The organism is Streptomyces sp. NBC_01446 (assembly GCF_026340095.1).
In the GTDB taxonomy this organism is placed as follows: Bacteria; Actinomycetota; Actinomycetes; order Streptomycetales; family Streptomycetaceae; genus Streptomyces; species Streptomyces aureus.
In genome coordinates this window covers 1,190,376-1,246,147 of record NZ_JAPEPO010000002.1, presented here as the reverse complement: position 1 = coordinate 1,246,147, position 55,772 = coordinate 1,190,376, and the positions used below count along the sequence as shown (strand labels likewise).

At 71.1% G+C, this 55,772-nt stretch carries 56 protein-coding genes (2 of these 56 cut by a window edge); 25 read left to right on the top strand and 31 right to left on the bottom strand.

Features of this window, described 5'->3' with window-relative positions; all coding sequences use genetic code 11:
* From OG456_RS43440 to OG456_RS43415, 6 genes are all read left to right on the top strand, one after another.
* Positions 1-250, top strand: the end of a protein-coding gene (locus OG456_RS43440; protein ID WP_266570606.1) for a hypothetical protein. Its footprint begins 338 nt before the window's first position; the window shows 250 of its 588 coding nt (coding positions 339-588); its start codon lies off the left edge, out of view; its stop codon occupies positions 248-250.
* 2 nt (positions 251-252) lie between these two features.
* Positions 253-624, top strand: a complete 372-nt coding sequence (locus OG456_RS43435) for a peptidase inhibitor family I36 protein (protein WP_266570792.1) — start codon at positions 253-255, stop codon at positions 622-624.
* 143 nt (positions 625-767) lie between these two features.
* Positions 768-1,214, top strand: coding sequence for an ATP-binding protein (locus OG456_RS43430; RefSeq protein WP_266570605.1), 447 nt, complete (start codon positions 768-770; stop codon positions 1,212-1,214).
* A gap of 112 nt (positions 1,215-1,326) precedes the next feature.
* The gene (locus OG456_RS43425; protein WP_266570603.1) at positions 1,327-2,667 is read left to right on the top strand and encodes an FAD-binding oxidoreductase; all 1,341 of its coding nucleotides are present in this window, start codon (positions 1,327-1,329) and stop codon (positions 2,665-2,667) included.
* Between the two features lie 174 nt (positions 2,668-2,841).
* Positions 2,842-4,125: a hypothetical protein gene (locus OG456_RS43420; protein ID WP_266570602.1), complete on the top strand. Its 1,284-nt coding sequence runs from the start codon at positions 2,842-2,844 to the stop codon at positions 4,123-4,125.
* Between the two features lie 73 nt (positions 4,126-4,198).
* On the top strand, positions 4,199-5,071 hold the full coding sequence (locus OG456_RS43415) for a universal stress protein (RefSeq protein ID WP_266570601.1): 873 nt from the start codon (positions 4,199-4,201) through the stop codon (positions 5,069-5,071).
* A gap of 10 nt (positions 5,072-5,081) precedes the next feature.
* Here the strand turns inward: OG456_RS43415 and OG456_RS43410 are convergent, their stop codons facing one another.
* Together OG456_RS43410 and OG456_RS43405 are read right to left on the bottom strand one after the other, a co-directional pair.
* Positions 5,082-5,276, bottom strand: a complete 195-nt coding sequence (locus OG456_RS43410; protein WP_266570791.1) for a ferredoxin — start codon at positions 5,274-5,276, stop codon at positions 5,082-5,084.
* A gap of 110 nt (positions 5,277-5,386) precedes the next feature.
* Complete coding sequence (locus OG456_RS43405) at positions 5,387-6,592, bottom strand: cytochrome P450 (RefSeq protein ID WP_266570790.1); 1,206 nt, start codon at positions 6,590-6,592, stop codon at positions 5,387-5,389.
* A 329-nt stretch (positions 6,593-6,921) separates the two neighbouring features.
* On the opposite strand from OG456_RS43405, the gene OG456_RS43400 reads away from it, so the two are divergent.
* Complete coding sequence (locus OG456_RS43400) at positions 6,922-7,428, top strand: FBP domain-containing protein (RefSeq protein WP_227299195.1); 507 nt, start codon at positions 6,922-6,924, stop codon at positions 7,426-7,428.
* A 144-nt stretch (positions 7,429-7,572) separates the two neighbouring features.
* Here OG456_RS43400 and OG456_RS43395 read toward each other — a convergent pair whose 3' ends face one another.
* The 4 genes from OG456_RS43395 to OG456_RS43380 form a co-directional block, all read right to left on the bottom strand.
* Entirely contained in the window at positions 7,573-8,418 is an 846-nt protein-coding gene (locus OG456_RS43395) for a nitroreductase/quinone reductase family protein (RefSeq protein WP_266570599.1), read from the bottom strand.
* A gap of 516 nt (positions 8,419-8,934) precedes the next feature.
* Positions 8,935-9,945 carry a hypothetical protein gene (locus tag OG456_RS43390; protein ID WP_266570789.1) on the bottom strand — a complete coding sequence of 337 codons (1,011 nt, stop codon included), beginning with the start codon at positions 9,943-9,945 and terminating at the stop codon, positions 8,935-8,937.
* A gap of 243 nt (positions 9,946-10,188) precedes the next feature.
* Positions 10,189-11,841 carry an amidohydrolase gene (locus tag OG456_RS43385; RefSeq protein WP_266570598.1) on the bottom strand — a complete coding sequence of 551 codons (1,653 nt, stop codon included), beginning with the start codon at positions 11,839-11,841 and terminating at the stop codon, positions 10,189-10,191.
* Between the two features lie 43 nt (positions 11,842-11,884).
* Positions 11,885-13,306, bottom strand: a complete 1,422-nt coding sequence (locus OG456_RS43380) for a cytosine permease (RefSeq protein WP_266570597.1) — start codon at positions 13,304-13,306, stop codon at positions 11,885-11,887.
* 137 nt (positions 13,307-13,443) lie between these two features.
* Here OG456_RS43380 and OG456_RS43375 point away from each other — a divergent pair, with 137 nt between their 5' ends.
* The 3 genes from OG456_RS43375 (at position 13,444) to OG456_RS43365 (ending at position 15,682) form a co-directional block, all read left to right on the top strand.
* Positions 13,444-14,046 carry a TetR/AcrR family transcriptional regulator gene (locus OG456_RS43375; protein WP_266570596.1) on the top strand — a complete coding sequence of 201 codons (603 nt, stop codon included), beginning with the start codon at positions 13,444-13,446 and terminating at the stop codon, positions 14,044-14,046.
* Between the two features lie 79 nt (positions 14,047-14,125).
* Positions 14,126-14,830: a ribonuclease H gene (locus tag OG456_RS43370; RefSeq protein ID WP_266570595.1), complete on the top strand. Its 705-nt coding sequence runs from the start codon at positions 14,126-14,128 to the stop codon at positions 14,828-14,830.
* 51 nt (positions 14,831-14,881) lie between these two features.
* Positions 14,882-15,682, top strand: a complete 801-nt coding sequence (locus tag OG456_RS43365; RefSeq protein WP_266570594.1) for a 4'-phosphopantetheinyl transferase superfamily protein — start codon at positions 14,882-14,884, stop codon at positions 15,680-15,682.
* On the opposite strand, the gene OG456_RS43360 is transcribed toward OG456_RS43365, so the two are convergent.
* A complete protein-coding gene (locus OG456_RS43360) occupies positions 15,661-16,482 on the bottom strand; it encodes an endo alpha-1,4 polygalactosaminidase (RefSeq protein WP_266570593.1) in 822 nt (273 codons plus the stop codon). The genes OG456_RS43365 and OG456_RS43360 overlap by 22 nt on opposite strands.
* Positions 16,483-16,625: 143 nt before the next feature.
* On the opposite strand from OG456_RS43360, the gene OG456_RS43355 reads away from it, so the two are divergent.
* A complete protein-coding gene (locus OG456_RS43355; protein WP_266570788.1) occupies positions 16,626-17,537 on the top strand; it encodes a D-2-hydroxyacid dehydrogenase family protein in 912 nt (303 codons plus the stop codon).
* 101 nt (positions 17,538-17,638) lie between these two features.
* Positions 17,639-17,854 (top strand): hypothetical protein, encoded by a 216-nt coding sequence (locus OG456_RS43350; protein ID WP_266570592.1) that lies wholly within the window; start codon positions 17,639-17,641, stop codon positions 17,852-17,854.
* A 52-nt stretch (positions 17,855-17,906) separates the two neighbouring features.
* On the opposite strand, the gene OG456_RS43345 is transcribed toward OG456_RS43350, so the two are convergent.
* Positions 17,907-18,770 (bottom strand): carbon-nitrogen hydrolase family protein, encoded by an 864-nt coding sequence (locus OG456_RS43345; RefSeq protein ID WP_266570591.1) that lies wholly within the window; start codon positions 18,768-18,770, stop codon positions 17,907-17,909.
* Between the two features lie 3 nt (positions 18,771-18,773).
* Entirely contained in the window at positions 18,774-20,276 is a 1,503-nt protein-coding gene (locus OG456_RS43340) for an APC family permease (RefSeq protein ID WP_266570590.1), read from the bottom strand.
* A gap of 138 nt (positions 20,277-20,414) precedes the next feature.
* Here OG456_RS43340 and OG456_RS43335 point away from each other — a divergent pair, with 138 nt between their 5' ends.
* Positions 20,415-21,014, top strand: a complete 600-nt coding sequence (locus OG456_RS43335) for a TetR/AcrR family transcriptional regulator (protein ID WP_266570589.1) — start codon at positions 20,415-20,417, stop codon at positions 21,012-21,014.
* A gap of 96 nt (positions 21,015-21,110) precedes the next feature.
* Here the strand turns inward: OG456_RS43335 and OG456_RS43330 are convergent, their stop codons facing one another.
* The gene (locus tag OG456_RS43330; protein ID WP_266570588.1) at positions 21,111-21,752 is read right to left on the bottom strand and encodes a MerR family transcriptional regulator; all 642 of its coding nucleotides are present in this window, start codon (positions 21,750-21,752) and stop codon (positions 21,111-21,113) included.
* A gap of 98 nt (positions 21,753-21,850) precedes the next feature.
* Between OG456_RS43330 and OG456_RS43325 the strand changes: the two genes are divergently transcribed.
* From OG456_RS43325 to OG456_RS43305, 5 genes are all read left to right on the top strand, one after another.
* On the top strand, positions 21,851-22,330 hold the full coding sequence (locus OG456_RS43325) for a DUF4188 domain-containing protein (protein ID WP_266570587.1): 480 nt from the start codon (positions 21,851-21,853) through the stop codon (positions 22,328-22,330).
* A 71-nt stretch (positions 22,331-22,401) separates the two neighbouring features.
* A complete protein-coding gene (gene ligA / locus OG456_RS43320; protein WP_266570586.1) occupies positions 22,402-24,489 on the top strand; it encodes an NAD-dependent DNA ligase LigA in 2,088 nt (695 codons plus the stop codon).
* A gap of 274 nt (positions 24,490-24,763) precedes the next feature.
* Entirely contained in the window at positions 24,764-25,435 is a 672-nt protein-coding gene (locus OG456_RS43315) for a hypothetical protein (RefSeq protein ID WP_266570585.1), read from the top strand.
* 42 nt (positions 25,436-25,477) lie between these two features.
* Positions 25,478-25,654, top strand: a complete 177-nt coding sequence (locus OG456_RS43310; RefSeq protein ID WP_266570584.1) for a hypothetical protein — start codon at positions 25,478-25,480, stop codon at positions 25,652-25,654.
* A 303-nt stretch (positions 25,655-25,957) separates the two neighbouring features.
* Positions 25,958-26,344, top strand: a complete 387-nt coding sequence (locus OG456_RS43305) for a PPOX class F420-dependent oxidoreductase (RefSeq protein ID WP_266570583.1) — start codon at positions 25,958-25,960, stop codon at positions 26,342-26,344.
* A gap of 9 nt (positions 26,345-26,353) precedes the next feature.
* Here OG456_RS43305 and OG456_RS43300 read toward each other — a convergent pair whose 3' ends face one another.
* Positions 26,354-27,400 carry a tetratricopeptide repeat protein gene (locus OG456_RS43300; RefSeq protein WP_266570582.1) on the bottom strand — a complete coding sequence of 349 codons (1,047 nt, stop codon included), beginning with the start codon at positions 27,398-27,400 and terminating at the stop codon, positions 26,354-26,356.
* A gap of 242 nt (positions 27,401-27,642) precedes the next feature.
* Positions 27,643-29,121 carry an FG-GAP-like repeat-containing protein gene (locus tag OG456_RS43295; RefSeq protein WP_266570580.1) on the bottom strand — a complete coding sequence of 493 codons (1,479 nt, stop codon included), beginning with the start codon at positions 29,119-29,121 and terminating at the stop codon, positions 27,643-27,645.
* 318 nt (positions 29,122-29,439) lie between these two features.
* Between OG456_RS43295 and OG456_RS43290 the strand changes: the two genes are divergently transcribed.
* On the top strand, positions 29,440-31,674 hold the full coding sequence (locus OG456_RS43290; RefSeq protein WP_266570579.1) for an NEW3 domain-containing protein: 2,235 nt from the start codon (positions 29,440-29,442) through the stop codon (positions 31,672-31,674).
* An 80-nt stretch (positions 31,675-31,754) separates the two neighbouring features.
* Positions 31,755-32,282, top strand: a complete 528-nt coding sequence (locus OG456_RS43285) for a GNAT family N-acetyltransferase (RefSeq protein ID WP_266570578.1) — start codon at positions 31,755-31,757, stop codon at positions 32,280-32,282.
* Positions 32,283-32,366: 84 nt separating this feature from the next.
* Here OG456_RS43285 and OG456_RS43280 read toward each other — a convergent pair whose 3' ends face one another.
* From OG456_RS43280 to OG456_RS43265, 4 genes are all read right to left on the bottom strand, one after another.
* Positions 32,367-33,044 carry an AIM24 family protein gene (locus OG456_RS43280; protein WP_266570576.1) on the bottom strand — a complete coding sequence of 226 codons (678 nt, stop codon included), beginning with the start codon at positions 33,042-33,044 and terminating at the stop codon, positions 32,367-32,369.
* A 99-nt stretch (positions 33,045-33,143) separates the two neighbouring features.
* Complete coding sequence (locus OG456_RS43275; RefSeq protein WP_266570575.1) at positions 33,144-33,728, bottom strand: hydrolase; 585 nt, start codon at positions 33,726-33,728, stop codon at positions 33,144-33,146.
* A 74-nt stretch (positions 33,729-33,802) separates the two neighbouring features.
* Complete coding sequence (locus OG456_RS43270; protein WP_266570574.1) at positions 33,803-34,267, bottom strand: MarR family winged helix-turn-helix transcriptional regulator; 465 nt, start codon at positions 34,265-34,267, stop codon at positions 33,803-33,805.
* A 116-nt stretch (positions 34,268-34,383) separates the two neighbouring features.
* Positions 34,384-35,802 carry a S1 family peptidase gene (locus OG456_RS43265; RefSeq protein WP_266570573.1) on the bottom strand — a complete coding sequence of 473 codons (1,419 nt, stop codon included), beginning with the start codon at positions 35,800-35,802 and terminating at the stop codon, positions 34,384-34,386.
* Between the two features lie 259 nt (positions 35,803-36,061).
* On the opposite strand from OG456_RS43265, the gene OG456_RS43260 reads away from it, so the two are divergent.
* Positions 36,062-36,559, top strand: a complete 498-nt coding sequence (locus OG456_RS43260; RefSeq protein ID WP_116505392.1) for a peptidylprolyl isomerase — start codon at positions 36,062-36,064, stop codon at positions 36,557-36,559.
* A gap of 165 nt (positions 36,560-36,724) precedes the next feature.
* Here the strand turns inward: OG456_RS43260 and OG456_RS43255 are convergent, their stop codons facing one another.
* From OG456_RS43255 to OG456_RS43225, 7 genes are all read right to left on the bottom strand, one after another.
* Positions 36,725-38,899 carry an FUSC family protein gene (locus OG456_RS43255; protein ID WP_266570787.1) on the bottom strand — a complete coding sequence of 725 codons (2,175 nt, stop codon included), beginning with the start codon at positions 38,897-38,899 and terminating at the stop codon, positions 36,725-36,727.
* Positions 38,900-39,155: 256 nt separating this feature from the next.
* Complete coding sequence (locus OG456_RS43250) at positions 39,156-39,284, bottom strand: hypothetical protein (RefSeq protein WP_266570572.1); 129 nt, start codon at positions 39,282-39,284, stop codon at positions 39,156-39,158.
* Between the two features lie 86 nt (positions 39,285-39,370).
* Entirely contained in the window at positions 39,371-39,793 is a 423-nt protein-coding gene (locus OG456_RS43245; protein WP_266570570.1) for a hypothetical protein, read from the bottom strand.
* 41 nt (positions 39,794-39,834) lie between these two features.
* Positions 39,835-40,398, bottom strand: a complete 564-nt coding sequence (locus OG456_RS43240; protein ID WP_266570568.1) for a hypothetical protein — start codon at positions 40,396-40,398, stop codon at positions 39,835-39,837.
* Between the two features lie 156 nt (positions 40,399-40,554).
* Positions 40,555-41,694, bottom strand: a complete 1,140-nt coding sequence (pstS, locus tag OG456_RS43235; RefSeq protein ID WP_266570566.1) for a phosphate ABC transporter substrate-binding protein PstS — start codon at positions 41,692-41,694, stop codon at positions 40,555-40,557.
* Positions 41,695-41,872: 178 nt separating this feature from the next.
* Positions 41,873-42,661, bottom strand: a complete 789-nt coding sequence (locus OG456_RS43230) for a class II aldolase/adducin family protein (protein WP_266570565.1) — start codon at positions 42,659-42,661, stop codon at positions 41,873-41,875.
* Entirely contained in the window at positions 42,658-43,638 is a 981-nt protein-coding gene (locus OG456_RS43225) for a C-terminal binding protein (protein WP_266570564.1), read from the bottom strand. Before OG456_RS43225 ends, OG456_RS43230 begins: the two co-directional genes overlap by 4 nt.
* A 225-nt stretch (positions 43,639-43,863) precedes the next feature.
* Between OG456_RS43225 and OG456_RS43220 the strand changes: the two genes are divergently transcribed.
* The 3 genes from OG456_RS43220 (at position 43,864) to OG456_RS43210 (ending at position 48,007) form a co-directional block, all read left to right on the top strand.
* On the top strand, positions 43,864-44,760 hold the full coding sequence (locus tag OG456_RS43220) for an Lrp/AsnC family transcriptional regulator (protein WP_266570563.1): 897 nt from the start codon (positions 43,864-43,866) through the stop codon (positions 44,758-44,760).
* Between the two features lie 179 nt (positions 44,761-44,939).
* Entirely contained in the window at positions 44,940-46,595 is a 1,656-nt protein-coding gene (locus tag OG456_RS43215) for an amidohydrolase (protein ID WP_266570561.1), read from the top strand.
* Positions 46,596-46,666: 71 nt separating this feature from the next.
* Entirely contained in the window at positions 46,667-48,007 is a 1,341-nt protein-coding gene (locus OG456_RS43210) for an MFS transporter (RefSeq protein WP_266570559.1), read from the top strand.
* Between the two features lie 106 nt (positions 48,008-48,113).
* Here the strand turns inward: OG456_RS43210 and OG456_RS43205 are convergent, their stop codons facing one another.
* The 3 genes from OG456_RS43205 to OG456_RS43195 all read right to left on the bottom strand — a co-directional run bounded on the left by OG456_RS43205 (position 48,114) and on the right by OG456_RS43195 (position 51,366).
* Positions 48,114-48,728, bottom strand: coding sequence for an MFS transporter (locus OG456_RS43205; protein WP_266570557.1), 615 nt, complete (start codon positions 48,726-48,728; stop codon positions 48,114-48,116).
* Positions 48,698-49,465, bottom strand: a complete 768-nt coding sequence (locus tag OG456_RS43200) for an MFS transporter (protein ID WP_266570555.1) — start codon at positions 49,463-49,465, stop codon at positions 48,698-48,700. The genes OG456_RS43205 and OG456_RS43200 overlap by 31 nt, the downstream gene beginning before the upstream one ends.
* Positions 49,466-49,608: 143 nt before the next feature.
* Positions 49,609-51,366: a sulfatase gene (locus OG456_RS43195; RefSeq protein ID WP_266570554.1), complete on the bottom strand. Its 1,758-nt coding sequence runs from the start codon at positions 51,364-51,366 to the stop codon at positions 49,609-49,611.
* A gap of 152 nt (positions 51,367-51,518) precedes the next feature.
* Here OG456_RS43195 and OG456_RS43190 point away from each other — a divergent pair, with 152 nt between their 5' ends.
* Positions 51,519-52,712, top strand: a complete 1,194-nt coding sequence (locus OG456_RS43190) for an RNA-guided endonuclease TnpB family protein (RefSeq protein WP_266570553.1) — start codon at positions 51,519-51,521, stop codon at positions 52,710-52,712.
* Between the two features lie 28 nt (positions 52,713-52,740).
* Here OG456_RS43190 and OG456_RS43185 read toward each other — a convergent pair whose 3' ends face one another.
* The 5 genes from OG456_RS43185 to OG456_RS43165 all read right to left on the bottom strand — a co-directional run.
* Positions 52,741-53,352, bottom strand: a complete 612-nt coding sequence (locus tag OG456_RS43185; protein WP_266570552.1) for a PadR family transcriptional regulator — start codon at positions 53,350-53,352, stop codon at positions 52,741-52,743.
* 136 nt (positions 53,353-53,488) lie between these two features.
* A complete protein-coding gene (locus tag OG456_RS43180; RefSeq protein WP_266570551.1) occupies positions 53,489-53,944 on the bottom strand; it encodes a Crp/Fnr family transcriptional regulator in 456 nt (151 codons plus the stop codon).
* A gap of 90 nt (positions 53,945-54,034) precedes the next feature.
* Positions 54,035-54,778, bottom strand: coding sequence for an ankyrin repeat domain-containing protein (locus OG456_RS43175; protein WP_266570550.1), 744 nt, complete (start codon positions 54,776-54,778; stop codon positions 54,035-54,037).
* 116 nt (positions 54,779-54,894) lie between these two features.
* On the bottom strand, positions 54,895-55,599 hold the full coding sequence (locus OG456_RS43170) for a DUF305 domain-containing protein (protein WP_266570549.1): 705 nt from the start codon (positions 55,597-55,599) through the stop codon (positions 54,895-54,897).
* Positions 55,599-55,772 carry the final stretch of a DUF3105 domain-containing protein gene (locus OG456_RS43165; protein ID WP_266570548.1) on the bottom strand. The gene runs 483 nt beyond the window's last position, so 174 of the gene's 657 nt are visible here — the last part of the coding sequence; its start codon lies off the right edge, out of view; it ends in the stop codon at positions 55,599-55,601. The genes OG456_RS43170 and OG456_RS43165 overlap by 1 nt, the downstream gene beginning before the upstream one ends.

Genomic DNA, 55,772 nt, shown 5'->3' with positions numbered 1-55,772 from the left:
GGCACAGCGCGCCCTCTACGGCGACCAGCGCCGCTGGTTCCAGGTCTCGACCGTCGTCAACAACCTCAAGCCCGAAGCGGCCTACCGCAAGACCAGCCTCGCCTCGGTACGGGCCGGACACCGCACCGAAGTCGCGGACTGGGAGCGCCTTCGGGAGCACGCCCTGAACCGCGCGAGGAGCCTCCTCGCCCACCAGAAGCAGCAGAAGCAGCAACAGCCGATTCAGCAGCAAGAGAAAGAGACGCAGTGATCATCAAGAACTCCGCCGCGCTCCTCGCGGCCGTCGCCCTCGCCTTCGGCGGCGCCGTCGCCACCTCGTCCTCCGCCTTCGGCGCCTCGTGCCCCAGCGGCCAGTTCTGTGCCTGGACGGACGCGAACTTCGGCGGTCAGCGCACCAACTGGTCGGGCGACGACCACGACTGGGAGGACCCCATCCAGGACCAGGACTCCTCCTGGGCGAACCATGGCATTTCGGGCCCCGGCATCAAGGATCACGTGCAGGTCTACGAGAACCCGGGCCTCGTCGGTCTCGGCACTGTCTGCCTCGCCCCGGGCCAGGAGATCGCCTCCGACAGCTGGGGCAACGACAGCGGCGACTCCCATACGTGGAAAATGAGCTGCTGACCTCGCGCACCGCGTGACCGGACCGGAACGGGCGGCATGCCCTGCCGCCCGTTCCGGCCGGTTATGACTGCCGCGCGCGCCACTGGGTATCAGGAGGTCTGCAGGGGAGTTACTGTGCCGATCGATTCCATTGAGAGAACCGCATGACCGAGTACCTGGACGGAGCCTTGATGCCGACCGGTGCTGCCGCCGAGCCACTGCGCCGGGCGACGCAGTACACCGGAGAGCCGGGCTGCATCGCAGACGCGCGCGCCTTCGCCGAGGTGTTCCTCGAACAGCTGCGGTCCGAGTGGTGCGCCCTGATCGACGCCAGGTCCCGCGGTGATCTGCTGCTCCTGGTCAGCGAGCTCGTCACCAACGCGGACCGTCACAGCCACGGTCCGTACGTCCTCGATCTCGAGGGATCGAAGGACGAAGTGGCCGTCACCGTCTACGACAGCAGCGCCGCCGTGCCCCGCCTCTTCGTCAAGGACCCGGCGCGCATCGGCGGGCACGGTCTCGAGATAGTCCACGCCCTCGCCACCGAGGTCATCGTGGAGCGGGTGCCGGTCGGGAAGTGGATCAAGGCCGTCTTTAGACTGCGACCGTAATCGAACGGTTCTCGCGCGAGGAGACGACGACATCGACACGGCACCCGACCGCGAGCTCCTGAACGACCTGGCCAAGGCGCTGCCGGGCCTCACGCTGATCGAGGACGGCGACGTGCTGTCCGGGCTCAGCCACGACGACGCGGAATGGGCGCCGGTGGGCCGGGCGCTCGCGGCGGTCCGGGTGACGGACGCCGGCGAAGTGCAGCAGGTGGTGCGCGCCTGTGCCGCGCTGTCCGTACCCGTCGTGACCCGCGGTGCCGGAACCGGGCTCTCGGGCGGCGCGAACGCCACCGACGGCTGCCTGGTCCTCGACCTGTCGAGGATGAACCGCATCCTGGAGATCGACACCGAGAACCTGCTCGCCGTCGTACAGCCCGGCGTCGTCAACAACGACCTGAAGGCGGCCGTCGCCGAGCACGGCCTCTGGTACCCGCCGGACCCGGCCAGCGCCCCCTGGTCGACCATCGGCGGCAACGTGTCGACGAACGCCGGCGGCCTGTGCTGCCTCAAGTACGGCGTTACCCGCGACTACGTGATCGGCCTCGAAGCCGTGATGGGCGGGCCCGCGGGCGAGTACGGCAGCCGCGTCCGGTTCGGCCGGCGCACCACGAAGGGTGTCAGCGGCTACGACCTGACCGGCCTGTTCGTCGGCTCGGAAGGCACCTTCGGAGTGATCACCGAGATCACGCTACGGCTTCGTCCCGCGCCCGCCGCCGAACCCCGCACCGTCGTCGGCGCCTTCGACGGCCTCGTCGCGGCGGGCGCCGCCGTCGCGCTGTGCACCCGGCGCGGCCTCCAGCCCGCCGCCCTGGAACTCCTCGACCGGCATTGCATGCAGGCCGTCGAGGACTGGAAGCACCTCGGGATCGAACCCGGCGCCGCCGCGCTGCTCCTGGCACGGATCGACGCGCCGGGTGACGCGGGCGCGGCGGAGGCGGCCGCGGTCGCCGAGGCGTTCACGGACGCGGGAGCGCTCTGGGCCGAACAGTCCACCGACGCCGTCGAGGCCGAGGCCCTGTTCGACGTCCGCAGGCTCGCCTACCCGGCCCTCGAACGTCTGGGCCCCGTGCTGACCGAGGACATCTGCGTACCCCGCTCGGCCGTGCCCGCCATGCTTGCCACCGTCGAGGAGATCGGGCAGCGGCACGGGGTGCGGATCGCGACCATCGCGCACGCGGGGGACGGCAACCTCCACCCGCTCCTGATCACCCCGCCCGGCGACGCCGAGGCGCGCCGTGCGGCGCAGGCCGCGTTCGAGGAGCTGCTCGGCGCGGCGATCGCCGCGGGCGGCACGGTCACCGGGGAACACGGCGTCGGCCTGCTCAAGCGGGGCGGCATGCGGCAGGAACTCGGCCCCGAGGTCTGCGCGGTGCAGCGCGCGGTGAAGAACACCCTTGACCCGCTGGACCTGTTCAACCCGGGGAAGGTCGTCGGCGACCCCGACGCGAGCTGACCCGACATCGGACCCCCTCCCGGCCTGCGGGCTCCGGCCCGGCCGGCGCTTTAGGCGGCGCTTTGCCCGCCGCGCCGACCTAAATGGACTATTTGTCGGTTTAGCCGATTTATGGTGCGTGTGTTGTCAGGGGGCTGCGCAACGCGTCCCTCGCGGACGCGGGTTGGGATGCCGATGAGTGAGATCACCCGCAGGGGAGCCGTGGGTCTGGGACTCGGGATCGGCCTGGGCGCCGCTGCCGCGGGTCTCGCCGGATGCGGAACGGGCAAGGACGCGGACCGACCGCCCGCGGGCCCCGGCCGCCAGCCAGACCGGGGCGCCCACCCGGGCAGGAAGGCCGCGCCCCAGCTGATCGGTGACGGTTCGACGGCGTACACCGGCAAGCAGCCGAGGCAGCCCGAGGCGCCCGTCCCCCTCGAACCCGGCCAGACGCCGCCGCAGTTCGTGATCTTCTCCTGGGACGGTGCGGGCGAGGTCGGCAACGGTCTCTTCCCGCGCTTCCTCGAACTGGCCGAGAACCACGGCGCCCACATGACGTTCTTCCTGTCGGGCGTGTACCTCCTGCCCGAGTCGAAGAAGCGCCTCTACGACCCGCCCAACAACCCCGTAGGCGCCTCCGACATCGGATACCTCACCGACGCGCACCTCAAGGAGACGCTGAAGTACACCCGGCAGGCCTGGCTGGACGGCCACGAGATCGGCACCCATTTCAACGGCCACTTCTGCGCCGGCTCCGGGTCCGTCGCCAACTGGACGCCCGCGCAGTGGCGCAGCGAGATCGAGCAGGCGAACTCGTTCGTCAAGACCTGGCGTACGAACACGGGTTGGCACGACGACGACCCCCTGCCGTTCGACTACGACAAGGAGCTCATCGGCGGCCGCACACCCTGTCTGCTCGGCCAGGACAACCTGCTGCCCACCGCCCGCGAGCTGGGCTGGCGCTACGACGCCTCGTCGCCCGGCGGTGTCCAGCGCTGGCCCGGGAAGCGGCAGGGACTGTGGGACCTGCCGCTCCAGGGCATCCCGTTCCCCGGCCACACCTTCGAGGTCCTCTCGATGGACTACAACATCCTGGCCAACCAGTCGAAGAACTCCACGCGAGGGCCGTCCTACAACTACGCGGCCTGGCGCCAGCAGGCCACCGAGTCGTACCTCGCAGGCTTCAAGAGGGCGTACGAGACGAATCGGGCGCCGTTCTTCGTCGGCAACCACTTCGAGGACTGGAACGGCGGCATCTACATGGACGCCGTCGAGGCCGCGTTCAAGGAGATCGCCGGCAAGAAGGACGTACGTCTCGTCTCCTTCCGGCAGTTCGTCGACTGGCTGGACGTCCAGGATCCGAACGTGCTCGACCGGCTCCGCTCGCTGGAGGTCGGAGAGGCACCCAAGGGTGGCTGGTCGCAGTTCCTCGGCGACGTGGTCGCGGCACCCACCGGCGCCGCAGGCAGCCGCGCCTAGGGCGTTCTGGCGTGTTGTCCGCCTCGCTGACGCACACTGGTCGGGACCTGATCAGTGACGGAGAGGCAGGCGCATGGACCGCTGGATCACCGCGGGAGTGGACGGATCGCCGGAGAGTTCGGCCGCCGCGGCGTGGGCGGCGCGGGAAGCGGTCCGCCGTGGGTACGGGCTGCGCCTCCTGCACGCCTGGTCCCCGCTGCCGGATGTGGCGGCGTCCGCGCCCGATGCCGCGGCGCAGGCCGATTGGGCCAGAAGTGTGGCCGACGAGGCCGGGCGCGCCGTGGCGAGCGGTCACCCCCGGCTGCCGGTGTCCGTCGAGTCCCCGTCCGACGCAGCCGTTCCCGCGCTCCTCGGAGCCGCCGCGGACGCGGAGTTCCTCGTCCTCGGCTCGCGGGGACACGGCGCGCTCGTCGGCTTCCTCGTCGGGTCGGTCGGGCAGCAGGTCATCGCCGAGTCGGCGCGGCCCGTCGTCCTGGTCAGGGCCGACGACCGCGCCGAACCGGAGGCGGCGGGCCGCGAGATCGTCGTCGGCCAGGAGGGCGTGCCCGAGGACAGCCGCGCGGTCCTCGAGTTCGCCTTCGCCGCCGCGTCCGCACGCGGCGCGACCCTCAAGGTCGTCCGCGCGTGGACCCTGCCGGCCCTGTACGCGTACAGCCCCGCCTCACTGAAGCTGCTCGACGAGGCCGGCGGCATGGAGCCGTACGAGAGGAAGGCGCTCGGCGAGGCGCTCGAACCGCTGCGCGCGCGGTATCCCGACGTGCCGGTGGTGGAGCACGTCGAGATCGGCAGCGCCGGCCAGGTCCTTCTCGCGTCGGGTGCGGGGGCCCAGCTGGTGGTCGTGGGCCGCCGCGCCCGTCGCTCGGCCGTCGGGTCCCGCATCGGGTCCGTCGCGCACGCCGTGATGCACCACGCGCCCTGCCCGGTGGCCGTCGTACCGCCCGCCTGAGCAGGGGACCTCAGTCGTCGGCGACGGTGATGGCCCGCACCGGACAGGCGCGGGCCGCCTCCCGCGCCAGCGGGTCGCCGGCCCCGTCGTCGCGGCCCTCCAGCACCTCGCTGAAGCCGTCGTCGTCCTGCGTGAACACGTTCGGCGCCGTCAGTGCGCACATGCCCGCACCCACACAGCTGTCCTTGTCGATCCGGATCCGCACGGTCTGCGCCTCTCTCACGGCTTGAGTTCGGTTGTCAGGGTTCGGTTGTCAGGCGTGAGTCCCTGGGGGTTGGTGTCACCGCCCGGGTTCGGATCTGGCGGCTCGGGCGGTCACCAGGTGACTGGGAGTTCGAGCATGCCCTGGATCGTGTCGCCCGGCTTGAACGGGATCTCCTCGGCGGGCGCCGCGAGGCGCAGCCCCGGCAGCCGCGCGAACAGCGACCGCAGCGCGATCTCCATCTCGGCCCGTGCCAGGTTCTGCCCCAGACACTGGTGGACTCCGTAGCCGAACGCGAGGTGGTGACGCGTGGGACGGTGCCAGTCGAGGGAGTCGGGGGCCGTGAAGCTGTCGTCGTCGCGGTTGATGAGCGAGGTGGAAAAGACGACCCCGTCGTCCGCCCGGATGGTCTCGCCCGCGACCTCGATGTCCTCAGTGGCGACTCGCAGGATGCCGTCCGCGATGGACAGGAAGCGCAGCAGTTCCTCGACCGCGGCGGGCAGCAGTGAGTCTGCGGAGCGCAGCTCCTCCAGCCGGTCCGGATGGCGGAGCAGGGTGAACGTGCCGAGCGAGATCATGTTCGCCGTGGTCTCGTGCCCCGCGATCAGCAGGATCGTGGCGAGGCTGATCAGTTCCTCTCGGTCGATCTCCTTCTCGTCCGGCCCGCGGTGGATGAGGTCGTCGAGCAGTCCGTCGCCCGGCTCACGCCGCTTGCGGTCGATCAACGAGCCCAGGTACGCGTCGAGCTGCTCGCGCGCGGCCTCCGTGTCCGTCACGTCTGGCCCGCGCAGCAGCCGCCGTGACTGCTCCTCGAAGAAGTCGTGATCGGCGTAGGGCACCCCGAGCAGTGAGCAGATCACCATCGACGGCACGGGCAGCGCGAACGCGCTCACCAGGTCGGCCGGCGGACCCTGCTCGACCATCGCGTCGAGGAGCCGGTCGACGGTCTCCTGGATGCGGGGCCGCAGTGCCGTGATCCGCTTGAGGGTGAAGCTCGGGATCAGCATGCGGCGCTGGGCGTTGTGCTCGGGGTCGTCGACTCCGAGGAGGGCGACGCGCCGTTTGCGGGAGAGGGCGAAGCGCTCCGTGGGCATCGGGAAGGCGCGGTTCGCCCGGTCGGTGGACAAGCGCGGGTCGATGAGCAGGTCGCGCGCGACCGACTGGCCGGTGACCACCCACACGGTCCGCCCGTCGTAGAGCGAGACACGGGAGAGTGGCCGCGCCGAGCGCAGCGGATCGTAGGAGGCCGGCGGGTGGTAGGGACACGTGCGGTCCTGGGGGAAGGCGACGGTGTCCGGCTTGGGGGGTGTCACGGTCATGGTGACCTCGCAGGCGGTGAGTCTTCCTTGGTGATCTTCATTAGATGCCTCGGGCATCCAGTCGTCCACGCGAAGATCGGCCAGTCCGCCCATCAGGGGCATCTGGCCGAACCCTGTTGTTCCGGTCCGGTCAAGGGTGTGTTCTGTCTGGTCGGGGCGTGTGGTCGGACCGGCGAGGCGGACGGGACATGTGCCATACGGCCGGAGCCGATGGGGTGTCCTCGGGCGTGGCGCGGCTTGTTCGCGCCCCGTGGACCGCACGGGTGGCGTCTGCGTCCACCGGGGAATGCGGATGCTTGTGCGAGCGGTGGTGGGTATCGTCGCCGCACGTGGAACCACTGAACGAAAAACAGATCCGGGCGTCCTTCGTGAACTGCACGAAGGGTGAGGCCGCCCGGATGAAGCTCCCCCTCGACTTCGCCGAGCTCCCCTGGGAGGACCTGGACTTCCTCGGCTGGATCGACCCGGGAGCGCCCCTGCGAGCCCACCTCGTGCGTCCCGGCCCCGACGGGCCCCTCGGCATCACCCTACGGGTCCCCTCGGTGGGCCGGACCAGCGCCGTGAAGTCCAGTATCTGCCAGGTGTGCCTGACCGGGCACGCCTCCTCCGGTGTCGCCCTCCTCGCGGCGCCCCTGGCCGGAGCGCGCGGGCGGGAGGGCAACACCGTCGGCATCTACCTCTGCGCCGACCTCGCCTGCTCGCTCTATCTGCGCGGCAAGCGGCAGCCCAAACTGAGGGCGGGCCGTTACGAGGAGTCACTCTCGCTCGACGAGCGGATCGCCCGCGCCATGAGCAACCTGGACGCCTTCACGGCGAGGGTCACCGAGGTCGCCTGACCGGTCTTCGGGCAGGGGCCTTGTCTTGTCGTGACCCGGTTTGCGACGGGAGGCGTTGCCGTCACCGGGTTGCGGCAGGATGCCCTGTCGTGATCGGGCTCCCGGCAGGGGGACTTGACGTGACGGGACTTGGGGCAGGACGCCCTACATCGCTGCCGCGTCCAGGAGCGGGATGAGCTGCTCCTCCTCGTGGAGCAGGTGCCTCTCCAGTTCGTCCGTGAGCCGCTCCACCTCGGGGAGCACCAGGCCGGGGTCAGCGCCGTCGGCGGAGACCGTCCCCTGCAGTCGTGCGAGGAGTGCGGCGATCCGCTCGTGCTCCTCGCGCATCAGCTCCAGGACCGCGCCGAGCTCGGGGTGGCGCGAACCGATGAACGGGAACAGGGCGGCGTCCTCTCCGGCGTGATGGTTGTGCAGTCCCTTGCAGAGCGTGAGGCAGTTGATGCGGAGCTGCGCACCGAGGCCGGGGCCCGACTCCGCGATCTCCTTGCGGATCAGGCCCAGTTCACGACGGATCCCGTCGTGGACGGCCTTGAGGCCGTCGCCCCAGGACGTCGCGCCTGTCACGTTCGGCGGGCCGCTCTCGATCGCACGCAGGGCGACCACGGGGATGACGCGGGACGTCTTCGCCTGGTACTCGGCCCAGCCCGGATCGCGCTCTACGGCCCGGGCGAACGCGGCGTCGCGCTCCGCGCCCGCCAGGATCTCGGCCTCCGCCGCGTAGGTGAAGACGCCGTCCTCGACGGTGACGCGGGGGATGGCCACGAGATTGTGGAACCAGTCCGGGTTGCTGGGTGCTCCGCCGGCCGAGGCGATCACCAGGACGCGCTCGCCGCCGTCGGGGAGGAAACCGACGGGTGTGGTGTGTGCGGCGCCCGAGCGGGCTCCCGTGGTGGTGAGGAGGAGGATCCGGCCACCTTCGAAGGGGCCTGAGAGCCGGCCACGATGGGCTCGGAACTCGTCGATGACGTGCTGATTGAAATCGTTGGGCATTCTCTTCTTTCGTCTCCGGGACATACGGGAAATCTGGATCGCGGAAGCAAAAGAAGATCGGCGGGCCTCGCGCCCGCCCCGGCCTCACTCGGAGGCCGGGTGCCCTACTCGTTGATGGCCCATGGCCGACCCGGCAGTCACGGGGCGTGACCCTAGTTCATGCGGGCGGGGGGCGGCAATGCGTTTTCCGGTGCGGGCCCGGGGTGGTGGTTCTGCGATGTGCGTTCTCAGGTGCCGGCTCGGGGGCGCTGCTCAAGTTTGACTTTGGGTGCGGGGACGCGCGGGCATGTACGTGCTCGCTGTTCGACGGGTGCACGTCGGCTAGCCAATTGCCTGTACGTGGTGCTGGTGGCTGCGCGCACACGCCCCCACGTCCCCTTCCGATTCGTACGCGGCTGTCCGCTCGGTGGGGCTCCCCGTCTTCGGTCCACGTCCCGCACGCGGCTGATCGTCTGTGGGGGATCGCGTTCGCCGTTCCGGGGCGCCTCGGTGGGCGCCCCGCGGCATGCCTACGTACTACTGGACCTTTGCCTGGATCGCCGAGATGCAGGAGGCGATGGCCTGCTGGAGGTCTTCGAGGCGCTTGAGCATGTCGTCCTCGTAGACGTCGTCCTCGGCGTCGTCGAGGGTGAGCTCCTCGAAGACCTTCGTCGCCTTCTGCAGGCTGTTGTAGAACTTCGCCCTGCGCTCCTTCACCCGGAGGTCGGGGTCGCTCTCGACGGTCTTGGTGACGAGTTCGCGGACGCTGTCGTACGCCTCACGCGCCCACTCGCCGGCCTCCTCGCCGTCGTCCAGCTCGTCGATCAGGGAGAGATGGCGCTCGGCCTCCTCGCGCAGTTCGCGCGGCGCTTCGATCTTCTGGCCGGCCGGTGTCTTGATCTGGCCGTTCTCCGCGATCTGACGTACGTACTCGACCCGGTCGCCGGTCTTCGCCTCGGCGGCGACGGCCTTCTTCAGGTCGTCCGCCCGGACGATGTCCCTGACCAGCTCGGTGCGCAGGGCGGGGTCCTCCTCCAGGCGGTCCATCAGGGCCTTCCTGGCCGCCTCGGCGGTGCCGGGGTCGGCGAGGATCGCGGCGCGCAGCGCGGTCGGGTTCTCGGCGACCTCCAGGGCCTTGGTCGGGCGGATGCCCTCGGCCTCGGCGGCCGCCGAGATCGCGTGGCCGCGCGGTGACACGGCGATGGAGCGCGACGCGTAGTACGACAACCAGACGTCGGAGTCCGGGAGTTCGACGTCCTGGCCCGGGGTGAGCGCCTCGAAGTGCGGCACGAGTCCGTCGTCGGCGGCCTTGTCCCAGGCCTTGTAGTAGCGCATGACGCGCTCGGCCGAGCAGCCCGCCAGCTCGCTGAACCGGCGAGCCGAGATCTTGGGCGTCTCACCCACGGGCTGCCCGCCGGGACGGACACTGCGCGCCACCATGAGGGCGAACGCCCAGCCGCCGGTCCGGGCGTAGACGCCGAAGGCGCGCGCGTCCTCGGCGATCGGCTCGGAGACCTCCGACGTGTCCTGCGACGTCTCGTCCGTCATCTCCTCCGGGGTGTCGTCCGGGGTCCCGCCCGGCACCCAGATGTTCGCCTCGGCCTCGGCGGGCCCGGCCTGCGCCGGGACGGCCTCTTCGGAGGTGACGTCCGTTGCGGATTCGGTCGCTTCGGTCGGGGCGATCGCTGAGGTCACGTAGGTTCTCCTGAGGCGCGTCGGGCGGACGAAGGTTGACGCGCTACTTTATCCCTCCTAATCGACCCTTTTGTGTGCGGGTTCGTGTGTGGGTTCTCAGGCGCGGTGCTCGATCTTGCCGGCCACGACGACGGTTTCGGCCACGGTGCCCGGTATGTCCTCGGGTGCGGCGCTCAGGATGTCGCGGGACAGGACCACGAAGTCCGCGGCCTTGCCCACGCTCAGTGAACCCCGCTCGTGCTCAAGGAAGTTGGCGTACGCGGAGCCCATGGTGTAGCCGTACACCGCGGTCTCCACGTCCACGGTCTCGCCAGGCATCCAGGGCTCGCCGCCGGCCAGCGGGCGGCGCGTGACAGCCGTGTAGATGCCGACCATGGGGTCCATCTCGGCCACGTTCCAGTCGCTGGAGAAGGCGAGGACCGCACCCGACTCGTGGAGGCTGCGCATGGGCCAGGCCTTGTGCCAGCGGTCGGTGCCGACGTTCTCGGCCCAGTCCTTGCCGGGGCCGGCGACCTCGGGGGCGCAGTGCCTCGGCTGCATGCAGGCGACCACGCCGAGCGCGGCGAAGCGCGCGGTGTCGGCCGGGTCGAGGCATTCGACGTGGACGACCTGGTGGCGGGCGTCCCGCTCACCGTTGACCGTACGGGCGTGCTCGACGGCGTCGAGCACCGTGCGGATGCCGCGGTCGCCGGTCGCGTGGACGAAGCACTGGAAGCCGCGCGCGTCGAGCTTGGCGAGGAGGTCCGCGAACTCCTCCGGCGGATAGAACGTCTCGCCGCGGTGGTGGCCGCACCCCGTGTACGGCTCCAGGAGTGCGGCGGTGCGGGGCTCGACGACGTCGTCGATGTAGAGCTTCAGCGATCCGACGCGCAGCCGGTCGTCGGCGTGGCGGTCCGCGGCGGCGGCGAAGTCGTCGAGGTCGGCGTCGGTGGTGCCGCGCGGATGGAAGAGCGCGGCGACGATCCGCGAGCGGAGCCGGCCCTCGGCGCGGGCGCGCTCGAACAGGGCGAGGTCGTCGATGGAGTTCTGCGGTTCGACGACGGTCGTGATGCCGAAGCGGATCGCGTCGTCGAGCGACTTGGCGAGGCGCCCGTACTGACGGTCGGCCGAGGCCCACGGCACGCCGAGCTGCTGGAGCGAGCGGTGCCCGTCGCGTGACAGGCCCTTGACGGCGAAGTCCTTGATGAATCCGGTGGGTTCACCGGTCTCGGGGTCGGTCGCGGCCTCGCCGAACGGCAGGCTCGTACGGTCCTTGCCGATGCCGAGGCGGCGCAGCGCGGCCGTGTTGAGCCACGCGGTGTGCACGTCGTAGCTGAGGACGAAGGCGGGGGTGTCGCCGGTCACCGGGTCGAGGTCGGCGGCGGTGGGCATCCGGCCGCCGGGGATCGCCGAGTAGTCGAACGCCTCCGCCTCGATCCAGGCGGCCCCGGGGTGCGCCGCCCGCCACGCGCGGATCCGGTCGTGGATCTCGTCGAGCGTGTCCGCGCCGGACAGCTGGACGCAGGCGTCGTCGGACCCGAGCCGTACGTGGTTGTGCGCGTCGATGAATCCGGGCAGGACCAGCCTTCCGCCGGCGTCGACGACCTCGGTGCCGGGCCCCGTCCAGGCCTCGGCGTCCGCGTCGGCCCCGAGCCAGACGATCTTGCCGTCGCGCACGGCGAGCGCCTGGGCCTCGGGCAGCGCCGGGTCGACGGTGTGGACGCGCGCGCCGCGCAGGACGAGGTCGGCGGGGGCGGGGGAGTGGGACATGAGGGGTAGCTCCTCTGGTGATACGGGTGGTTCGGGCGAAGGTCTACGCGGCGGGGGCGACGGTCCGCCGGGCGAGCGCCCCGTACACGAGGGCGGAGACGACCGAGCCGAGCAGGGTCAGGTCGGCGCCGCCGAGCGGGGCGACCAGCGGGCCGGTCCAGAGCTCCGAGTCGCAGGTCAGCGAGGCGAAGACGATGCCGGAGAGCAGGGCGACGACACCGGCCGGGTGGTAGCCGCCCCGGTACCAGTACGCGCCGTCGCGGCCGGTGTGCAGGGAGGGAGCGTCGTACCGGCAGCGGCGCATCACCATGTCGGCGAGGAAGACGCCGCCCCACGGCGCGAACACGATGATCAGCAGGGACAGGAACGACAGCAGCGAGTCGGTGAAGTCCGTCAGGAACAGCGCGTAGAGCGAGCCGGCCACGGTGACGCCCGCGCTGATGAGGATCGCCTTGGAGCGGCTCCACGGGATGCCGAGGACCTGGAGGTTCAGGCTCGACGAGTACAGCGTGATGATCGAGTTCGTGACCGAGCCGCCGAGCACCAGGGCCAGGAAGAGTGGCTGGAACCAGCCCGGCAGCAGTCCCTCGGTACCGGCCACCGCGTCCGACATGTCGGCCTGAGTGGCGGCGGCGACACCGGCGACACCGAGCGCGACCGAGGAGACGAGCCCGCCGAGGGCTCCGCTCCAGGTGATCGAGCGCAGCGAGGTGGTGCGTGGCAGGTAGCGGGTGTAGTCGGCGGGCATCGGGACGTACGAGAACGGGCCCGCCAGCATCACGACGAACGCGAGGCTCCAGCCCGAGGCGCCGGGGACGCCGCCGGTCGACGCGCCGGTGTCCGCGCCCGGGATCAGGAACACGAGGAGCGCGGCGAAGCCGACGGCGAGGACGTACGCCATCCAGCGTTCGGCGAACTGCACGGTGGCGTGGCCCCACAAGGCGACGGCGAAGGTGAGGACCATCGTGACGGCCAGGGCGAAGGCGCGGGCGGTGGAGCCGTGCCAGCCGAGGTCCGCGCAGAACGCTTCGAGGGCGAGCGCGCCGACCACCGTGTTCACGATCGTGTAGCCGATCGAGACGATCCAGTTGAGCAGGCCGGCGGGCCAGTTCCCTCGGACGCCGAAGGGCGCCCGGGAGATCACCAGGGTCGCGGTGCCGGTGCGGATCCCGCTCAGTCCGGCGGCGCTGATCGCGAAGAACGCCAGGCCGCCGATGACGACGGCAGCGGTCGCCTGCCAGAACGAGAGCCCGAAGGACACGGCGAGCGCGCCGTTGATCACGTACGTGAAGGTGAGGTTCGAGCCGAACCAGAGCCAGAAGAGGTCCTTGGCGCCGCCGTGCCGCTCCTCGTCGGGGATGGGGTCGATGCCGTGGGTCTCGACCTGGAAGACCTCGTCACCGGTGGCGGCGACCGTCGGTCCGGCCTCCACGGGTCCGGGGTCCGCGGTGTACTGCTGTGTCATCCCGCCGTCCTTGAATGTCGTTCTAACTTCTTGAACGGCATTCAAGATGCGCCTCCTCGTCGCATACGTCAAGACCCCACTCGGAAATCGCCGGATAGGGTCATGGCGTCGGGACCACGGATCAGGGAGGCACGGCTGTGGCGGCTACGGCGCGACGGCGCGACGGGCAGGTCGCCCAGGAGCGGATGCTCGAAGAGGCGATGACGGCGATCGCCGAGGACGGCCTGGCATCGCTCACGATGTCGGCGCTCGGCAAGCGTCTGGGCACCAGCGGCGGCCACATCCTGTACTACTTCGGCAGCAAGGACCGCCTCCTCCTCGAAGCCCTGCGCTGGAGCGAGAGCGGCCTGGCCGACCAGCGCCGGGCGCTCCTGTCCCGGCGCGTCACCGCCGAGCGCAAGCTCGACCAGTTCGTCGAGCTGTACCTGCCGCACGGCCCGCGCGACCCGCGCTGGACGCTGTGGATCGAGCTGTGGGCCCGCACCTCCACCGACGAGGCGCTGCGCGAGGCCCAGGACGAGCTGGACCGGGGCTGGCAGGAGGACCTGGAGACCCTTCTGGACAGGGGGGTCAGACAGGGGCGGTTCGCACCCCTCGACACCGTCGAGCGGGCCTCCCAACTCCTCGCCCTGCTCGACGGGTTGAGCACCCGCATCGTGATCGGCCAGCGCGGCGCGGAGCGGTCCGCGGTACTCGCCACCGCGCGCTCCGCGGCCGAACGATTGGTGGAGCGGGCCTGACGGCCGGTGCGGGCGCGTCCGCGTACGTGTCGGGGGGGCGGGCGACGGGGTGTGGCGTTCGGCGCTCACCGGCACTGGCATGATCGGTGTCATGGCAGATCGCGTAATCGCCGCGTGTGACGGGGCGTCGAAAGGAAATCCAGGACCCGCCGGCTGGGCCTGGGTCATCGCAGACGGCGGGGAGACCCCGGTCCGCTGGGAGGCGGGCGCGCTGGGCACGGCGACGAACAACGTCGCGGAGCTCACCGCCCTGGAGCGCCTCCTCGCCGCCACGGACCCGGGCGAGCGGCTCGAGGTCCGGATGGACTCCCAGTACGCGATGAAGGCGGTCACGACGTGGCTGCCCGGCTGGAAGCGCAACGGCTGGAAGACCTCGGCGGGCAAGCCGGTCGCCAACCAGGAACTCGTCACCCGCATCGACGCGCTGCTCGAAGGGCGCGCCGTCGAGTTCCGGTACGTCCCCGCGCACCAGGTCGACGGCGACCGGCTGAACGACTTCGCCGACCGGGCCGCGAGTCGGGCCGCCGTCGTCCAGGAACCGGCGGGCACCGACTACGGGTCCCCGGAACCCCCGGCGTCACCTGACACGGTCGCCGGACCGTCGAAGAGGAAGCCCAAGTCGGCCTCGGCCCGATCGAAGACGGCCTCGGGCCGCACGCTCAACGCCAAGTTCCCCGGCCGCTGTGTCTGTGGCCGGTCCTACGCGGCGGGCGAGCCCATCGCCAAGAACCCGAAGGGCTGGGGTCACCCGGAATGCCGTACCGGTGCGGGCGCCGCGGAGTGACCCGGGCGGACTGTCGGGGCCGGTGGCCGGCGTGACGACGGCGGGATCCGCGTGACCCCGGCACCGGGCGTCGCGCCAGCGCCGGACCTCGGCCCCGATCCCGCGGCTCCGGCGACTCCGGGCCCCTGGGACGGCCGCCCGTCACTGTGGCTGCTCGGGACCCCGGGGCGCGGAGAACCGCAGCCCCCACTGGACGACTCCGCTCTCGACGCGGACGAGCGGGTCCGGGCAGCCGCCTTCGCGCGGAGCTCGGACCGCGGCCTGTACCTGGCCGCACACATCTCCCTGCGTCGGCTCCTCGGCGCCTGCCTGGGGACCTCGCCGGGAAGTGTCCGGTTCACCCGCGAGCCCTGTCCGCGGTGCGGCGGCCCGCACGGACGCCCGGCCCTGCCCGGCCCCCACCCGCCGCTGCACTTCTCCCTCTCGCACTGCGAGGGGCTCGTCCTGATCGGCGTGGCGGGAAGCCCAGTGGGTGTGGACGCCGAGCGGGTGCCGGACCCCGGGACCGTGGGTGACCTGGTGAAGGTGCTGCACCCCGCGGAACGCGCCGATCTCGCCGCGCTCCCGGCGGAGGCACACGCCGCGGCCTTCGGCCGGGTGTGGTCCCGCAAGGAGGCCTACCTCAAGGGCGTCGGCGTCGGCCTGGGCCGCGCCCTGGACGCCGACTACGTGGGTGACCGTCCACGCCACGACGCCGTCCACCCTTCCGGCTGGTCCCTGCGCTCCCTCGACCTCGGACCGCTGCGCGGCACACACGCCGCCGCGGTCGCCCTGCGGGACACCGCGCCGCCGGTCCTGCGCATCCTGCCCGACGCGTACCCGCACATCCCTCAACAGGTGCGCCGCACATAACCGTTGCTGCCGGGAGTCGTCACGTCGTGGTCCCTGCGGACGATGTCCAATCGCCTTCCGAACGCGAGGCAGGCCCTGCGCAGGCCGGCGTCGGTGTACTCGATCACCACGACCCGGTCGTCGAAGGCCTTGGCGTACACACCGCACTCGTCGTAGGCGCCGCATTCCTCGGCGACGGCGAAGTCGGCTCCCAACTGATGACTGTCGGGGGCCAGTTCGGCGGTGTTCTTCTGGCCGACGGCGAGCCCGGCCCGGTGCCCGCGCTTGACCAGCAACGACATGAACGCCTTCGCGTCCCGCGCGCTCAGCAGGCCCTTCGAGCGGGTGTAGCTGTCGTAGTTGTCCGGCTCGACCGCGTCGAAGTCATGGTCGGCGCAGCCGTCGATCCAGGGCCCGACGCGGGCCGCCACCCGCTCGCGCTTCTTCGCCGTGCCGATGTCCAGGAGCGGCTCGTCCCAGTCCTGGTCGACGACGACCCGACCGTTCGGGTCGCGCAGCAGCAAGTCGTCGGGCCAGTCGTCCCGTTCGTCGGGCTGCGCCTGGAAGGCGTTGACGTAGCAGATGTTGTAGAGGCCGGGGGCGGGCCGCGCCGCCCGGTCGCGGCTCACGACGCGGACGTCCTTCGCGGGCGGATAGGCGCCACCGATCTGGTAGTCGAAGCCCGCGTGCCGGGGTGGCGGACTCCAGTCGCCCGCGCCGCCTTCGCCCTTCCCGCCGTCGGGCGAGCACCCGGCGACGAGCGAGGACAGCAGGGCGGTGATCAGGGCAGGGACGAGTATGTTCGTGTCGCGTGACGCCATGCCCTATTTGATCACCGGTCGAGGTCGTCGCGCGGCCACCTCGGGGAGCCATTAGTGTTTCCGGTACCGGATCTTTCAGGGGAGTTGCGTTGACCAGACTGCGCTGCGCCGTGCTCGACGACTACCAAGGCGTGGCCTTGTCCATGGCGGACTGGACCAGAGTCGGGACGGACGTGGAAGTCCGTTCCCTGCAACGCCACTTGCCGACCGAGGACGCGGTCGTCGCGGCGGCCGGCGACTGCGAGATCGTGGTCGCGATGAGGGAGCGCACCCCCTTCACGGACACCCTCTTCGCCCGCCTCCCGCAGCTGCGTCTCCTCATCACCTCGGGGATGCGCAACGCCTCCATCGACCTGGCCGCAGCGGCCCGGCAGGGCGTCACGGTGTGCGGCACCGCCAGCAACTCCGAGCCGCCCGTGGAACTGACGTGGGCGATCATCCTCGGCCTCGCCCGGAACGTGGTGCGTGAGAGCAACGTCCTGCGCGACGCCGGCCCCTGGCAGAGCACCCTCGGTGCCGACCTGTACGGACGCCGCCTCGGCCTCCTCGGACTCGGGAAGATCGGCACCAAGGTCGCCCGCGTCGGCCAGGCCTTCGGCATGGAGGTGGCCGCGTGGAGCGAGAACCTCACCGAAGAGCGCGCGGAGGCGGCCGGTGTGACCCTCGCGCCCTCCAAGGAGGAGCTCCTGGAGAGCAGCGACTTCGTCTCCGTCCACCTCGTACTCGGCGACCGCACCCGCGGCCTGATCGGCGCGGACGACATCAGGCGCATGCGCTCGACCGCATACCTGGTCAACACCTCGCGTGCCGCGATCGTCGACCAGGACGCCCTCGTACGTGCCCTGCACGACGGCTGGATCGCGGGCGCGGGCGCCGACGTCTTCGAGACGGAACCGCTCCCGGCCGACCACCCGCTGCGCACCGCCCCGAACTTCCTCGGCCTGCCGCACCTCGGCTATGTCACCCGCCGCAACTACGAGGGCTATTTCGAGGGCGCGGTCGAGGACATCGAGGCGTTCCTCGCGGGGAGCCCTGTGCGCACGCTGACGGCCTGAGCCGGGAGAGGGGCGGCCCGGGCCGGGCGCGGGGTGAACGGCCCGGCCGGGTAGGGTCCGGCGGTACGTGTGAGGCCACGGGGGCCGCACGGTTTTCGGTGGTGACGGGGGCGGGGACGATGCGGCGCTGGATCAAGGTGGCGGCCGCGGCCGTCCTCGGCCTGGGCGGATACATCGCCGAACCATACGCGCGTCCCCAGCTGGTCGGTGCGAACGTGGGCTGGAGGATCGCCCATGCCGTGCCCGCACGCCGGCTCAAGTACACCCTCGTAGGAACACTTTTGGCGCTGGCTCCGTACCTCGCCTTCCACTCCTGAGGTCCGGGCCCGCTCCTCGCGGTGGCTGAACGGCGGGCCCGGGACGAGGAGCTCAGCCGCGCTCGGGTCGCGGCTGGAACGTGCCGCCGTACATCGGCAGTCGGACGCTGGAGCCGTACCTCTCCAGCTGGGCCCAGGGCCGGTTGAGGCCCGAGGAGCCGAACTCGCGGACGCGGGTGACGGCGTCCAGGTCAAGGACGTCCGCCAGGAGCTCCTGGCCGGGGCCCGCCTGCTGGCGGACAGTGCCCTCGGGGTCGACGATGACGCTGGTGCCGACGGCGGAGGGGTCCGAGGCGTTGACGTTCACCACGTACACCTGGTTCGTCCAGGCGTTGGCGCGGGCACAGACGATCTCCATGTCGCGGTCCCTGGTGGTGGTGAGGGTGGGCTGGACGATCACTTCGGCGCCCAGCCAGGCGAGCTGGCGCGCGGTCTCGGGGAACGAGCCGTCGTAACAGATCGCGAGGCCGATCCTGCCGATGCCGGGCATGTCGAAGACGACGAACTCGCTGCCGGGCGCCGTCGTTTCGTAGGGCTGCCAGGGGAAGACCTTGCGGTAGCGCGCGACGATCTCGCCCTGCGGGGAGACCGCGAGGGCGGTGTTGTAGACGGTGCCGTCGCCAGCACGCTCGTAGACGCTGCCCGGTATGAGCCACAGGCCCGTCTCGCGGGCGAGGCCGCAGATCCGGTCGGTGAGCGGCCCGGGGACGGTGACGGCCGCCTTGTCCATCCAGTCCTCGCGGGCGTCGAACAGCGGCGCCTCCGCGGACAGCATCAGCTCGGGAACCACGACGAGTTGGACGTGCGGAAGCATGGCGCGGGTCGCGCGGACCCGGTCGGCGAACAGCGCCCACGTGGCCTCGGGGTCGAAGGGGACGGGAGCGGTCTGTACGGCGGCGATGCTGAGCGTGCGCATGGATCAGTCCTCGGTGACAGTCAGTCGGGTGACGGCGGTGCGGCCGTCGCGGAAGAACGGGCGGAAGCGGCGGCGCAGCGTCAGCATCACGACCAGGCCGAGCAGGACGGAGCCGATGCCCAGCAGAAGCACGCCGCCGACGCCGAACAGTGAGGTGGAGCCGTACGAGGGGTCGGTCATGTCGATCGCGCTGCGGACGAACGCGGCGAGCATCATCAGTCCGCCGGCGAGCGGCAGCACGCCCTTGAGGAGCGCGTCGCGCCAGGACCGGCGCAGCTGCCCGCGGAACAGCCAGGCGCAGGCCAGGCCGGTGACGCCGTAGTAGAGCGCGATGAGCAGGCCGATGGAGAGGATCGCGTCGCCGAGGAAGGCGGACGAGAGCCAGGTCAGGGCCGCGAGGAGAACCGCGGCCGCCGCGCCCATGAAGACGGTGCCGAACGACGGCGTGCGGTGGCGCGGGTGGATACGGGCGAACGCCGGGGGCAGCGCGCCGTGGACGCTCATCGACAGTGTGGCCCGCGAGCTGCCGACGACGCAGGTGAGCAGCGCGGAGATCGCCGACACGCACACGGCGAGCTGGACGCCCTTCGCGAGTGCCGTGCCGAGGACGGGCGGTCCGAGTGCGGACAGGACGTCGGCCGCGTTGCCGGCGTTGCCGAGTCCCAGGCCCGAGGTGCCCGTCCCCGCGAAGCCGATCGCGGCGACCGCCGTGAACAGATACGTGACCAGCAGGACGAGCGTCGAGATGAGCGCGGCCCTGCCGGGGGTGCGCTCGCTGTCGCGCGTCTCTTCGTTGACGGTGAGCAGCGCGTCCCAGCCCCAGTAGATGTAGAGGCAGAGCAGGACCGCCTTGGCGAACGCGCCGAAGCTGTCGAAGCCGAACAGGTCGAACCACGCGAGCGAGGGCGTGAGCGCCCCGTGCCGGGCGAGCGCGGCGGCGCCGAAGCCGAAGAGGGCGACGAGCTGGAGCCCGAGCAGGACGTACTGGACGACCGCGGCGAGCTGGAGGCCGCGGTACGCGATGACGGTGATGGCCCCGATGAGCAGCGCCGCGGTGACGGCGACCGCGGTCTCGTCGGAGGCCAGTGAGTCCAGGCCGAGGAGCCCGAGGAGGTATCCGGCGCCCACCTGGGAGAGCGCGGCCATGGCCGTCACCGTGGCGAACTGGGTGACCCAGCCGCCCAGGAGCCAGCCAGACGAGGGGCCGAAGGCGCGCGTCGTCCACACGAAGGTGGTCCCGCAGTCCGGCATCTCCTTGTTGAGCTCGCGGAAGGCGAACGCCGTCAGCAGGATCGGTACGAATCCGAGGAGCAGCGCGGCGGGCGCGAGGTGTCCGACGGCCACCGTCACGAAGCCGAGGGTCACGGCGATGCTGTAGGCGGGGGCGACCGAGGAGAGGCCGAGCGCCACGGAGGCGAGCAGTCCGACGGTCCCGATCCGCAGGCCTTTGGAGGGCGGTGGGGATGTGGTGGTGGGGGCGAGTGTCTGAGGGGGATCAGGGTTCACGGCGGCCTTCTGGTCGGCGGCGACGTTTCGTTAAACAGAGATTTAACGAACGGGCCATGAGGCCTGTCAAGGGCGGGTTCGGTATCTTTACCCCGGCATCAGTGAATCGGGTTGGACCCGGGTCGGACGGAGGCGGTCGTGGGACGGCGCAAGGACCAGGAGGCGCGGCGCGCGCAACTGCACCAGGCCACGCTGCGCGCCCTGCACAGCCGGGGCCTCGAAGGTCTGCGGCTGCGCGATGTCGCTGAGGAGGCGGGGGTCACGTCGGCCGCGGTGCTCTACTACTTCGACGACCTCGACGAGCTGATGTACGAGACGTTCCAGCGGGCGATCGAGCGCTTCAGCCGCGAGCGTGAGGAGAGCGCCGAGAAGTTCCCGGACGCCCGGGACCGGCTGCGGGCCTGCGTCGAGCACGGCGTCGCCGACGGGCCGGACGACCTGCTGCCCCGGCTGCTCTTCGAGTACTGGCCGCGCAGTCTGCGTGATCCCCGGGCGGCGGCCCTCGATGCCACGCTGACGGAACGTCAGATTTCCGTGTACTACGCCACGTTGGTTCTCGGCGAGGCCCAGGGGCACTTCGTGCTCGCCGAGCCCGCGGGTCAACTGGCCGCCGGGTTCCTGGCGATGGAGGACGGCTTCCAGATGGAGGTGATCGCGGGGCGCCGCACACGCACAGAGGTGATCGCCATGCTGCACGCGTACGCCCGGATGGCTACGGGGTTCGACCCGTCGGCATGAGGTGGCGCGCGCGGGCGCGCGGGGTCATGGTCCTCCCAGTCCTCCGGGCCCTCCCAGTCCTCCGGGCCCTCCCGGCCCTCGCAGTTCTCACGGCCCTCAGAGGCCGAACCGGCGCGCCGAGTGCTCCTCCTGGGCGAGCCTGCGCAGCATGAGCAGGACCGGCTCGTACAGGACCGCCGCCGCGACCACGGCCTCGACCTTCTCCACCTCCTCGGGGAAGGTGTCGAGCCGGTCGATGTCGTGCTCGGCGACGCGCTCCATGTGTCGTGCGTACGGGGTGAGTTCGGGTGTTCCGCAGGTGTAGCCGAGGCGGTTGAGGGTGGCGACCGTCGTGACGAGAGTGCGGTACGAGGGGGAGAGGCTGCCGATCTCGCGCGCGGTGTCCCAGCCGAGCTCCACCAGGAGCCGGTCGACCGCCGAGGTCGCCTCGACCGTGGCCGGGTCGTCCTCGGGTGCCTCGGGTGGCTGCGGCAGCGCCCACAGTGCCGCGCCCATGCGGATCGTGCGGCCCAGCGAGTCGTCGTCGACCGCAGCGAGCACCTCGCGAGCGGTCGCCACCGGCACCCGGCCGACCTGGATCAGCGCCCGCACGAGACGCAGCCGTCGCAGGTGGGAGTCGTCGTACTCGGCCTGAGTGGCCGTCATGCGCCTTCCGGCGGGGAGGAGTTGCTCCCGCAGGTAGTACTTGATGGTGGGGATGGAGACCCCGCTCAGTTCGCTGAGTTCCGCGAGTCGCATCTCTTGCACCCCTCCTTGGACAGTGCCACTATCCAAGCATGGGTGCATGGGTAGCGGCACTCTCCACCTCTCTCCAACCCAGCTGAATCGGGGACGACATGGGCGCGAAGACACATGCCGGACGGATGACCGCGGGCGCGCAGGGGGAGGTGGTGATCTTCCTCATCGGCATGCGCATCAACCACTTCTGGGCGGTCCATCGGTGGCTGCCGGTGTTCGTCGCGATGCCCATGATGATCAGGGAGCTGAACCGCGACCGCTCCCTCGGCCTCCTGCACCACATCCTGCTCACGGGCTCGCCGCGCACCTACATGGTCGTCCAGTACTGGGAGTCGAAGGAGAAGCTGCTCGCCTACGCCGCGGCCCCGGACAAGCGCCATCACCCCTGGTGGGCGCGGATCAACCGGTACTCCCGCAAGAGCGCGAGGCACGTGGGGATCTGGCACGAGACCTACGTCGTACCCGAGGGCTCCTACGAGACGATCTACGGGGACATGCCGGCCCAAGGCCTCGGCAAGGCGTTCGGAGTCGCGGGCCTCGGGGACGGGGTGCAGGCGCGGGACCGGCTGCGGGTGTGAGCGGGAGCCCCTGATCCCGGCGCCGTCGTCGCCTCCGGTCGATTGTCAGTGCCACCAGGCACGATGGCAGCATGACAACGACTTCTGGTGAGTTCGTCCTGGCCGATGCCGCTGCCTACGCCCAGGCCGTCACGGACGCGTCCCTGGCGGCGGGCGCCTACTACACGGGCGGGACGTCCGCCCTCGACGACGACGCGTACGACCGGCTCGTCCGGGCCGTCGCAGCGTACGAGGCGGACCACCCCGACGAGGTGCTGCCGCACTCGCCGACCGGCAAGGTCGGGGGAGGCGCCGTCGAGGGGGATGTGCCGCACACGGTCCCGATGCTGAGCCTGGACAACGTCTTCGACGGTGAGCAGTTCACCACCTGGACCGCGTCGGTGGCCCGCCGGATCGGCCACGAGGTGACCCGGTGGAACGTCCAGCCCAAGCTGGACGGCCTGGCCATCGCCGCGCGCTACCAAGAGGGGCGCCTCACGCGGCTGATCACCAGGGGCGACGGGACGGCCGGGGAGGACGTCTCGCACGCGATCGGCACCATCGAGGGCCTGCCCGACCGCCTCACCGAGCCGCACACGGTCGAGGTGCGGGGCGAAGTCCTCATGACGATCGGCCAGTTCGAGCACGCCAACGAGGTGCGTACGGAGCACGGCGGCGCCCCCTTCGCCAACCCGAGGAACGCCGCTGCGGGCACACTCAGGGCCAAGGAGCGCGCCTACACGGTGCCGATGACCTTCTTCGCGTACGGCCTGCTGCCCCTGCCCGGCACGTCGGCCGAGCACGCCGAGGCGTTGCGCTCACTGGCCCACGGCGAACTGATGGACCGCGCGGCCACCCTCGGCGTCAACACACCGGCCACGACGGCCGTTTCGGGACTCACCGTCGACACCGTCGAGGAGGTGCTCGCGCGAGTCGAGCACATCGCGGGCCTGCGCGCCGAGCTGCCGTTCGGCATCGACGGGATCGTCGTCAAGGCGGACCTCGCGGCCGATCAGGCGGCCGCCGGATCGGGCACGCGCGCCCCGCGCTGGGCCATCGCCTTCAAGCTGCCGGCCGTCGAGAAGATCACCCGCCTCCTCGACGTCGAGTGGAACGTCGGCCGTACGGGCATCATCGCCCCGCGTGCCGTCCTCGAACCCGTCGACATCGACGGCAGCACGGTCACGTACGCCACGCTGCACAACCCGGCCGACATCACCCGCCGCGACCTGCGGCTCGGCGACCACGTGATGGTCTACAAGGCGGGCGACATCATCCCCCGCATCGAGGCGCCCGTCGCCCACCTGCGCACCGGCGACGAGCAGCCGATCGCGTTTCCCGACGTGTGCCCGCAGTGCGGCTCCGGCATCGACACGAGTGAGCAGCGCTGGCGCTGCGAACGCGGCCGGAACTGCCACCTGGTGGCCTCGCTCTCCTACGCGGCGGGCCGCGACCAGCTCGACATCGAGGGCCTCGGCGCCACCCGCGTCGTCCAGCTCGTCGAGGCGGGCCTGGTCGCCGACCTCGCCGACCTGTTCGCCCTCACCCGTGACGGGCTCCTGGCCCTCGACCGCATGGGGGAGACCAGCACGGACAACCTCCTCGCCGCGATCGAGGCCGCCAAGGCCCAGCCGCTGTCCCGGGTCCTGTGCGCCCTCGGCGTGCGGGGCACCGGGCGGTCCATGTCCCGCCGTATCGCCCGCCACTTCGCCACGATGGACCACATCCGAGCCGCGGACGCCGCGGCGATGCAGCGGGTCGAGGGCATCGGCGCCGAGAAGGCCCCGGTGATCGTCTCCGAGCTGGCCGAACTCGCCCCGCTCATCGACCGGCTGGCCGCGGCGGGGGTGAACATGACGGAACCCGGCGCCACCCCGCCCGCCCCGGAGGCCGAGACGGACGGAGCGGGCGAACCGGCGGCCGCCGCGGGCCCGCTGGACGGTATGACCGTCGTCGTCACGGGAGCCATGACCGGCCCCCTGGAGAAGCTCAGCCGCAACCAGATGAACGAACTCATCGAGCGGGCCGGCGGCAAGTCCTCCTCCAGCGTCTCCAAGCGCACCTCGCTCGTCGTCGCCGGTGAGGGCGCGGGTTCCAAGCGGGCCAAGGCCGAGGACCTGGGCATCCGCCTCGCCGCACCGGACGAGTTCGCCGAACTCGTCGCGGACCTCCTGGAGTGATGTGACGCCGTCCGTGGAGTGGAGAGGCTGCACAGATGACCGGCCTGGGGCAGCCCTTACGACCCACCACCGACAGGTCCGTACGGTCCGCCGCCGGGGCAAGGGCCGTACCCTCCGCAGCCGATCCCGCCCCAGGTCGGGCCGTACCCCTACGGCCCGCCCCCGGTGCCGCCCCGCCGCCGCAACCCGCTGCGCCGCGTCCCGTTCCTCAACATCATCTCCGCGATCATCCACTCGGCACACCGTGTGGCGAACCGGCTCTTTGTGCAGGACGGTGGCCGTCCGCATCAACGACCCTCTGGTGGTGCGCGTCCAGCTCTTCCGCTCGCTGCTCGGCCTCCTCGCTACGCTCGCCCTGGCCTTCTACTACGGCAGGGGCGAGCAAGCGTGGCACGGAGCGGCGAGCGACGGCTTCGGCAATCTCATCATCACGCCGGTCCTGCTGATCGTCACAGGTCCGCTCGTCGTCATGGGCTTCATCCTGTACGCCCCTCCCCACCTGCGGCCGATGCTGCGCTCCCGGCTCAAGGCACCGCTCAGGACGGTGGCCTGGTACGTGCTGTCCGTGGCCGTCTGCGCCGCCGTGATCGTGTACGCGGGCACCAGCGACTACCTGACCACGCTCCCCAAGTGGGCGGCGGCCTCGATCGCGTTCGTCGTCCTGGCCGTCATCGTCTGGGGTCTTCCGTTCCTCTTCCTCGCCTCCCTCTACTCCGCCAAGAGCGCCTTCAACACCGCCCACGTGCATCCGATGCTGCCCGGCGTGCTCACCGCCGTACTGATCTGGGCGGTGGCGATCTTCAACCTGATCGTGGAGGGCACGCCGGAAGGCCCGGTCGCGGCGCAACTCTGCTCCCTGCTGGGCGCCCCGCTGTCGGTCACGGCGGTCTCCCTGTGGGAGCTGCGGAGGATGCGAACCCGCCACGGAGTCGTCCTGCGTGGCTGAACTCGGCCGCATCGCCGTGGCCCGGCGGGGAGTTGACTCCGTGTGATCCAGTCGCACGGACAGCAGATCCCCGCCGATCCCGTCGGCCCGGGCCCCGGTGAGCATCCGGCCGAGAGGGAGCGCCGGCCTCGGGCCTGGCGCGAGTACGGGACGCTGTTGATGGCGATCGTGGGGCTCACCCTGTCGCTCTCCACCTTCTTGGCGACGGCGCTGCGATGACCCCGGCGGCCGTGCCGCCCCTACGTCTGCGCCGACCCCCGCGTCGCTGCCCGCCCGACTCCAGGAGCGCCGAAGGCGTCGGCGCTCCTGGAGTCTCCTGGCCCTGCGCACCCCGATCCGGATGCCACGAGGAGGCGCGCGGCGTGATCATCGTGGCGGGCCCGGGCGGGCACAGACGCGCGGATCACCGGGATGCTGAGAAAGCTCTCACCTTCTTCACAATTTGTTGCAACGTCCACACCTGGAGTGGCGGACGTGACAAGGCCCCGGCAGTCGCCCGTCGGGGCGCCGTAGACTCGAGTCATGGATCACACGCGGCTCGCGCGGCTCGGCGCCGGAAAGTACCTGCTGGTCACCAGCTTCCGGAAGAACGGCAGCCCGGTGGCCACCCCCGTCTGGGTGGTCAGGGACGGGTCCGCGCTCGGTGTCTGGACAGTCGCCGACTCGTGGAAGGTGAAGCGGATCCGCAATCGCGCGGACGTCCTGGTGGGGCCGTGCGACGCCCGCGGAAACCCGACCGGCGATCAGTCGCCCGCCACGGCGGAGATCTGCTCCCCGGAGGTCACCGCCCGCTATCGCGACCTGATCCGGAGCAAGTACGGCCTGCTCGGCAGGATGACGCTGTTCGGCAGCCGTCTGCGCCGCGGCCTCGACGGCACGGTGGGCATCCGCATCACGCTCGGGGAGTGAGCGCGGCGGTCAGGCCGCCTCACGGTGCTCGGACCGCACGGCACCCCGAGTTGTCTCCGCACGGAACGCGACCACCATCTCCCGCGCGTGCCGCAGCCCGATGCGTGTGAAGTCGGCCTCAAGGACGTCGAGTTCGGCAAACGTGGCGTGCCGGTCGCGGCCGAGCCGGGAGCGTGACTTCACCAGGCCGAGTCGGCACAGCGCCACACCGCGCGGCTCGTGCAGAGCGCGGAACTCCGCGAGCGTCGAGGCGTAGGTGTCCCGGGCCGCCTCGTAACGCCCGTCCCGGTAAAGGACGTTGGCGCGCATCTTGTGGTTGTACGCGAGCGCGCTCGCCAGATCCATCGCCCGGCAGATGCCCTCCGCCTCGGAGAGGAGGGCCAGCGCCCGGTCGGGTTCGCCCCGCACGGACAGCACATCGGCCACGCCGCGCAGCGACCAGGCGCGGCCCCGCGCGTCGTCCGCCTCGGTGGCCACCCTGACCGACTCCTCGAAGAGTTCCAGGGCCTTGGCGTGGTCGCCGGTGTTGCGGTGCATCTGGGCGATGCCGGACATCGCCCAGACCATGTGCCGGGGTTCGCCGTGGGCCCGGCCCTGTTCGAGCAGCTCCTCGTGGAGTGCGGCGACCGCCGCGTAGTCGCCCTGGATGCGGCCCGTCTCCGCCAGGCCCGCGAGCGCGTAGCCGTGGGCGAGCCGGTCGTCGCTCCCGGCGGCCAGGGTGACGGCGTGCCCGAGGAGCCGCCGGGCCAGACGCAGCGAGCCGCACTGGCGGGCCAGCGTGCCGCCGCTCCACAGCGCCCAGGCCATCGCCCCCGTGTGCCCGGCGGTGCGCGCGCTGCGATAGCTGCCGCGCCACGCGTCGCCCGCCTCGCGGACGCGGCCGAGCCGCCGGTTCGCCTCGGCGAGCGCCAGGGCGGCGCGCGCCCGCTCCAGGGGGCCCGCCGCAGTTTGGAGGGACCGGTCCGCTGCCGCGCGCACGTCCTCGTACGAGGAGTTCACCCCGAGGGCCGTGCGCAACTCGCCCTGATACTCCGGGGCGAATGCCTTGCCGTACATGTAGGCGTGTCCCTTCGCCGGTCCCGTCGTGCCGCTACGTTCCGATCAAGAACGTATGAGCGGCGAGGGTTCCGGCGGATCCGTCCACGTATGTGTTGTGCCGTACGACTTGAGTGCTACCTGGCGTCGGCCGGTCATCAGATGGACGTACGGGAAGTGCGGAAGGCCGCCCGTCTCCGAGGGGGTGGGGAGGCGGGCGGCCTGGTTCGGATGTTCCTCGACGGTCCTACGCGTCGACGGCCCTACTCGTCGATGGCCGCGCCGAACAGCGCGTCCGCGGACGGTGCGCCGAGCGAGCCCGCGCCGTACGTCCACGAGCCGGAGGCGGTGACGCCGCCGGACCCCGCCGAGAACACCCAGACCACGCCGTCGTTCGTGTTCTCGCCCGGTGCCGCCGCGAGCAGGCCGAAGCGGCCGTCGCGGTTCGGGTCGGTGAGGCGGACCTGGCCGCCCCACTTGTCGCCCTTCTCGGGCACGCCCGGCACGTTCGCCGAGTTCTGGTCCCAGGACTGCGCTCCGGTCGCGGTGAGGCCCGAGGCCGCACCGCGCAGCACCCACACGGCGCCCGCGTCGGCGACCGTGCCGATGTCCTCGCCGGCCGCGCCGATCGCCACGTCGGCGTACCCGTCCCCGTTCGTGTCCGCGACGGACAGGTCCGTGCCCCACCCGTCGCCGCGCTCGGCGGTGCCGGGCACCCCCGGGGAGTCCTGTGTCCACCACTGCACGTCGGACGACGGCCCGTCGGGGCCACCGAGGCGCACGCCCACCAGGCCGCCGGTCGTCGAAGCGCCGCCGTCGTCGGGGGAGTTGGGCTCGCCGGTCACGAGGTCGTCGTACCCGTCGCGGTTGATGTCGCCCGACGCCGCCACGGGGCCGCCGCGCAGATCGCGCTCGTAGGTGAGGCCGTCGGCGTGCCCGGACAGGTACGACGACCAGCCGTGTCCCGGCTCGGAGCCCGCCGTCACGCCCGAGACGACGAGGTCCGCGAAGCCATTGTTGTCGTAGTCCCCCGTGGTCAGCGACATGGGCACGATGTCGCGCTCGTCGGCGAGCTTGGACAGCCGGCTCGTGGAGCGGCGCTCCAGCGGTGCCTTCGACGCGGGCTGCGGTGCGGAGTCGTAGGCGAAGAGCTCCAGGTCGTCCCGGTCGAGGACGGCGAGGACGTCGCCCGGAGTGTCGTTCGTGAAGCGCGCCGCTGTGACACCCGTGCCGAACTTCTCGCCGGCGGTGGGTTCCTGTGTCTCCAGCCAGTCGCTGGCGGCGCCGGTGAGACCGGCCTTGGAGCCCCAGAGGATGGCCACGCCGCCCGCGTCCGCGGTCGTGCCGATGTCCTCGCCGGGGATGCCGACGATCGCGTCGTCGTAGCCGTCCCCGTCCAGGTCGCCCGTGGCCACGGCCTTCCCGAAGGCGTCACCGGTCTCGGCGGCGCCGGCCACGCCGGAGGTGGACTGGCTGAAGCGGGCGACGTTGGTGGTCCCGATGCCTCTCGACGACCCGTACTGCACGGTGACGAGGCCGGCGCCCTTCTTTCCGCTGACGGTGGCGCCGGGCGCGCCGACCAGGACGTCCTCGTAACCGTCTCCGTTGAAATCGCTGTTGCGGTCGTCGGCGTGCGTGCCTCCGGGCGTTCCGGCGTAGGCGGAGGGAGCGGTCGCGATGGCCGCACCGGACAGAAGGAGAAATGACGCCGCGGCCAGGGCGGCGGAACGGTTCTTGCGCACGAGCGGCTCCTGATGAGAAGGACGACCGGGCAGCGCGGGGGATGTCCGGAAAGGGCCCGTTCCTTGTCCGGCGCCCTGTTTGACAGCGCATGAGGAGGAAGGGTTGTACGGGAGTTTGCCCGGGGTTCACCGACGCCCCCGGAGATCAACTGGCAAGCAGTCGGGGTGAATTGGTGCACAAGGCGCTGAACTACCCCACCGGTTGATTGTTTGTGCAAGAAATCGCCATACATCTTGCAGCAACGAGCTTCCGTCGGCACGGTATCCCCGTCGCGTCATCCCCGGCGCGCTCGTAGACGCTCGTAGACGGGAGATCCCTTGTCCGGGAGAGCTCACAGAGAGCACAGATCCGCACGGCGCCGCACCACCCCGCACCCCTCGCGCCGCGGCCGGGCCCGCGCCGTTCGCGCCCTGTCCGTGGCCGCCACCGCCGCGGCCCTCGCGCTCGGTGGCCTCGCGGGACCGTCCGCCGCACCCGCCGCCGCGGCCACCACCCCGTACCCCAACCTCACGCCGACCCCGCCCATGGGCTGGAACAACTGGTCCTACTACGGCTGTGACATCAGCGAGGAAACCGTCCTCGCCAATGCCCGCGCACTCGTCTCCTCCGGCCTGGCCGCCAAGGGCTACGACACCGTCACCACCGACGACTGCTGGATGACGCACACCCGCGCCGCCGACGGCGACCTCGTCCCCGACCCCACCCGCTTCCCGCACGGCATGGCCTACGTCGGTGAGCAACTGCACGCCATGGGCCTCAAGTTCGGCATCTACGAGGACGCCGGCACGGCCACGTGCGGCGGCTACCCCGGCTCGTACGGCCACATGAAGCAGGACGCGGACCTCTTCGCCAAGTGGAAGGTCGACTATCTGAAGCTGGACGGCTGCAACGTGCCCGTCCCCACGGGCCAGAGCGCGGACGACGTCTACCACAAGCTCTACGGCGACATGAGCCAGGCGCTCCTCGACACCGGCCGGCCCATCGTCTACTCCGTCTCCGCGCCCGCCTACTTCGAGGGCGAGAAGGACTGGCACCACGTCATCTCCTGGTCCGCCGAGGTCGGCAACCTGTGGCGCGAGGGCGCCGACGTGGCCATGGAGTCGTCGTCCGCGCGCGGCAAGTGGGCGTCCATCAAGTACAACTACGCCTACAACGTGCCGCTCGCGGACCTGCAGAGCCCCGGCCGGTGGAACGACCCCGACTTCCTGCTCGCCGGGCAGTCCCGGCTCACCGGCGACGAGATCCGCAGCCAGATGTCGCTGTGGTCCGTGATGGCCGCCCCTCTCATCTCCAGCACCGACCTGACGAAGGCCTCGCCCGAGGCGCTCGATGTCCTCGGCAACAAGGACGTCATCGCCGTCGACCAGGACGCCAAGGGCCTCCAGGGACGCATCGTCCAGCAGGGCGACGGCTACGACGTCCTGTCCAAGCCCCTCGCGAACGGCGACCGGGCCGTGGCCCTGTTCAACTCCTCCGACGAGGCACGGACCATCACGACGACGGCCGCCAAGGCCGGGCTGCCCGCCGGAACCTCGTACCTCCTCAAGGACCTCTGGTCGAAGCGGACCACGCAGACCACGGGGACGATCGCCGCGAACGTGCCCGCCCACGCGACCGTGCTGTACCGCGTTCACACCGGCACCGCCCACCGCGTGCAGCCCGCCACCGCGATCACCTGGACACGGACCGGCGGTGAAGGCGCGAGCTCCACCTGGAAGGTCGCGCTCGCGGACCACGGCCCGACGGGACTCACCGGCGCGCAACTGCGTGTCAGCGCCCCCGAAGGCTGGCGCCTCAGCACGTCGAAGGTGTCCCTCGGCAACGTCAGGCCCGGTGGCTCGGCCACCGCCACCATCACGGCGAAGGGCCCCGACGCCGAGCCCGGCACCACCGTCACGACCCTGACCGCGACCGCCCGCTACCGCGCCGGGGGCGCCGGTGACGGCTCCGTGTCGGGACGCGCCTCGATCGTCACCGAGGTGCCGTACCCGAGCCTGGACGCCGCCTTCAACAACGTCGGCGTGACCAACGAGGCGGCGCCGCCCGCCGAGGGCAACTACACGACCGGCAACTTCGACGGCGGCGGCGACAGCTACTCGGCGCAGGCCCTCGCCGCGGCCGGGGTCACCCCCGGTGCAAAGGTCAGCAAGGACGGCGTGACCTGGACGTTCCCGACCGCCAAGCCGGGCACTCCGAACAACGTCGAACTCGCCGGCCAGTCGATCACGCTCACCGGCAGCGGTTCCAAGCTCTGGTTCCTCGGCGCGGAGGCCGGCTTCGCCTCGGGCCAGGTCAAGGTCACCTACACCGACGGCACCACGAGCACGGGCAGCCTCGGCTTCCCCAACTGGTGCTGCACGGCGGACACGGAGTACGGCGCGACGACGGTCGCCACGTCCGACCACCGCAACACCCCGACCGGCCCCGCCAACTTCGGCACCGGCTACAAGCTGTTCGGCAACTCCGTCCCGCTCACCGCGGGCAAGACGATCCGCACGGTCACCCTGCCCGACGCGGACGCGATCCACGTGTTCGCGATCACGGTTCAGTAGAGCCTGGGCCTGGACGCGTCGGTGCGCCGGATGCCGCGGTCGCGGTGTCCGGCGCACCGACGTGGACGTACGGTGACGCGATGGACAGACTCCGCGAACCCCTGACCGCGACGGACATCGGGACCACAAGGCTTGAACTCCTCCCGCTCCAGGTGGAGTTCGCCGACGAGATGGCCGCGGTGCTCGGCGACCAGGCTCTGCATACGTTCATCGGCGGCGCGCCGCTGTCGGCGCGGGAGCTGCGGGAACGCTACGGGCGACTGGTCGCGGGCTCCCCGGACCCGGCCGTCTCGTGGTGCAACTGGGTGCTCCGGATCAGCGGTGAAGAGTGTCTGGCCGGGACGGTCCAGGCCACGGTCGGCCCTGGCGACGACGGGCTCGAAGCCGAGATCGCCTGGGTCGTCGGAGTGCCGTGGCAGGGACGCGGCCTCGCCACGGAGGCGGCTCTCGCACTGGTCGACTGGCTCGGGCAGCAGCCCGTACGCACCGTCGTCGCGCACATCCACCCGGACCACGCCGCGTCGGCGGCCGTCGCCAAGGCGTGCGGACTGGCGCCCACGGACCGGATGCACGACGGCGAGGTCAGGTGGCGGCGCATCTTGAGATGACGCGCCTTGAGCCGACGCACCTGGAGGTGACGGCTCACCGGCTCCCGGGGCCGCCACCTCGCAGGGCGCGGGGACAACAGGGCGTCAGTGCTGCTGGGCCTTCTGCGGAGTCGCCTCGCTGGGACGCACGACGACGTACCCCTCACCCTCCAGTTTCAGCTGGACGGCCTCGCCCGAACCGCCGCGGATCATCGACCCGATGGACTGCGACCGGTGCAACGAGGTGTTGAGATGGGCGGTCCAGCCCACGACCGCGTCCGTGTCCACGAACACCGGCTGCTGCGGCGTTACGGGGATGACCAGCGGGTTGCCCTCGCAGATGAGCCCCAGTCTGCCCTGGCCGGTGAAGACGCTGTTGAACAGGCCTCCGCCGGATATTCCCGCGCCCTTCACGGTCTTGATCTCGTACGAGAGCGTGGCGTCGAAGCACAGGACGTTGCGCCCGTTGACCGTCAGGGCCTCACCCGGTTCGACGTCGACGATGAAACAGTTCTGCGCCTCGTGCGCGAACCAGGCCTCGCCCTGCCCGCGCACCGTCATCAGCGGCAGGCCCTCGCCCGTGACCGCGCGCTTGAGCATGCCGCCCATGCCCTGGCCCTTGCGCTCGAACTGCAGGTTCCCGCGGTAGGCGACCATCGCTCCCTGGCGGGCCATCATGTTGCCGTTGACGACGTAGCGGATCGACTTGGCGTTCTGTGCGGTCATTCCCGGCGCGGAGGCGGGCTGTACGACGTGCTCGCTGGAAAAGAGATCACCCTTCATGCGGGCATCCTGTCCCGGACGGGTCCGTTCCGCCAAGGTCGGGCGGCGTACCGGCCGGAATCCGACCAGTGGCGGGGGCGTCGGGGCTCGACTCGCTTGTCAGGCGCGGGTCTTCGCCAGGAGTTCGGTGATCTCCTGCGTCGTGCCGGTCTCGCCGAGGCGCGGGAAGATCCGCTCGACGCTGTTGCGGTGCGCCTCCACGTCCAGGTCCGTCATCGCGTCGGTGGCCAAGGTGACGTGGTAGCCGTGCTCGTGGGCGGCGCGGGCGCTGGACTCGACACCGATGCTGGTGGCGACGCCGGTCATCACGACCTGCGTGATGCCGCGGCGGCGGAGCTGGAGGTCCAGGTCCGTACCGAAGAAGGCGCCCCAGTTGCGCTTGGTGACCGTGATGTCCTCCGGGTGGCCGGACAGTTCGTCCACGATGACGTCCCAGCCCTCGGGCCGGGCACCGGTGCGTCCCTGGGTCTCGTTGCGCCCCGGTACGGCGTCCGCTCCGTCGGCGGCGGCGCTGACGCGCACGAGGACGACCGGCAGGCCGTGCGAACGGAAGGCGTCCGCCAACTCGACCGAGCGGGCGACGACTTCGGCGCCGGTGTACGGGATGGTGGGTGCGCCGACAATGCCCTTCTGCAGGTCGATGACGACGAGGGCGGTGCGCGCGTCGAGGGTGGTGAGAGCCATGAGTGGGGCCTTTCGGGGTGGTTCGATCTCGGGGTGGGGTGGCCGGGGTCGAACGTGACGGGTGTGTGTTCCGGTCAGGCTTCTGTGAGCCGCTCCAGCAGGGTCAGCGCGGCGACGACGGTCCGGCGCTCCTCTTCCGAGTAGGTGTCCTGGAAGGCGCGGGCCAGCCATTCCCCGCGGGCCTGCCGGGTGCCCTCCGCGCTCTCGCGGCCGGCGTCCGTGAGGGTGACCAGTTGGCGGCGGCCGTCCTCGGGGTCGGGCCGGCGCTCGATCAGCCCGTGCTGGCCGAGCGCGGCGAGCGTGGCGGCCATCGACTGCGGCCGCACGCCCTCGGAGGCGGCGAGACCGCTGGCGGTGGCGGCCCCCGCCTTGCTGAGCCGGTTGAGCGCGGAGACCTGGGACGGGGTGAGGTCCTGGCTGTCGGAGACCTCGCGCAGTCGGCGCCGGAGGCGGCTGAACATCACGCGCAGTTCGCGCGCGGCACGGTCCGCGGATTCTGAGATGCCCTCGGCGTGGTCGATGCCCTCGGCGTTGGTCATGCGCCCACGCTAAAACCTTCAGCCCAGGCTGTCCAGTCTGGGCTGAAGATCTGGGGGAGGGAGTCTGCGCCACCGTCGCGTGCGGCCCGGAGGGGACACGCCCAGTCTCCTGGCGATCACCAGGCTCCGCGCCCCCGCCGTGACGAACGCATGGAGCGCGCCGCCACCAGGGCGATCAGGCTCCCCCCGATGACCAGCAGGCCCGGGCCGACGCTCCGGGTGCTCACGACGACCCTGGAGATCGCGGCGACCGGGCCGGTGTCAGCGCCGGTTCCCGTGCCGGACGCGGTGCCGTCCCCGGTGTCGGTGGCCCCGCCCATGTTCGTCCCCGTCCCCACTCCCGTACCCGTCCCGCCCCCACCCGGAGCGCCCGCCTCGGAGCCTGCGGGCGGCGCGGAGGGTGCCACGTCGCCGCCGGGCCGCGCCTGCCCGGAACCGGCCCCCGCCTCCGCGTCGTCGTCCCCTGACGTGCCGGTCAGGCGTACGCCGAGGGCCGTCATCGCCGCTGCGACGGGCTGGAAGAACGTCGTGCCCCCGGCATCGCAGTTCCCGTTGCCGCCCGACGTCAGGCCCAGGGCGAGCCCGTCGGCGAACAGCGGGCCGCCGCTGTCGCCCGGTTCGGCGCACACCGTGGTCTGGACGAGGCCCGTGACCGTGCCCTCCGGATAGTTCACCGTCGCGTTCAAGCCGGTCACCCGGCCGGAGTGCAGCCCTGTGGTGCTTCCGCTGCGGAAGACCCGCTGGCCCACCACGGGGTCGGCCGCCCCGGTGATGCGCACGCCACGGCCTCCGCCGATGGCGACGACGTCACTCTGGGCGCGCGGCACCCCGTCGTCGTAGCGCACGAGGGAGAAGTCGTTCCCGGGGAACGTGCCGCTCACCGTGGTGCCCAGTGCGGTGGCGTCGCCGGGCCGTGCGAACCACGTCGTGCCGACCGGGCCGCAATGCCCGGCCGTCAGCAGGAACGCGTCCCTGCCGTCGGTCACGTCGAAGCCCGCCGAGCAGCGCCCGCCGCTCGCGAAGATCGGCGAGGCGCCGTCGACGCGGGTGGTGAACGTGCCCCGGGTGCGCTCCATGCGGACGGACGCGCCGATGGTCCTGGCGACGCCGGCCAGCCGCGACCAGTCACCTGCGGAGACGGTCGAATCGGCCCGCACCACGACCTCGTTCGAGCCGTAGTCCATCGACCACGCCGTTCCCGACACCCGGGGAGCCGCTCGCAGCGTCGCGGCGGCCGAGCGCAGGTCGCGCATGCTGTGGCGCACGACCTCGGCCCGCGCCCCGGCCCGGCGCACGTCCGCCGCCGCGCCCGCGTCGGTCACCGCGACCACCGTCCGCCCGTCCGCGCCGAGCCAGCTGCCGGCCGTGCGGGCGGCACCGAGCTGTGCCACCAGCCGTTCGCCCACCGGGACGGGTGGGGCGGAGGCGCCGGGTTCGTTCGCTATCGCGCGCGTGACCAGCAGGCTTCCGCAGAGCAGGCCACCGACGGCAGCAAGGCGTGTGATCCGCCGGGCGGTGCGTCGCGCGTGCCTCATCCAGACTCCCCAACGTGCGGAACGGCGTACGGGCAAAAGGTCAACGACCTTGAGGGGAACGGGCGTTGAGAACACCGACCGGCCTGTCCCCTCGCTTCACGTACGTACGGGCGGGGCGCCTCGTTCAGCGGGGCGCTGCCCGGTCGCCGTGCCGTCGCCGATCCGGGGGCGGGCCGATCGAGTGGACGCGCGGCCCGCGCGACGTGCGAAAGCCCGGCCCGAGGAGCGCTCGGGCCATGGGGAGTGCAAGGATGTCGCCATGGCAATCAAGGCATATTTCGACATCACCATCGACGACAAGCCCGCCGGGCGCATCAGCTTCAACCTCTTCGACGACGTCGTCCCGAAGACGGTGGAGAACTTCCGTGCCCTGGCCACGGGCGAGAAGGGCTACGGCTACGCGGGGTCGTCGTTCCACCGCATCATCCCGCAGTTCATGCTCCAGGGCGGCGACTTCACCGCCGGTAACGGCACGGGCGGCAAGAGCATCTACGGCGAGAAGTTCGCCGACGAGAACTTCCAGCTCAAGCACACCAAGCCGGGCCTGCTCTCCATGGCCAACGCGGGCCCGAACACCAACGGCTCGCAGTTCTTCATCACCACGATCGTGACCGACTGGCTCGACGGCAAGCACGTCGTGTTCGGTGAGGTCGCAGACGAGTCCAGCATGGAGCTCGTCAAGAAGATCGAGGCCCTCGGCTCCCGCAGCGGCGCGCCCTCGGCGAAGGTCACCATCTCCGAGTCCGGCGTTCTCTAGCCTCCGGAACGACGCCTGACCGCCGCCACTCGACGGCCGGCGGACGGACACAGTCGACGGGCCGGGGCAGCCGATCAGGCCGCCCCGGCCCGCTCCGTGCCCGACTTCTCACAAGACCACAAGACCACAAGACCACAAGACCACAAGACCACAAGGCCACAGCGCTCAGCGCCGGCGCCCCGCGACCGGCACATCGAGCGGCCGGGCGAGACCCACGACCCCCTCGTCGAGTCGCTGGAGATGCCGCAGGACGCGGAAGGTGACCGTGCCCGAGCGCAGCGCCCCGGGCCCGTCCGCCTCCAGCATCGAGGCGATGCTCGCGCCCGCCTGGACCTCTCCGCCGGTCTTCTCGTCCCGCACATGCGCGTCGATCACGCCGATGTTGTGGGCGATACGCACCCCGGCCCGCTCGAGCCGCGGATCCGCCGCGATGGTCTTGCTGTACGGCACCAGCTCGGCCGTCGCCGCCAGGGACCGCGCGTGATAGGCGCAGGTCTCCAGGAGCGCCACCAGATAGCGGGCCGTCTGCCGCCGCACGCGCAGCGGCGTGATCGGGTGGGTCAGCGGCTTCGTGGAGGCGCGCAGATCGTCCAGGGCCGTGTCCAGGTCCCGAGCCTTGTCGAGCAGATCGACCGCGGGTCCACCGCTGAGCTGCTCCACGGCGGCCGACACGACGTCCCCGAGCCTGACCAGGACCGTGCTGAGGAGTTCGTCGGTACGGCGGTCCGTGTGCACCGGCAGCACGAGCACCGCGGCGACGATGCCGCACGCGGCGCCGAGCGCCGTCTCCTCGATCCGCAGGACCAGCACGTCCAGGCTGTAGGTGTTCAGCAGCGTGTAGAGCAGGCCCAGCATCGCCGTGACGAAGAACGACATCAGGGCGTACGACAGCGGCGCGGTGAAGAACATCGCGAAGATGAAGACCAGGACGAGGGCGAACGCCGTCCAGGTGTGGTTGCCGACCACGCCCGCGAGCGCGACACCGGCGACCACCCCGAACACCGTTCCGAGGAGCCGGCGGTAGCCCTTGACCAGGATTTCGCCCGTGGACGCGGTGTTGAGGAAGACCACCCAGCACGTCAGGACCGCCCAGTACCACCGCTGGCTGGACAGGAACTCTCCGCCGACGATGGCCAGAGACGAGCCCACCGCGACCTGGAACGCGGCCCGCGTCGTGGGCCGCTGGAGCCCGGTGCGGTCGTCCGCGTCGTCCTCGTCCTGCTCGGAGCCGGTGATCGCGAGGTCCTCGGCGTCGAGTTCCTCGCGGGAGCGCGTCGTCGCCGGGGTGTCGTCGGACTCGTCCTGCGGTCCGTCGAGGGCGACCCGCAGACCCATGACGGCGCGCGCCGCCTCACCGATCCCACGGAAGACGTCCTGCACTGCGGCGGAGCCGCGCGGCAGGTTGTCCTCGTCGCGGTAGGCGAGCAGCCGGTTGCGCACGTGCGCGAGCGCCGTCCCGCGGTCGCCCGACACGGGGCGGGCGACGAGCAGGTGCAGAGCGTTGAGGTCGCGGCGCAGGGTCGCGGTCGCGTCGTCGTCGGCGTACAGGCGCTTCGACGGCTCCGGAACGGGTGCGTGCGGCAGGTGCAGGGTGAGGGTGTCGGCACGTTCGGCGCTGCGGGCGTTGAGCAGCAGGACGCCGAGCCGTTCGGCCGCGATCTCGGCGTCGGCGACCCTGCGTTGTACGAGGGCGGCCGTGGCCGAGTCCCGGGTGCCCTCCTCCAGGCGGCCCTGGATCATCAGTGCCGTCTCGTGCAGACGCGCGGTGCCCCGCCGCAGGTCGTCGAGGACCTTTTCCAGTTGGTCGGGTTCGGCGTCGAGCAGTTCGGTCTGCGTGTCCACCAGCTGCGCGAGCCGCGCCCTGAACGCGTCACGCAGCCGGCCGAGGACCCGCTCCGGTGTCTCGGGCACGACGGCGAAGCGCACGACCGCGCTGCACGCGAAGGCGATGGCCAGCGTCGCGTACAGCCTTGGCAGCGACGACACCGTCGCGCTCACGAACAGGGAGACGAAGTAGATCTGAAAGCCGATCAGACCCAGCGCGGTGCCGCGGTCGCCGAACCTGCGGCTGTAGACGGCCCCGAAGATCAGGGCGATGAAGAAGAGGTCACCCGCGATGACCTTGTTGTGCAGCAGCGCGGCGAGCGACACGGCCGTGAGCGCCACGGGCAGGCCGAGGGCGAGGGTGACCGCCTGGCCGCGTACGTCCTTCTCCCTGATCGCGAAGGTGGCCACCATCGCGGCCATGGCGCCGGCGACCATGTGTGTCACATCGGTGCGGAGCGCCGCGAGGACGGCCAGGGTGAGCGCGATCGCGCCGACCGTCCGCAGTCCCGCCATCAGCCGCAGCAGCCCCGGATCGGACGCCACGAACCGGTCCCACGTGCCACCGATCCTCGTCAGCCGTGTCACTGCCCTCACTCTGCCGCACTCTCCTGATCCAGCCATGATCCGCGGACGCCTCAGCATCCCATGCGCGTCAACAGAGCTTTGAGGCCGGTCGTACGAGGTGGGAGGCGGTACGGGACCGTCGGCGGCAATGGTGTCCCAGGGCTGCCGGTTGTCTTCAGATGTCCCCAGTTGTCGTCATGTGTCGTCAGATCGGGAGTCCGATCAGGCCACGTCCGCTCCGGGACGCCTCGGTCACCACCTCGCCCCAGTCGCGGACCAGCATGGCGAACTCCTCGAAGTTCGCTATCCAGCGCCCGGGTCTCTCCGCGTGCACCGCGTACGGCGCGCGGAGGTCTTCGAGAAGGGGTGCGGCAACGGCCCACGCGCGCGCCAGGTCCGGGACTTGCTCCGGCGTGCGGACTACGAGCAGTCAGGGTGCCAGGGATCCCGTTCGGCGGGGAAGAGCCCGACAACCGGCTCATCGTCCGCGCTCGTGTCCGTGTCGGCTTCGTCGAGGCCCGGCCAGAACAGCCCCGCCAGGAACTCGTCGAGCGCCGCCCGCAGGTCGGGTTCGGCGAAGTCACGAACGTCCTCCCATGCCTGGCCGGTCCAGAAGTGCGGCTTGAACGATCCGAGGGTCCGGAAGAACTCGTACAGGGCGCACCACGGCGTATCGGGCCGCCGCACCCAGCCGTGCTCGACCCGCGCGTCCGCACCACTGACACCGTCGTCGCAGTCGTCGTCCGGGTACACGGCGTCCTCCAGCATGCCGAGGCGCTCCGCGGCAGGCGTCCGCCCGAGGTGGTCCCAGTCGACGACGAGAACGGTGATGTCCAGACCCATGGGGAGAGGCTATAGATCGTCCGTGGGGGAGCGGCCGGAGCTCACCTCACGGGCCTGCGTACCCACACCTGCCTGTCGCTCGCCCCGGGTGCGTCGCCGGGGCCCGATGTACCGAGGTTCAGCCAGCCCCAGGAGCGCAGCAGCGCGGAGCCCGGCGCCTCGGACACGGCGGGGTCGGACCGGGGCACCGCCGCGACGATCAGGTCGGTGTCGTGGCGCGCGAGGAGCCGGGTCTGCAGGTCCGTCGCGACGCCGTGGCGCCGATGCGCGGGCAGCACCATCAGTTCGGCAAGGACGAAGGCCCGGCCGGACGCGGTGAGTTCCTCGAACTCGGTCGGCAGGTCACCCCGGAAGCCCGCCCACCAGTCACCGGTGCGGTCGGCCCGGTACCCGTAGAGGCAGCCGACGAGCCCGCCCGAGTCGGCCACCACCATGTCGAAGTCGGGCCGCTGACCGTGTTTCTCGAACCGGGTCAAGAACCCCTGCCGGTCGCGGTACTCGGCGCCCGCGGCCCCGTGGTACGCCGAGACGTACACGTCAGCGACGGCTTCCCGCTGCTGTTCCGCCTGCCACCGCGACAGCCGCCGCAAGTACACCTGAGCCATACGAGCCTCCCGTCAGGCCGCGGGACATGCCCGGGCTCAGCATGGTGACACTCACGGGCGACGAGGGGAACGGGGCGTCACGCCCTGCCGCGCGAACTCCCGCTGACCTCAGGGTACTTGGGGAAAAGTGCGCTTGGAAGGTGCGGCCCCGCGGCGTCAGGGAAGGGACTGCACGGTCTGCCGCACCCGGGTCGCGACGGTGTCCGGCAGGGGTGCGTAGTGGATCCGGGTCAGCGCCTGCTGGCCCTCGTCGCTCGCGGTGTAGGTGAGGAAGGACTTGAGCGCCGGGAGTGTGGCGGCCCGATTGCCCTTGTCGCACACGATCTCGTACGTGACCAGGACGATCGGGTACGCCCCCGCGGCCGAGTGGCCGTAGCGGAACTTCAGTGACATGTCCTTGCCCTCGCCGGCCACACGGGCCGCGGCGATTCCCGCCGACGCGGACTGCGGCGACGGGGCGACGGGCTCCGCCGTGCCCGTGTCGATGCGGACGGTCGGTACGTGGCTGCTCGCCGCGAAGGACAGCTCGAAGTAACCGATCGACCCGTACGAGGAGTTGACCTCGGAGACGACTCCGCTGGAGCCGTTCGCCGAGCCGCCGCCCCTGGCCTGCCAGGACTTCTCCGCCGAGTAGGGCCAGGCGGTGGGGGCGGCTCCGGCGAGGTAGGCCTGAAGGTTCTGTGTGGTGCCCGAGTCGTCCGAGCGGTGCACCGGGCGGATGCGGGTCGAGGGGAGTTTCGCGACGGGGTTGAGCGCGCGGATCTGCGGGGCGTCCCAGGTGGTGATCCGGGTGTCGAAGATCCCGGCGAGGGTCGGGGCGTCGAGGACCAGGTCGTCGACGCCGGGCAGGTTGTAGCCGACCGCGATGGGGCCGCCCGCCATGGGCAGGTTGATGGCCCGGCCGCCGGTGCACGTTTGCTTCGACAGCTCGACCTCTTCGGGCTTCAGCGCACTGTCCGAGCCGCCGAACGCGGTCGCGCCGCGCAGGAACTGGGCGGCGCCGGCGCCCGATCCGAGCGGGTTGTAGGCGATCTGGACGCCGGGGCAGGCGCGTTGGTACTGGTCGATCCAGTACTTCATCACGTTCTGCTGGGCCGTCGAACCCGAGCCCGGCACCTGACTCTTGCCTGCGCAGTCGAGGTCGGCGACGGGGGAGGCGTCGGCCGAGGACGCGCGATCGTCGGTGGCACCCGGGCCGCCCGCCCCGCACCCCGCGAGCAGGAGCGTGGCCGCGACGACAGCCGCACCGGCCGGAACGCTCCGCTTGATCACACGTCTGGCACGGGCGCTCTGCACTGTCGTTCCCCCTGATGAAACCGCGATCGGAAGGACAAATGCTTACCGATCATGGCGGTCGTGGGGTGACGTGAGGGTGAACTACAGGCGAAGCACCACTGTACGAAGGGCGAGCGGGGCCCGAAGGGGGCCCCGCTGTCCACTTTCGCTTCCGCTCGGTTCAGCGCTTGGCTTCCGCTCAGTCCTTGTAGTCGGGCGCGATCCGGTCGAGGAGGCGCAGCATCGCCGCCCACGCCAGCTCGTACGCGTCCTCGTCCTGGAAGTCCGAGTCGGTCTCCGCCTCGCCCGCGAGCTGCCGGGCGGTGTACTCGCACACCTCCGGCGACGGAACGGTGAGCGGGACGCCGCCGGCCTGCGCGGTGACCTGGATCTCGCAGGCCTTCTCCAGGTAGTACATGCGCAGGAACGCCTGGGCCGCGCTCCCGCCGACGGTGAGCAGGCCGTGGTTGCGCAGGATCAGCGCGGGGTGGCCGCCGATGTCGTCGACCAGGCGCTTCTGCTCGTCCAGGTTGAGCGCCACACCTTCGTAGTCGTGGTAGCCGACCCGGTTGTGGAACTCCATCGACATCTGGTTCAGCGGCAGCAGCCCGCCCTGCTGCGCGGCGACGGCGCAGCCCGCCTTGGTGTGCGTGTGCAGGACGCAGTGGGCGTCCTCGCGGGCGGCGTGGATCGCGCTGTGGATGACGAACCCGGCCGGGTTGACCGGGTAAGGGGTCGGCTCCACCGGGTTCCCGGACAGGTCGATCTTGACCAGGTTGGAGGCGGTGATCTCCTCGAACAGCAGCCCGTACGGGTTGATCAGGAAGTGGTGGTCCGGGCCCGGCAGGCGCAGCGAGATGTGCGTGAAGATCAGGTCGGTCATGCGGAAATGGGCCACGAGCCGGTAGACCGCGGCGAGTTCGCGGCGCAGCCGCAGCTCCGTCTGCGCGGCGTCCTGATCGGCGGCGGGGGTCAGCAGGTCGGTCACGAGACGGCTCCTTCGAGAGTCGGGTCGACCACGGGGGTGAGCGGGCGGCCGGTGCGGTGCCAGGCGATGACGTTCTCGGCGGGCGCGCACACGTATGCGCGCTGCGAGGCGTCGGACAGGAACGCGCTGTGCGGGGAGAGCTGGATGCGCGGGTGGGTGCGCAGCGGGTCGTCGGCGGTCGGGGGTTCGACCGGGAACACATCGAGTGCGGCCCCGGCGAGATGCCCGCTGTCCAGCGCCCGCAGGAGCGCGTCGGCGCCGACGAGTTCACCGCGTGCGACGTTCACGAGGAACGAGCCCGGCCGCATCCGGGCGAGCAGGGCCTCGTCCGCGAGGCCGTGGGTCTGCGGGGTGAGCGGGGTGTGCAGGGACAGCACGTCGGCGCGGCCGACCAGCTCGTCGAGGCCGAGCCGCTCGACCTCGGGCGGCCAGCCGGCCGGGTCGGCGTGCGGGTCGAAGGCGGCCACGCGGCCGAAGACGGGCGCCGCCATCCGCGCCACGGCGCGCGCGATACGGCCGAACCCGACCAGGCCGAGCGTCAACTCGCTCGCCCGGCGCGGCAGTTCGCCGAACTCCGTGTTCCAGCCGCCGTTTCGCACCGTGGCGTCGGCGTGCGGCAGGTGGCGTACGAGGGAGAGGGTGGCCGCGAGCGCGTGCACGGCGACGTCCTCGGTGGCCGCGTGCGGCAGGTTGCTCACCCACAGGCCGCGCCGGCGGGCCTCGGCGGTGTCCACCATGTCGTAGCCCGCGGACATCGTGGCCAGCATGCGCAGGGTGGGCAGCCGGTCCAGGAGGGCCGCGTCCACGGGGGCGTAGCCGACGATCAGTGCCTCGGCGTCGTGCGCGGCCACCGCGATCCTGGCGGGGTCGCGGCTCCCGACGACGCGGACCTCGAAGCCCGCGTCGCGCAGCAGGCGTTCGCCCGGCTCGACATCCAGCTCCTCGGGGTCGGTGAAGACCACCACGGGCTGACCCATCTCAATTCTCCCCACGCCTGGAGCGACAAATTCAGGGCGACGAATGATTCGTCGGTCGCTGCGGTGTTGAAGTTACGTTTCGTCTTCCATAAATGTCCAGTCCGCATGAGACGGGCGTCCGTGGCGGACGTCACGTGTGTCCGGCGCCCGCGCCGCCGTGGTCGACAATGGGCGCCGACCCCGGGTGCGGCCGTACCCGGGCAGCCGAGCTGAGGGGAAGCCCCGGTGGACCTGGACCACATCGACCTCGCCGTCGTCCGCGAGCTGCAGGCGGACGGCCGTCTGACGTACGAGACGCTGGCCCAGCGGGTCGGCCTCTCCCGGCCTGCCACCCGGGCCCGCGTCCAGCGGCTGCTCGAGGGCGGCGGTGTGCTTGTGGCGGCCGTCGTGCACCCGGCCGTCCGGGGCCTCACCGCGTCGGCGCACCTGTCGATCGGTGTCCGCGGTCCGGCCGGGCCCGTGGCGCGCGCCATCGCAGCCATGCCCGAGGCGCCGTTCGTCACGCTGACGGCCGGCGGCTACGCGGTCATGGCCGAGCTGCGCACGAAGGGGATCGCCGATCTGGACCGGGCGATCGAACGCGTCCGCTGCCTGCCCGGCGTCGACGTCGTGGACCCGCTCATCTCCACCCGCCACCTCAAGGACCCGTATCTGCTCGCGGGGGAGCCGGCCGTCACGGAACTCGACGAGACCGACCAGCTCGTCCTGCGCGAGCTGGAGGCCGACGGCCGCCTCCCGTTCGCCGAGCTCGCCGAGCGGGTCGGCCTGTCGGCCGGCGCGGCCCGCGCGCGCACGCTGCGGCTCCTCGACGGCGGCGTCGCGAAGGTCCTCGCGCTGGTGCGCCCCGAGCTCCTCGGCCTCGGCATCCTGTGCGGCTTCGCGGTGCGCGTCGAGGGGGAGCGGGACGAGGTCGCCGCGCGTCTCGCGGACCGCGAACAGGTCTCCTTCCTGTCCTCCTGCATGGGGCGCGCGGACCTGGTCGGCACGATCACGGTGGAATCCCTCGCGGCGATCCGGACGGCCGTCGAGGACATGCGGGCCGTGAAGGGCGTGCGCGCGGTGGAGAGCTGGGTGCACCTGGAGCTCGTCAAGGAGCGCTACGAGGATCCGGCCGCCGAATGAGGCGCCCGTCGGATGATACGTAAGTGATGCCCCGCCTGAACTTACGAAAAGTTTCTCAGCAGTACATCTAGTCAATTCAACGTCGGTTGCTTATCGTCCATGCGAACGAATCAGTCGCCGCGCCCTGTCTGTGCGCGGCGGCCCTCATGGTCTTCCCACGGTCGAAAGCAGGCCCCCTCATGCACCACCCCCTCGATGACGCCGACCGCACGCTCCTGGTGACCGGCGCGGCGGTGGCCGCCGCCGGAACCCCCGTACGCGCCGAGGCGCTCGCCGTCCGGGGCCGCCGCGTCGTCCACGTCGGCACCGCGGACACGGCACGCGCCGCTCTCGGCGGCCGGATCGACGAGCACCTCGAACTCGACGGCGGCCTCGTCCACCCCGGCTTCGTCGACGCCCACTGCCACCCCGTGATGTACGGACAGGCCCTGGCCTGGGTCGACTGCCGGCCCGAGCGCGTCCCCGACATCGAGACCCTCGTCGCCGTCCTGACCGACGCCGCCCGCGAGCTGCCCGCCGGAGTCCCCGTGCGCGGATTCGGCTACGAGCACCGCAGGCTCGCCGAGCGCCGCCACCCCACCTGTCACGACCTCGACCGCGTCGCCACCGACCGCGAGGTGTACGTCATGAACGCCTCCGGCCACGGCGGCGTCGTCAACTCCCACACGCTGCGCACCTGCGGCGTCACCGCGGGCACCCCCGACCCCGAGGGCGGCAGCATCGGCCGTCTGCCCTCCGGCGAGCCCGACGGACAGCTCTGGGACGCGGCCTGCGACCTGCTCACCGGGCCCGGCGGCGTGAAGATCGGCAACCATGGACCGAACTTCCACCTCTCCGAACCCGACGCGATCATGGCCGACCACCTGCTGCGCGCCCAGGAGGTCTTCCTCGCCGCCGGTGTCACCACCGTCGGTGACGCGCAGGCCTCCCGCCGCGAGATGGAGACCTATCTGAGGGCGCGTCAGGACGGCTCGCTGCGCCTGCGCGTCTCCGCCTACCTCACCTCCGCGCTCCTCGACACCGCGCTCGACCTGGGAGTCGTGAACGGCTTCGGCGACGACCACTTCCGTGTCCAGGGCGTGAAGTTCTACGCCGACGGCACGCTCGGCGGCTGGACCGCGTACTTCCCCGACGGATACGCGGCGGACTGCTGCCACCACGGGCAGCTGTACCACTCGGCCGAGGAGTACGCCGAGCTGGTCGGCCGCGCCCACCGCGCCGGCCTGCAGACCGCCACCCACGCTCAGTCCCCGTACGCCATCGGCATGGTGCTCGACGCCGTCGAGAAGGCGCAGGCCGACCGCGAGCGCCCCGGCATGCGGCACCGCATCGAGCACTCCGGTCTGCCCACCGACGAACAGATCGTCCGCATGGGTGAGTTGGGCGTCGTACCCGTCATGCAGCCCCAGCACCACCTGCGGACCGGCGACGGCACACTCACCGCCGTCGGCGACCTCGGCCACCGCTACAACCCGGCGGGCGCCTGCCTCGCCGCGGGCGTGCCCGTCGTCTTCAGCTCCGACGCGCCCGTCGCGCCGCCCGCCCCGCTGGAGGCGATCTCCGCGGCGGCCACCCGGCGCACCGTGCTCGGCACCGTCCTCGGCGACGCCGCACTGCGCATGCCCGTCGCGGACGGCCTGCACGCGCACACCGCGGCGGCGGCCGGTGCCCTGCACCGCGAACACGCGGTCGGCGCCCTGGCCCCCGGCATGCTCGCCGACTTCGTGGTCCTCGACAGCGACCCGCTCACCGCGGACCCGGCCGAACTCGCCTCCATCGGCGTACGCGAGACCTGGATCGGCGGCGCCCGCGCCTGGGCCGCCCCCGGCCGCTGACCGCTCCACCGCACAGCCCCCTGCTGCACAGCCCCTGCCCCTTCCCCGCCTCTCCTGTCCCCGGAGGCTTCATGCCGACACAGCCCGCCACCAGACAGAGCCCGTACAGAGCCGCCTTCGCGGCCCTCGCCGGCACCTCCATCGAGTGGTACGACTTCTACGCCTTCGCCACCGCGGCGGCGATCGTCTTCGACGACGTGTTCTTCCCGCCGGACATGTCGCCCTACCTCAAGACCCTCTCGGCGTTCGCGACCTTCGCCGTCGGCTTCCTGCTGCGCCCGCTCGGCGGCATCGTCTTCGGACACATCGGCGACCGCGTCGGCCGGAAGAAGACCCTGGTCATCACGCTCATGATGATGGGCGTCGCATCGTTCGCGATCGGTCTGCTCCCCACCTACTCCCAGGTCGGTGCCCTGGCCCCGGTCCTCCTCATCACACTGCGTCTGATCCAGGGCATCGCGATCGGCGGCGAGTGGGGCGGCGCGGTACTGATCGCGGTGGAGAACGCCCCGCCCGGAAAGGCCTCGTTCTTCGGTTCGTTCGCCCAACTCGGCTCATCCGTGGGTGCGTTGCTGTCGACCGGTGCCTTCAGCCTCATGAACCTCTTCGGGAACGACGCGTTCATGAGCTGGGGCTGGCGCGTGCCGTTCCTGGCGTCCTCGGTCCTTGTGATCGTCGGCCTCGTCGTACGGGTGAAGCTCGAGGAGTCGCCCGTCATGTCCGAGGTGCGCGACGAGCACGCCGCCGCCGAACAGAAGCTGCCCGTCGTGGAGGTCTTCCAGAAGGCGTGGCGCACGGTCCTCATCGGCGTCTTCGCCCTGGCCACCGCGACCGGCGGCTACTACGTGGTGACCAGCTTCCTGCTCTCGTACGGCACCGGTGACCTCCACCTGTCCGAGTCCATGCTCCTCAACGGCCTCACCCTGGCGGCCTTCCTGGAACTCCTGGTCACGCCGTGGCTGTCCTGGCTGGCGGACCGGGTGGGCCCGCACAAGGTCGTCATCGCGGGCCTCGCGGGCGTGATCGTCCTGGCGATCCCGCAGTTCATGGTCCTCGGCACCGGCAGCGTCGTCCTGATCTGGCTGTTGATGCTGGCGATGCGCCTGGTGATGTCCGCGCTGTACGGGCCCATCGCCTCGATCCTCGCCGAGGGCTTCGCCCCGCACGTCCGCTACACCGGCATCTCGCTGTCCTACCAGATCTGCAACTTGGTCTTCGGCGGCCTCGCGCCGCTCGCGGCGGTCTCCCTCGCCGCGGCTGCGGGCGGCCACTACTGGCCGACGGCGCTCATGCTCATGGCCGTCTCGGCCGTCGGCATCTGGTGCACGGCCCGACTCCGGAGCCTGCGGGTGCCGCAGGCGCCGGAGGGGACGGCTGCGGTGACGGAACGCGAGGTGGCGAGCGGCGTCTGAGCATCGCCGACAGCTCACCGCGGCCGGGCAGGATCGGTGCACGCCGAGGCGCACCGCGCGCCGGGCGCGGATCCGGCCCGGCCGCGGTGCTGTCGTCACCCCGACGTCACCCCGCGCCCAGAGCCTGGCTCCTGCGCCGGTCGAGTTCCCCCTGTACCCGTGCCACGTCCTGCGCGTAGGGGCGGTAGAGCAGGGTGAGGACCGCGCCGTTGACGAGCATCAGGATGACGAGGACCCACAGGAACACCGGCCGGAGTCCGACCACGTCGCCCAGGAAGCCCGCGCCGAGGCTGAACGCCGCCCAGGCGATCGCCTCGAAGACGGACACGTAGATCGCGAAGGCGGCGGCACGCTGCTCGGGTGGGGTGACCGCCATGACCATGGGCCGGTTGACCGGCGGGTTGATCCCCTGGGCCATGCCCATGAGGCCGAAGAAGACCGCGAAGAGTGCGATGCCGTCGTACTCGATCTGAGTGCCGAAGAACGCCGCCACGGCGAAGGCGAACTGCGCGCCCTGCAACACCGCGACCAGCCCGTACCGGGGGCTGCGGCGCGCGGCCCAGTCGGCCGCGAAGCCGCCGAGGAGGGTGCCGAGGAAGTAGCCGATGCCCATCGGGAGCAGCACCACCGAGGCGACCTGGGTGCTGAAGCCGAACACGTCCACCAGATAGACCACACCGAACGTGGAGATCAGGAGGTGGCCGGACAACAGCCGGGACACCAGCAGGATGAACAGGCTGCGGACCCTGAACAGCGCCACCGCCTGCGACCAGGTGACCTTGGTGGCGTGCGCCGCGCGGGCCTCCTGGCCCAGGTCGGCGAGCTGCCGCTCCGCAGCGCCTCGGCCGGGTCGCGGAACCACAGCCAGATCCCGCAGCCGAGCGCGATGTTGAACGCGCCGATGCCCCACAGACCCCATCGCCAGCCGTCGTCGACGCCGGCCAACTGCCCCTTGAGCGGCCCGATCACCGCACTGACCAGCGCCACGGCGCCGTACACGAGTCCGACCGCGCGGCCCCGTGACGAGGTGTCGAAGAGGTCGCCGATGATCTCGGTGATGACGGGGTGGGCGGCCGCGTAGCCCGCCGCGAGGATCGTGTAGAGCACGAGGAGCTGGGCGAAGTTCTGGGAGAAGCCCGCGGCCACGCCCCAGACACCCCACAGGCCCGTCGCGAGGACGAGGACGCCCTTGCGCGACCAGCGCTGTGCGGCCCACACCCAGAACGGGCCCGTGAACACCCCCACGATCTTGCTCGCGGCGGTGAGGACGCCGAGCGCCCCGAGCGAGATGCCGAGCGACTGCCGGATCAGCGGGAAGAGGCCGCCCACGAGGCTCGCCTCGGTGCTGTCGACCAGCAGCGCACCGCCGAGCAGCGACAACTGGCGCCCGCGCCGGGGCACTCCGGGTGGTCCGATGTCCTTGGTCGTTCTCGCTGGCCCATCGATAAGCTCGGGCATGGCGCCACCCTTTCTTGGCATGGTTCTTCGCTGGAGCGGTGCGGGAGGGAGAGGTGCCTGCCGGTGACGGGGTGGCCGCCCCGTCACCGGCGTTCTTTCGGTGGTGCGGCGGCACGGACCCTCCGGCCCGGGCCGCGGTTCGGTCAGAGCTCGGCGAGTTCCTCGGCGACCATCCGCAGCCGCGGCGCAGGGAAGAGCCCGCCCGCCATGGCGGCGACGTCGATCAGGGGCGTCGGCCCCAGGATCTGCAGGAGTTCCGAGTCCACGACACCTGGCAGGTGGCGGCGCAGGACCTCCACCGCCACCGGGTCGGAGATCAGGGCCCGGATCGGTGTGCGCAGCGAGAAGCGGCCCTCTGGGTAGTCGTCGGCGCGCGGCAGGGGCTGCGCGGCGACCTCGGCCTGTTCGCGCTGGGCGCGCACCAGCAGGTGCTTCTCGGTGACGGGTCCCACCGCGGGGAGGCCGAGCCGCTCGTACTGGCCGGGCGGCGCCTCGTTCGCGCGCATGAGGTCCACCATCAGACGCGCCATGCGCAGCTCCACCGCGTCGTCGGCGAGCGGAGTGCGCTGCTCGGGGTCGGACTCCAGGTCGTAGAGCAGCGTGCCGTGCTGGTACGGGTTGAAGAGCGTGCGCCCGGACATGCGCAGCGTGCGGACGCCCTTGGTGAAGCCGAAGGGTTCGGCGAGCTCCAGGTCAGCGAGCTCCTGCGGCGTGAAGCGGCCCCGCATGTGCGTCGGCATCAACGTGTGCTCGTGCAGGGGGGCGTTGTCGGGGGCGGCGGGCGCCCTCATGTAGACGTAGCGGCCGTCGGTGACATTGACGTGTCCGCCGTGCATGCCGAACAGGCCCGCCTCGCGTACGGACGTGTCCGAGAGCGGCGCGCCCTGCATGTCGCCGGGCCGCGGGACGTCGAAGAACTCCAGGAGGGTGGGCGCCAGGTCGATGGTCTGCACGAGGTCCTGGCGCCGCTCGCCCGTCGCGCCGGTCCGGGGATCCCAGGCGAACAGCGGCAGATGGACGAGTTCGTTGTACCAGGGCTGCACGCTCTTGCCCCACCACCCCTTCTCGCCGAGCAGCAGACCGTGGTCCGTGCAGACGAGGAGCAACGTGTCGTCCCACAGGCCGAGTTCGTCCATGGCGTCGAGGACCCGCCCGAGGGAGTGGTCGCACATGGACAGCAGCGCCGCGTACTCGTACCGGGCGTGCCCCACCTGGTCGTCCGTCTCCACCACGCGCTTGTAGTCGGGCCAGTCGAAGTGCGGGCCGTCGTAGTCGTGCGGATAGAGGTCCTTGAAGCGCTGGTGGCTGAAGAACGGCTCGTGCGGGTCGAAGGTCTCTATCTGTACGAACCAGTTGTCCGCGTCGCGATTGGTGCGGACGAACTCCAGGCCGGCGTCGAACGTCAGCGTCTGCGGATGACGGTCCTCGGTCGCCATGTGCGGCCGGTTCACCCAGTCCTGCCGGTAGATGCCCCCGAACCGGACCTTCTTGAGGTCCTCGGGCATCTCGGGATCCCCGACCTGTCCCTTCCACGGGTCGCCCTCCTGCCCGCGGAAGAACTCCCAGGTGTTGTACCGGCCGTGATAGGTCGCGCCGCCGTCCTCCCAGTAGTGGGGGTGGTCGCTGACGAGGTGGGTGTAGACGCCGCTCTGCTTGAGCAGTTCGGGCATGGAGTCGTCGAACGGCTCCAGCGGACCCCAGCTGCGGTGCAGGAAGTTGTGCCGCCCCGTGTGGATCTCACGGCGGGCCGGCATGCAGGGCATCGAGCCCGCGTAGCAGTTGTCGTACGTGACGGACCGCTCGGCGAGCCGGGCGAAGTTCGGCGCGTGCGTCCAGTCGCCTCCGTACGGCGGCAGCATCCGCCGGTTGAGGCTGTCGAACATCACCATGATCGCCTTCATCGGATACCTCCGTGGATGCTCCGCCCTTCGGGGCGGTAAGGAATCGGAGTCCTGCGGGGCAGGGCAGCGGGCTGGGATGCGCTGCCAGGGCGGATCGCAGTGCTCTGACCCGCGGGTTTGAACGTCAGGTGTGGCGACGATAGTTTGCGTGCGTGACCACGAGCCAGGTGAGGCGGGCGTTCAAGTACCGCTTCTATCCGACGGATACGCAGGCAGCGGAGCTGTCGCGCACGTTCGGATGCGTGCGGAAGGTCTACAACTTGGCGCTTGCCGCCCGGACCGAGGCGTGGGCGCGGCAGGAGCGGGTCAACTACAACCAGAGCTCCGCGATGCTGACGGCGTGGAAGCAGACCGAGGAACTGGCGTATCTGAACGAGGTGTCGTCGGTCCCGCTCCAGCAGGCCCTGCGGCACCTGCAAGTGGCGTTCACGAACTTCTTCGGCAAGCGGGCCAAATACCCCCGCTTCAAGAGCCGGAAGAAGTCGCGGAAGTCCGCCGAGTACACCGCCTCGGCGTTCCGTTTCCGGGACGGTGAGCTGAGACTGGCGAAGATGAGGGAGTCCCTGCGCATCGTGTGGTCGAGACCGCTGCCGGACGATGCGAGCCCTTCCACGGTGACCGTGTCGCAGGACGCGGCCGGACGCTGGTTTGTCTCCCTGTTGTGCGACGACCCCAGCATCACGCACCTGCCCACCACGGATGCCGCCATCGGCATCGATGCCGGTCTCGACCACCTCCTGTCCTTCTCGACGGGCGAGAAGATCGCCAACCCGAGGCACGAGCGCCGCGACCGGGTCGCACTTGCGAAAGCTCAGCGCAGGCTGGCGAAGAAGGCCAAAGACTCGGCGAACCGGACCAAGGCCCGGCATAAAGTGGCCAAGATCCATGCCCGGATCGCGGACCGCCGACGCGACACCCTGCACAAGATCACCACTCGGCTCGTGCGTGAAAACCAAACGCTCGTGATCGAGGACCTGACCGTGCGCAACATGGTCAAGAACCGGAAACTGGCCCGCGCCATCAGCGATGCCGCGTGGTCTCAGGTCCGGAGCATGCTGGAGTACAAAGCCGCCTGGTACGGGCGTGAGGTGATCGCCGTCGACCGGTGGTTCCCCTCCTCGAAACTGTGCTCCTCCTGCGGCACCTTGGCTGACGAGATGCCGCTCAGCGTCCGCACGTGGACGTGTGAGTGCGGCACGACCCACGACCGGGACGTGAACGCAGCGAAGAACCTTCTGGCCGCCGGGCGGGCGGTTACAGCCTGCGGAGCTGGTGTAAGACCTCAACGGAGCTCTCCGGGCGGGCAGTCGGCGATGAAACAGGAAACCTCACGGCGCGAGCCGTAAGGATCCCCTCCCTTCAGGGAGGGGAGCGTCAAGCGGCGTCCCCTGTCTGCTGCTTCGGAGGTGTAAGGCCTTCGGACTCCCGTCGTCCGGTCTCCAGGCGCCGCAGCATTCCTTCGAGCCAAGCCACCCAGCGGTCGACGGACGAGGCGCCGTATGCGTGCAGCTCGTCGCTGATCTCGCGCGCGAGGTCCTGGTCCAGCTCGGGCAGCGGGTTCTCGAATGCGATGTGCCGGTCGCGGTCGCGGTTGCCGGCGATCTGGGCGCGCCGGTAAGTGAGTTCGGTCCTGATCAGCCGGATCGCCGCGTCCTTGTCGAGCGGGGCGGCGAAGCTGAACCGGGCCAGGAAGTCGGCGTCCTGGAAGCGGCTGGGCGGGTCGTACGGGGAGCGCACCCACTCCATCAGGACGTCGCGCCCCCGTGGCGTCAGCCGGTACACCTTCGCGTCCGGCCGGCCCTCGCGCGGATCGACCTCGTACGCCACCCAACCGTCGTCGACCATGCGCCCGAGCAGCCGGTAGATCTGGCTGTGATGGGCGCGCGAACGGAGGAACTGCCCTTCTGTATCCACCCACTTGCGCAGGTCGTACCCGCTGAACGGGCGGTACGACAGCAGCGCGAGCAGAACGTACTCGAACTTCACGACCCTCACCCCTATGTGCACAATCACCTATGTGCAGGGATTCATATCGCCGGGGGTGGGGGCCGTCAACAGATCCGACAGGTTCTTATCGAGGCGTTCACAGGCGGCCCGGGGTAGGCAAGGGGGCGGGGAGCCGTCAGATCGGCTGCGTCCGGTGGATGGAGTACTGCTCCATGAGCTTGGCGCGTGTCGCCCCGAGCCGGTACGCGAGGATCTCGGCGACGGTGCGGATCAGGGACATGCCCAGCGCGGGATCGGCCTCGCAGAGGTTGCGCACCGCCTGCGCGTCGAACTCGTAGGCGCGCACGGGGCTGAACGCCTCGGCCCCGAAGTCCCACTGGTGCGGCGGGAACAGCCATGACCAGCCCAGCAGATCACCCGCGCCCAGCGAGGCGACGGTCACCCGCTTGTGTTCGGTGACCTGATGGTCCAGTGAGACCGCGCCTGAGCGCACGACCCAGAACCGGTCCGCGATGTGGCCCTCCTCGAAGATCCGCTCGTCCTCTTCGAACGTCACCTCCTGGGCGAGCGTCATCAGCCGCTCGCGGTGCTCGTGAGGAAGAGCGGGCAGCAGTCGCGTCGCGTTCGTCATGGACAGGCCTCCTCGCCGAGGTTCCCCACCTTCCATTGGAGCCGCCACGGGCCGATTGAGCACCCCGGGGGCGGCACCGAATCACGGGAACTACGCAGAGTCACCCAACGGCTTCGCGGTGACAGCGGAGAGCCACTCGACGACGTCCGTGGCGTTCTGCTCGCGCGCGATGTCCAGGGGCGTCCTGTCGCCGTATCCGACACGGTCGGGATCGGCCCCCAGTCCGTACAGGTACAGGGCGGTGGCCAGGCGGCCGCCGTGGCAGGCGCACCAGAACGCGCTGGACAGCTTCTCCGGCGTCGGAGGTTCCCCGGCGGTCGCGCAGGCCTCGACCTGGTCGAGCAGACCGAGCGACGCGGCCTCCTCGAAGGGGACGCGGGCGCCGTGCTCGACGAGCCGGAACGCCGCGCGCCACTGCCCGAAGGCGCAGGCGTCGGAGAGAGGAGTGCCGTCGCCGATCACCGCGCCCGGCGCCTCGATGTCCGCGCCTGCCGCGACAAGGGCGTCGACGGCGGCGACGTCGTCATTGCTCGCTGCCCAGTGCAGCGGGGTCTCGGTGTGCGCGCCGGAGAAACGCGTGTCGGGGTCCGCCCCTGCCTCCACCAGGGCGGCGAGAATCTGCGGACCGTTGGGGAAGTGACCGGGCCAGTCGGTCGCGACGTGCAGCAGCGTGCGGATCCCGGAGCAGTCCGGGCGGGCGGTCTCCGCGATCCTGGCGGAGGCGAGCCCCGGGTTCTCGGCGAGCAGGTGACGCAGGCCCGGTACGTCACCCTGGCGGATCGCCTGCGTGACCGCGACGGCGAGGGGGTCCTGCGAGTCGATGATCGTCGTCATGGGGGGCCTTCTGCCGGGACGGGATGGGGCAGGACGAGATCGGGCGGGGCGGGGCACGGCCATTCTGACAGTGCCCCGGCGGGCCGTCCGTGGTCGGCAGGACGGCCCCACCCGCGTCAGCGAGGCGAGGAACCGCGCGCCCGCAGCAGGTCGGCCATGAGCCTCATCTCCGACTCCTGCGCGTCGACCATGCCCTGCGCGAGCCGCCGTTCCACCGGGACCTCGCACTGCGTGGCGCAGGCGTTCGCCATGTCGACGCCGCCCATGTGATGTGCCGTCATCAACTGGAGGTACAGCACCTCGGCGTCCTTGCCCTTGGCCTTGCGCAGCCGGTCGAGCTCGGTGTCGGTGGCCATTCCCGGCATGAGCGCGCCGTCCTTCGCGGCGATTCCGTCGTCCCCGTGGTCATGCGCGTGACTGCCGCCCATCCACGCCATGTAACCGCCGTCCGGCGAGACCTTCGGCAGCCCCCACAGGTCGAGCAGGCCCAGCAGCATGCCGCGCTGGTTGGCCTGGGTGTTGGCGATGTCGTAGGCGAGCCGGCGCACCTCCTCGTCGTCCGTGCGGTCGCGGACGACGAACGACATCTCCACCGCCTGCTGATGATGGACGGCCATGTCCCGGGCGAACCCGGCGTCCGCCGAGCCGACGGCCGGCGGCTCGGCCGGCGCCGGCTTCCCCGCGCCACTGCCCGGGGTGGCCAGGACCCACAGGGTCAGGGCGAGGGCGACGAGGACGGCCGCGCCGACGAAGAGCAGCCGGACGGGGGCCGGACGTCCGGCGGCCTCGCCGGACCCGGCGGTGTCCGTCGACGCCGTCATCAGCTCCCCTCCAGACCGTTGGTGCAGGCGGCGCCGGGCTCGGGCGTCTGCGCACCCTGCACGTACTTGGTGAAGAACTGCCCGACCCGTGGGTCCGAGGCCTTGTCGACGGTGAGCTGGTGGCCCCACGCGGACAGCATGATCGGACCGGCCTGGTCGTCGACCGGACTCAT

Bases quoted from the DNA above. Each gene is read 5' to 3' on its own strand.
- OG456_RS43430 (WP_266570605.1), top strand. From the start codon at position 768: ATGACCGAGTACCTGGACGGAGCCTTGATGCCGACCGGTGCTGCCGCC.
- OG456_RS43420 (WP_266570602.1), top strand. From the start codon at position 2,842: ATGAGTGAGATCACCCGCAGGGGAGCCGTGGGTCTGGGACTCGGGATC.
- OG456_RS43415 (WP_266570601.1), top strand. From the start codon at position 4,199: ATGGACCGCTGGATCACCGCGGGAGTGGACGGATCGCCGGAGAGTTCG.
- OG456_RS43405 (WP_266570790.1), bottom strand. From the start codon at position 6,592: ATGACCGTGACACCCCCCAAGCCGGACACCGTCGCCTTCCCCCAGGAC.
- OG456_RS43395 (WP_266570599.1), bottom strand. From the start codon at position 8,418: ATGCCCAACGATTTCAATCAGCACGTCATCGACGAGTTCCGAGCCCAT.
- OG456_RS43390 (WP_266570789.1), bottom strand. From the start codon at position 9,945: ATGACGGACGAGACGTCGCAGGACACGTCGGAGGTCTCCGAGCCGATC.
- OG456_RS43385 (WP_266570598.1), bottom strand. From the start codon at position 11,841: ATGTCCCACTCCCCCGCCCCCGCCGACCTCGTCCTGCGCGGCGCGCGC.
- OG456_RS43380 (WP_266570597.1), bottom strand. From the start codon at position 13,306: ATGACACAGCAGTACACCGCGGACCCCGGACCCGTGGAGGCCGGACCG.
- OG456_RS43370 (WP_266570595.1), top strand. From the start codon at position 14,126: ATGATCGGTGTCATGGCAGATCGCGTAATCGCCGCGTGTGACGGGGCG.
- OG456_RS43360 (WP_266570593.1), bottom strand. From the start codon at position 16,482: ATGGCGTCACGCGACACGAACATACTCGTCCCTGCCCTGATCACCGCC.
- OG456_RS43355 (WP_266570788.1), top strand. From the start codon at position 16,626: ATGGCGGACTGGACCAGAGTCGGGACGGACGTGGAAGTCCGTTCCCTG.
- OG456_RS43345 (WP_266570591.1), bottom strand. From the start codon at position 18,770: ATGCGCACGCTCAGCATCGCCGCCGTACAGACCGCTCCCGTCCCCTTC.
- OG456_RS43330 (WP_266570588.1), bottom strand. From the start codon at position 21,752: ATGCGACTCGCGGAACTCAGCGAACTGAGCGGGGTCTCCATCCCCACC.
- OG456_RS43325 (WP_266570587.1), top strand. From the start codon at position 21,851: ATGGGCGCGAAGACACATGCCGGACGGATGACCGCGGGCGCGCAGGGG.
- ligA (WP_266570586.1), top strand. From the start codon at position 22,402: ATGACAACGACTTCTGGTGAGTTCGTCCTGGCCGATGCCGCTGCCTAC.
- OG456_RS43305 (WP_266570583.1), top strand. From the start codon at position 25,958: ATGGATCACACGCGGCTCGCGCGGCTCGGCGCCGGAAAGTACCTGCTG.
- OG456_RS43300 (WP_266570582.1), bottom strand. From the start codon at position 27,400: ATGTACGGCAAGGCATTCGCCCCGGAGTATCAGGGCGAGTTGCGCACG.
- OG456_RS43285 (WP_266570578.1), top strand. From the start codon at position 31,755: ATGGACAGACTCCGCGAACCCCTGACCGCGACGGACATCGGGACCACA.
- OG456_RS43280 (WP_266570576.1), bottom strand. From the start codon at position 33,044: ATGAAGGGTGATCTCTTTTCCAGCGAGCACGTCGTACAGCCCGCCTCC.
- OG456_RS43275 (WP_266570575.1), bottom strand. From the start codon at position 33,728: ATGGCTCTCACCACCCTCGACGCGCGCACCGCCCTCGTCGTCATCGAC.
- OG456_RS43270 (WP_266570574.1), bottom strand. From the start codon at position 34,267: ATGACCAACGCCGAGGGCATCGACCACGCCGAGGGCATCTCAGAATCC.
- OG456_RS43265 (WP_266570573.1), bottom strand. From the start codon at position 35,802: ATGAGGCACGCGCGACGCACCGCCCGGCGGATCACACGCCTTGCTGCC.
- OG456_RS43260 (WP_116505392.1), top strand. From the start codon at position 36,062: ATGGCAATCAAGGCATATTTCGACATCACCATCGACGACAAGCCCGCC.
- OG456_RS43255 (WP_266570787.1), bottom strand. From the start codon at position 38,899: ATGGCGGGACTGCGGACGGTCGGCGCGATCGCGCTCACCCTGGCCGTC.
- OG456_RS43245 (WP_266570570.1), bottom strand. From the start codon at position 39,793: ATGGGTCTGGACATCACCGTTCTCGTCGTCGACTGGGACCACCTCGGG.
- OG456_RS43240 (WP_266570568.1), bottom strand. From the start codon at position 40,398: ATGGCTCAGGTGTACTTGCGGCGGCTGTCGCGGTGGCAGGCGGAACAG.
- OG456_RS43225 (WP_266570564.1), bottom strand. From the start codon at position 43,638: ATGGGTCAGCCCGTGGTGGTCTTCACCGACCCCGAGGAGCTGGATGTC.
- OG456_RS43215 (WP_266570561.1), top strand. From the start codon at position 44,940: ATGCACCACCCCCTCGATGACGCCGACCGCACGCTCCTGGTGACCGGC.
- OG456_RS43210 (WP_266570559.1), top strand. From the start codon at position 46,667: ATGCCGACACAGCCCGCCACCAGACAGAGCCCGTACAGAGCCGCCTTC.
- OG456_RS43200 (WP_266570555.1), bottom strand. From the start codon at position 49,465: ATGCCCGAGCTTATCGATGGGCCAGCGAGAACGACCAAGGACATCGGA.
- OG456_RS43195 (WP_266570554.1), bottom strand. From the start codon at position 51,366: ATGAAGGCGATCATGGTGATGTTCGACAGCCTCAACCGGCGGATGCTG.
- OG456_RS43180 (WP_266570551.1), bottom strand. From the start codon at position 53,944: ATGACGAACGCGACGCGACTGCTGCCCGCTCTTCCTCACGAGCACCGC.
- OG456_RS43175 (WP_266570550.1), bottom strand. From the start codon at position 54,778: ATGACGACGATCATCGACTCGCAGGACCCCCTCGCCGTCGCGGTCACG.
- OG456_RS43170 (WP_266570549.1), bottom strand. From the start codon at position 55,599: ATGACGGCGTCGACGGACACCGCCGGGTCCGGCGAGGCCGCCGGACGT.